Raw genomic sequence first — 54,918 nt, forward strand, 5'->3', positions numbered from 1 at the left:
AGGAAGGTCGAACGAGAAACGCCGCTCCACGCGTTGTTCGGCGCGACGATGCCGCGGTCGAACGTGGAGCGGTGGCGCACGAACTCGCTTTCCACCAGCAGCGTCGTGTCGGGATTGAGTTGCCAACTGAAGGAGGGCGCGACGAACACCCGCTCACGGTCAACGTGATCGCGAAAGCTCTGGCCGTCCTCGATGGCCAGGTTTACCCGCGACAACACGTTGCCGTTCTCATCCAATGGGGTGTTGACGTCCAGCGCGGTGCGGTAGCGATCCCAACTGCCAGCGCTGGTGTGCAGGGTGGTGAAGGCTTCGGGCCGGGGCTTTTTGGTGACGATATTCACCGTACCGCCCGGATCGCCTCGACCGTAAAGGCTGGCAGCAGGGCCTTTGAGCACTTCGATGCGTTCGATACTCACCACGTCCGGCGTGCTCGGGTAGCCGCGATTGGCGCTGAATCCGTCCTTGTAGAATTCCGAGGTGGTGAAGCCGCGCACGCTGTATTCGTAGAGCGTCAGGCCGCCGAAGTTGTTCTGTTTCGACACGCCGCCCGCGAAGTCCAGTGCACGCTCGACGCTGATGCTGCCCAAGTCGTTGAGCACACTGACGGGAATCACGCTGATCGATTGCGGGATGTCGCGAATGGCGGTGTCGGTTTTGGTTGCGCTGGAAGAGCGGGTGGCGCGGTAGCCATCGACCGGGCCGGTGGCGGATTCGTAATCTGAAGTGACGCTGATCGCGTCCAGTTCGAGGGTTTGCGGCTCTTCGGCTAAGACCGGATTCCCCAGCAGTCCGAGGGCAAGACTTGCCACGGAGGCCTTTGTTCGAGACGACATGTTATGTTGTTCCAATTACCAGAATTGAAACAATATAACATGTCTAATGAGAATGTCTGCCAATGGCCCGAAATGCTCGGGCCAGGTTTAGTTTTCTTCTTTTTCCTTCACCGGAGCCGGCGGCGGACGCAAGCCGATTTCCGCGGTGAGCTTGAGCTCCTTGCCGTTGCGCATCACTTGAACAGTGACCTTGTCAGTCGGTTTGATTCGCGCGACCTGATTCATCGAGCGACGGCCATCACCGGCCGGTTCGCCGTCGATGCTGAGGATTACATCGCCCAATTGCAGGCCAGCCTTCTGCGCCGGGCCGTCGCGGAAAATCCCGGCGACGACGATGCCCGGGCGTCCAGAAAGACCGAAGGACTCCGCCAGCTCCTGGGTCAATGGCTGCACTTCAATACCCAGCCAGCCGCGAATCACCTGGCCGTGCTCGATGATCGACTTCATCACTTCCATTGCCAGTTTGATCGGGATCGCGAAGCCGATGCCCTGGGAGCCACCGGACTTGGAAAAAATCGCCGTGTTGATGCCGGTCAGGTTGCCGTTGGCGTCGATCAGCGCTCCGCCGGAGTTGCCAGGGTTGATCGCGGCGTCGGTCTGGATGAAGTCTTCGTAGTTGTTCAGGCCCAACTGGTTACGCCCGGTCGCACTGATGATGCCCATGGTCACGGTCTGGCCGACACCGAACGGGTTGCCGATGGCCAGGGCCACATCGCCAATACGGATGTTGTCGGAACGGCCGACAGTGATCGCCGGCAAGTTCTTCAAATCGATCTTCAGCACCGCGAGGTCGGTCTCCGGGTCGCTGCCGATCACCCGGGCCAGGGTTTCGCGCCCGTCCTTGAGCGCGACCACTATCTGGTCGGCCCCGCTGGTCACGTGGTTGTTGGTCAGGATGTAGCCTTCCGGGCTCATGATCACGCCCGAACCGAGGCTCGACTCCATGCGTTTCTGCTTGGGCGAGTTGTCGCCGAAGAAACGGCGGAACTGCGGATCTTCGAACAACGGGTGGCTGGGTTTGTTGATGACTTTGGTGGTGTACAGGTTCACCACGGATGGCGCGGCCGTGGTCACTGCGTCAGCATAGGACACCGGACCTTGCTGCATGCTGGTGGTCTGCGGGGCTTGCTGCAGATTGACGTCGAGGCTTGGCAGCCCGACCCACTGCGGGTAACGCTGGATTATCAACAGAGCGACAAGCACGCCGGCCAGTAGCGGCCAGCCGGAAAAACGCAGCGCCTTGAGCATTAAGCACGTCCTGAGAGGGTTGCAGGCGGTATCGGACCGCCCATAATGTCGCGCATTATACGAGGCCGCGCGTGCCTCTGAACGGGATATTTAGGAGTCTTTCATGGCCGTCGCCTTGAGCACCCTGGTCGAAGAAGCCGACCGTTACCTCAGCAGTTCGAAAATTGCCGATTACTGCCCCAACGGCCTGCAGGTCGAAGGCCGGCCGCAAGTGATGCGCATTGTCAGTGGTGTCACCGCCAGCCAGGCGTTGCTCGATGCCGCCGTGGAAGCCAACGCCGACCTGGTGCTGGTGCATCATGGCTATTTCTGGAAGGGCGAAAACCCGTGCATCACCGGCATGAAGCAGCGTCGCCTGAAGACCTTGCTCAAGCACGATATCAGCCTGCTGTCCTATCACCTGCCGCTGGATCTGCACCCGGATGTCGGTAACAACGTGCAGTTGGCCCGACAGCTCGACATCACCGTCGAAGGCCCGCTGGACCCGGACAACCTGAAGATTGTCGGTCTGGTCGGTTCGTTGAGTGAGCCGATGATGCCTCGGGATTTTGCCCACCGGGTCCAGGAAGTCATGGGTCGCGAGCCATTGCTGGTCGAGGGCAGCGAGATGATTCGTCGGGTCGGTTGGTGCACGGGGGGCGGTCAGGGCTATATCGATCAGGCCATTCTGGCGGGTGTCGATCTGTACCTGAGCGGCGAGGCCTCGGAACAGACGTTCCACAGCGCGCGGGAAAACGACATCAGCTTCATCGCCGCCGGCCACCACGCCACCGAGCGTTATGGCGTTCAGGCGCTGGGTGACTATCTGGCGCGCAGATTTGCGCTAGAGCACATCTTCATCGATTGCCCGAACCCCATCTGACAAAACGCAATCCCTGTAGGAGCGAGCCTGCTCGCGATGTTCGTCAACGATAACGCTGGGGGCCTGACACCCCGCGGCGTTCTCGGGTTCATCGCGAGCAGGCTCGCTCCTACAGGGGGGGCGGTGCGTTCTGCCCAAACGAGGGGGCATATTCATATGCTCTTTCGTTCTAGTTGGCGTCCTGATTAGAAGTGGGCGCTGTGCTAGGATTCCCCGCTCGAACACGGCCCGCTGGCCGTTCATAAGAAAGCTTTCGTGAGTAGCCATGGTCGACAAACTGACGCATCTGAAACAGCTGGAGGCGGAAAGCATCCACATCATCCGCGAGGTGGCCGCCGAGTTCGATAACCCGGTGATGCTGTACTCCATCGGTAAAGACTCCGCCGTGATGCTGCACCTGGCACGCAAGGCGTTTTTCCCTGGCAAGCTGCCGTTTCCGGTGATGCATGTCGACACCCGGTGGAAATTCCAGGAGATGTACAAGTTCCGCGACAAGATGGTCGCCGAGCTGGGCCTGGACCTGATCACCCATGTGAACCCGGACGGCGTGGCGCAAGGCATCAACCCGTTTACCCACGGCAGTGCCAAGCACACCGACATCATGAAGACCGAAGGCCTGAAGCAGGCATTGGACAAGTATGGTTTCGACGCCGCTTTCGGTGGTGCCCGCCGCGATGAAGAGAAATCCCGCGCCAAGGAGCGCGTGTACTCGTTCCGCGACAGCAAGCACCGCTGGGATCCGAAAAACCAGCGCCCGGAGCTCTGGAACGTCTACAACGGCAAGGTCAACAAGGGCGAATCCATTCGTGTGTTCCCGTTGTCGAACTGGACCGAACTGGACATCTGGCAGTACATCTACCTTGAAGGCATCCCGATCGTCCCGCTGTACTTCGCCGCCGAGCGTGAAGTCATCGAGAAGAACGGCACGCTGATCATGATCGACGACGAGCGCATCCTCGAACACCTGAGCGATGAAGACAAAGCGCGCATCGTCAAAAAGAAAGTGCGTTTCCGTACCCTTGGCTGCTACCCGTTGACGGGCGCGGTGGAGTCCGAGGCCGAAAGCCTCACGGACATCATTCAGGAAATGCTCCTGACGCGAACTTCCGAGCGCCAGGGCCGTGTCATCGACCACGATGGCGCCGGCTCGATGGAAGACAAGAAACGTCAAGGTTATTTCTAAGGGGCTGTCATGTCGCATCAATCTGATTTGATCAGCGAGGACATCCTCGCCTACCTGGGCCAGCACGAACGTAAAGAGCTGCTGCGCTTCCTGACCTGCGGTAACGTCGACGACGGCAAGAGCACCCTGATCGGGCGTCTGCTGCACGACTCCAAGATGATCTACGAAGATCACCTGGAAGCCATTACCCGCGACTCGAAAAAAGTCGGCACCACCGGCGAGGACATCGACCTGGCGTTGCTGGTCGACGGCCTGCAGGCCGAGCGTGAACAAGGCATCACCATCGATGTCGCGTACCGCTATTTCTCCACCGCCAAGCGCAAGTTCATCATCGCCGACACCCCTGGCCATGAGCAGTACACCCGCAACATGGCCACCGGTGCATCCACCTGCGACCTGGCGATCATCCTGGTCGACGCCCGTTACGGCGTGCAGACCCAGACCCGTCGCCACAGCTTCATTGCCTCGCTGTTGGGCATCAAGCACATCGTCGTCGCCATCAACAAGATGGACCTCAAGGACTTCGATCAGGGCGTGTTCGAGTCGATCAAGGCCGACTACCTGAAGTTCGCCGAAGGCTTGAAGATGAAGCCTACGAGCATGCACTTCGTGCCGATGTCTGCCCTCAAGGGCGACAACGTGGTGAACAAGTCCGAGCGCTCGCCGTGGTACACCGGCCAGTCGCTGATGGAAATTCTCGAGACCGTGGAAGTGGCGGGCGACCGCAACTTCACCGACCTGCGTTTCCCGGTGCAATACGTCAACCGTCCGAACCTGAACTTCCGTGGTTTCGCCGGCACCCTGGCCAGCGGCATCGTCAAGAAAGGCGACGAAGTCGTGGTCCTGCCGTCGGGCAAGAGCAGCCGCGTGAAATCGATCGTCACTTTCGAAGGCGAGCTGGAGCATGCCGGTCCCGGTCAAGCGGTGACGCTGACCATGGAAGACGAAATCGACATCTCCCGCGGCGACCTGTTGGTCCACGCCGACAACGTGCCGCCCGTCACCGACAGCTTCGAAGCAATGCTGGTGTGGATGGCTGAAGAGCCGATGCTGCCGGGCAAGAAATACGACATCAAGCGCGCCACCAGTTACGTGCCGGGCTCCATCGCCAGCATCGTCAACAAGGTCGACGTGAACACCCTTGAAGAAGGCCCGGCCAGCGCATTGCAGCTGAACGAAATCGGTAAGGTCAAAATTGCGCTCGATGCGCCGATTGCCCTCGACGGTTACGAAAGCAACCGCACCACCGGCGCGTTCATCATCATCGACCGCCTGACCAACGGCACCGTGGGCGCCGGCATGATCGTCGCCCAGCCTCTGGTACACGGCAGCGCCACGCACCACGGCAAACTGGCCCACGTCGCCACCGAAGAACGCGCCCAGCGCTTCGGCCAGCAACCGGCCACCGTGTTGTTCAGCGGCTTGTCGGGCGCAGGCAAGAGCACCCTGGCTTATGCCGTGGAGCGCAAGCTGTTCGACATGGGCCGTGCGGTGTATGTGCTCGATGGCCAGAACCTGCGTCACGACCTGAACAAGGGGCTGCCACAGGATCGCGCCGGGCGTACCGAGAACTGGCGTCGTGCCGCGCACGTGGCGCGTCAGTTCAACGAAGCCGGTTTGCTGACCCTGGCGGCGTTCGTTGCGCCGAGCTCCGAAGGTCGTGAACAGGCCAAGGAACTGATCGGCAAAGAGCGTCTGCTGACGGTCTACGTCCAGGCTTCGCCAGCGGTCTGCGCCGAACGCGATCCACAAGGCCTGTACGCGGCGGCCGGCGATAACATCCCGGGCGAGTCCTTCCCGTACGACGTACCGCTGGATGCCGATCTGGTGATCGACACCCAATCGCTGTCGCTGGAAGAAAGCGTCAAGCAAGTGCTGGATCTGCTGCGCAAGCGTGGCGCGATCTAAGCTCAAAGCAGCGGCAAGCTTCTAGCTTCAAGCTGCAAGAAAAAGCCCGCAGACAGGTAACTGTCTGCGGGCTTTTTTTGTGCTCGGAAAACGCGTGAATGGCCAGCGTTATTGGTGCATGGGAAATGGACTACAGGGATATCGGAAATCGGTAAGTTACATTTGTTTGCATAGGGAGATATTGTTTTTAGCAGGTATGAGGTTGATATCTGTTTCGGTTTCTTTTGGGCGAAAAGAAAATACAAAGTGCAGGTTTTTTTGAATTTTGAGCACTCTGAAATATTAAGGTTTAAAGAGTTGGATTTATCGGCGATAAAAATCTGAGTTTCGAGCGGTGCCAATCCCTGTCAGGTGTGAGTGTTAAATGTTGTTTTTGATAGGCGTTCTGGAGGTGGGTGTGCGTGCAAAGAATTTATATGCCAATCCTGGATATGTTACTGGGGTCGGAGAGAATATTTCCTTACTGTTTTTGTTTTTTGTTCTGGTTTTGGTCTCGGTTCTTGTACATGGAAAAATACAGGAAATCCCTCCCTTGCCGGAAAGGCTGGTTAGGGAGAGTGCTTATTTGTATAAAGATGTTTCGCACTCAAGGAATGATTCATTTTTATATTTGAGGGTCGGGCTGAATGACGATGCCTATAACTACATTATTGAAGCTTCTGCTAGTGACATTCAGAACTTGGATTTGAGAAAGGGGCAAAAATTATGGGTTGCTGTAGATTCAGATCGGGCTAAACGGTTTGTTTGGAGGGTCTATGATGTTGATACCCATTTGTTGGTTAGTCGTGAGGATATATTGAGTTGGATAAAGCGTAGTAACAATGAGTGCTATTTTTTATTGGTTTGGTTGTCAGTTTTGTCATCATGCTTTCTGTTTGTTATTTTTCGAAATGGAATTTGGAACAGGGTTGTAGCGAAAAGGAAAGTGCATGAAAAACGAACGGATTGATAATGGAATATACGTGATTTATGACTTTCTGACGGAAAGCGAAGAAGTCGCCATAAACCTTTTGCTCAAGGGGGTTGTCTGGAGATAAAACTGGCCAAATTATGAAGAGCTGCTCTTTGTCAGGCCCTGCTGGCACATGTTCATCTCGGTGTTTTGTCTAGTTTCGAAAAATACAAAGCTCTGGAGCTTTGCGTTTAAGCGATCTGAGGTATTTCACTTAAAAATGTCGGGCTATTCGGTGCGCAAGATTTGAGATTCGAACGATTCCGAGCTCAGTCAGGTGTTGAATCCTTAATGTGATTTTCGATTGACGTTCTGGGAGTGCGTGTGCCTGCAAAGAATTTATATATCCCTCCTGAATATATTGCCGGAGTCGGTGAGGTTGTTTTTTTTACTATTTTTGTTTGTTGGTCTGGTTGTCGCTTCTATTTTTATGTATGGGGAAATACAGGAGATTCCTCCCTTGCCGGAACGGCTGGTTATGGAAAAAGCTTATCTGTATAGAGATGTTTCGCAGTCAAGAGCTACGTCATCTTTATATTTGAGGGTCGGGCTGGGTGAAGATGCCTATAACTACATTATTGAAGCTTCTGAGAGTGACATTCAGCACCTGAATTTGAGGAAGGGGAAAAAATTGTGGGTTGCTGTGGATTCAGATCGGACTAAACGGTTTGTTTGGTGGGTCTATGATGCTGATACCAATTTGTTGATCAGTCGTAAAGATATATTGCTTTGGATAAGGTCAAATAACATTGGGTGTTATTTTGTACTGATTGGGTGGTCAGTTATATTGTTTTACTTGCTGTTGATAATTGTTCGGAATGGAATTTGGAACAGGGTTGTAGCGAAAAGGAGAGCGTATGAAAATTGAACGCATTGATAATGGAATATATGTGATTGATGACTTTTTGACGGAGAGCGAAGAAGTCGCCATAAACCTTTTGCTCAAGGGGGCTGTCTGGAGATACAACTGGCCAAATTATGAAGAGCTGCCCTTTGTCAGGCCCTGCTGGCACGTGTTCATTGCGGGTAAAGGTCGCCCTGAGCGGCAGTCCTGCCTGGAAGAATTGAACGGCAATGAATCATGGCGTTTTCTGGTAAGTTTCTGGGAGCGATTTTCAGATTTACATGATTTCAACATGACATTGTTAGGTGTTTACGCAAACGGACAGACGTTCGGGCAAGACACCATTATTCATCGTGATAACAAAACCCATCCGGGATTGACTGTTATCGTTTTCTGCAACGAGCACTGGCCCACGTCCTGGGGAGGAGAGCTCGTTTTCTATGATGATGCGAAAGAAAATGTCATTAAGGCTGTACTTCCAAAATCTCGTCGTGTGGTGGTTTTCGATGGGCGAATTCCACATGCGGCGAGATCACCTTCCGTCAAGTGTGATCAGGTAAGAATGACACTTGCGTTTAAAACTGTGATCAAGGAGTAATATATGGCAGGGAAAGCCGAGATAATTGTAGGTGTAGTAAGCGATGGTGTAACTGTCGGCTCGGGTGCGACTGCGGTGGCAGACCAGTTTTTAGTGAATGGGACTGGAATGGTGTTGGTGAGCCAAACGGCACAAACCGGTGCTGTAATAGCGAGCGTGACGTCAGTCACCAAGCTGGCAGGACCTTATGTGCCGATTGTGAACATTCCAGCCAATATGGTTGCCGGTACTATTACTTTCCTGAAAATTGGAGTGGATGTCAGGGATGGCAAAGGATTTAGTTACGGTGATGTGATCAGTCTTATCGGGAATTTTGCAGGTGTGATTGCTGTCTTTGCTTTTTTAGTCGAAGCACCATTCATAATCATAGGTACCGCTAGTGTTGTAGGGGGGGCGCCGCTGGTTTGGACTCAATTAGTGATTCAGGCATTTTCAAGGAGGTTTTAAAGAGCGCTGCAGATTTCTTTAGAGATAATGATTTGGATAACTACCTTGATTACGTCTGTGCACCCGATATGAGGATAGTGCACAAGGAAACTCTGAGGGTGGCGTACGGTAATCAGATGCTTTCTTGTAATTGGTTTTCTGCAACCGGCGAATTTTTGCCTTCTGCGATAGCTGTACTCAACGAAAATATCGGGGGAGGGGGATCTTATGCTCCTGCGCCTTTTGTTCCTCCACCACCACCACCACCGCCGCCTGAAAATATCGCAACCGTAACGATCGGGCCACTTGAAATAGGTGGTAACCCTGATGATACCGGTGACGAATATGGGTGCTGTACAAGCGGTAGTGATGGTTATATTTAACAGGCCGCACTGCAAGGCTAGTGGTGTTTAAGCAAACAATCCTTGGTTTTGGATAAAAGCGCGATTGAGTGCGAGTCGATTCAAGTTCGCGTCATACTGGGGCGTGCAGCTCATTACTGATAGAGGCCAGCCTATCCGTTTATCAAGTTCTTGCCATGCAGGCAGTGAGCATTAGCCCGTAATGAAAAAACCGCCGACGAGTGATCATCGGCGGTTTTTTTCAGATTGATTCGATCAAATGTGGGAGCGTTTGTCTGGATATTCGCGGTGCATCTGCCCTAGCAACGCATCCTTGTCCTGCCACAGCTGATTGATCCAGCCCTGAAACTGCAGGCGGTACTCGCCGTCCTGGTCGTAGTTCTTGCCGATGAACTGGGGCGGAATTTTCAGCTCTTCAAAGTGCACCACCACATCCGCAATGTTCCCGCACAGCAAATCCCAAAAACCGGGACGCCCGGCGGGGTAGTGGATGGTCACGTTGACGATGGACTCCAACTGCTCGCCCATGGCATCCAGCACAAAGGCAATGCCGCCGGCCTTGGGTTTGAGCAGGTATTTGAATGGTGATTGCTGCTGGGCGTGCTTGCCCTCGGTGAAGCGCGTGCCTTCGACGAAGTTGAAAATCCCCACCGGATTATTGCGGAACTTTGCGCAGGTCTTGCGGGTGGTTTCCAGGTCTTTGCCTTTCTTTTCCGGATGCTTCTCCAGGTAGGCCTTGGAGTAGCGCTTCATGAACGGGAAGCCCAGCGCCCACCACGCCAGGCCGATCACCGGGACCCAGATCAGTTCTTGCTTGAGAAAGAACTTCAGTGGCTGGATGCGGCGGTTGAGCACGTATTGCAGCACCAGGATGTCGACCCAGCTCTGGTGATTGCTGGTGATCAGGTACGAATGCTGGTAGTCCAGGCCTTGCAGGCCGCTGATGTGCCATCGGGTGCGACGGACCAGGTTCATCCAGCCTTTATTGATACTGATCCACGCTTCGTGGGTATGGCTCATCAACCATCCGGCGATGCGCTGGGTCAAGGCGAACGGCAGTGCCTTGATCAGCGCCACGCAGAACAGGAATGAGCACAGCAGGATTGTATTGAGTGCCAATAGCAACGAAGCAATGACACCGCGCACGGCGGCAGGTAGAAAAACCAGCATTTAAACGTCCATAGGTCGGTTGGCTGCCTGGATCGCGGTCAACGCGATGGTGTAGACGATGTCGTCGACTTGCGCACCGCGCGGCAAGTCATTCACCGGTTTGCGCAGGCCTTGCAGCATCGGGCCGAGGCTGACGCAGTCGGCGCTGCGCTGCACGGCTTTGTGAGTGGTGTTGCCGGTATTCAGGTCGGGGAACACGAACACCGTGGCGCGACCGGCCACCTGACTGTTCGGTGCCAGTTGCCGGGCCACGGTTTCGTTGGCGGCGGCATCGTATTGCAACGGGCCGTCGATCAACAGCGAGTTCTGTTGCTCATGGGCGAGCAAGGTCGCCTCGCGCACCTTCTCGACTTCTTCGCCGCTGGCCGATTCACCGCTGGAGTAACTGATCATCGCCACGCGTGGCGTGATGCCGAACGCTGCCGCCGAATCGGCGCTTTGCAGGGCGATCTCGGCCAGTTCGCTGGCGCTCGGGTGCGGGTTCATCACGCAGTCGCCATAGACCAGCACCTCTTCCGGAAACAGCATGAAGAACACCGACGAGACCAACGTGCAGCCCGGCGCCGTTTTAATCAGCTGCAGGGCCGGGCGAATGGTGTTGGCGGTGGAGTGGATGACGCCCGACACGAGGCCGTCGACCTCATCCAGCGCCAGCATCATGGTGCCGATCACCACGGTGTCTTCCAGTTGCTGCTCGGCCATGGGCGCGTTGAGGCTTTTGCTTTTGCGCAGGGCAACCATCGGTTCGACGTAGCGCTCGCGAATCAGGTCCGGGTCGAGGATTTCCAGCCCCGGTGGCAGCTCGATGCCCTGGGCGCGCGCAACGGCTTCAACGTCTGCCGGTTTGGCCAGCAACACGCAACGGGCAATGCCGCGGGCCTGACAGATCGCTGCGGCCTGCACGGTCAGCGGCTCGCTGCCTTCGGGCAGGACGATGCGCTTGTTGGCGTTCTGCGCACGCTGAATCAGTTGATAGCGGAATACGGCCGGCGACAGGCGCATTTCCCGTGGCGTGCCACAACGCTGGTGCAGCCAGTTGGCATCCAGATGGCTGGCGACGAAATCGGTGATGATTTCCGCGCGCTCGCGGTCGTCGATCGGGATTTCCTTGTTCAGGCCGTTCAACTGGTTGGCGGTGTCATAGGAGCCGGTGCTCACTGACAACACCGGCAGGCCCGCCTGCAACGCGCCACGGCAAAGGTCCATGATCCGTGGATCGGGCAGGGTGTCGCTGGTCAGCAACAGGCCGGCCAGGGGTACGCCGTTCATGGCGGCGAGGCTCACGGCGAGAATGATGTCGTCGCGGTCGCCGGGGGTCACCACGAGCACGCCCGGTTTGAGCAGCTCTACGGTGTTACGCATGGTGCGCGCGCAGATGATGATTTTGGACATGCGCCGGGTTTCGTAGTCGCCGGCGTTGAGCACTTGTGCGCCCATCAGGTCGGCGACGTCGCGGGTGCGCGGGGCGTTGAGTTCCGGCTGAAACGGAATGCAGCCCAGCAGGCGGAAATCACCACTGCGCAGCAGCGGCGAATGTTCCTTCAGGCGTGCGGCGAAGGCCTCCATGCTTTCGTCGGTCTTGACCTTGTTGAGGATCACGCCGAGGACTTTCGGGTCTTTCGGGCCGCCAAATAATTGCGCCTGCAACTCGACGCGACCGGACAGTTCGGTCAGCACTTCGTTTTCCGGCGCCGACACCAGGATCACCTCGGCGTCGAGGCTTTTGGCCAGGTGCAGATTGACCCGTGCGGCATAGCTGGCGCTGCGGGTCGGGACCATGCCTTCGACGATCAGCACGTCCTTGCCGATGGCCGCCTGCTGATAAAGCGTGATGATTTCTTCGAGCAACTCGTCCAGCTGACCGTCGCCGAGCATGCGCTCGACATGGGCCAGGCCCAGTGGCTGTGGAGGTTTCAGGCCGTGGGTGCGGGCGATCAGTTCGGTGGAGCGCTCAGGCCCCGTGTCACCCGGATGCGGCTGAGCGATCGGTTTGAAAAAGCCGACCTTGAGGCCGGCACGCTCAAGTGTACGGACCAGCCCGAGGCTGATGGAGGTCAGACCCACACCAAAATCGGTGGGTGCGATAAAAAAAGTTTGCATGCGGATTCTCTGGAGGTGCATGGCAGTGGTGATCATCTATATCTGACGATCTACCGAAATTCAGTCGCCAAGGTTATCGCTAACCGAGCCTTGTGCGCACCAACCGCAATCGAAGGGCTGGCCTATTTTTTCATGGCGCTGTGCAGGGTCCGTGACCCAGGCGCGGGACTGCCAGGGCGGCTGGTGTCGCAGGTGCTGTGTGTGGCCGCAGGAAAGCTCGGCCACCCAGTGTCCGTCCTCGTCTTGATGAAAGCCGGTGATCGTCGCAATCCGTCTGTCCGGGTTGTGTTCGCTTTCGGACGATTGCTTCGCTAAACTGGGTCTTTCATTATTCTTATGCAAAAGGTCTCGCCCCATGCTGATTGCCGCCAATAAGGCTGTCTCCATCGACTATACCCTGACCAACGACGCTGGTGAGGTCATCGACAGCTCAGCCGGCGGCGCGCCGCTGGTCTACCTGCAAGGCGCAGGTAACATCATTCCGGGCCTGGAAAAGGCACTGGAAGGCAAAGCAGTCGGCGACGAGCTGACCGTAGCCGTTGAACCTGAAGATGCCTATGGCGAGTACGCTGCCGAACTGGTCAGCACACTGAGCCGCAGCATGTTCGAAGGCGTTGATGAGCTGGAAGTGGGCATGCAGTTCCACGCTTCCGCTCCGGACGGCCAGATGCAGATCGTGACCATCCGCGATCTGGACGGCGACGACGTGACTGTCGACGGCAACCACCCGTTGGCCGGTCAGCGCCTGAATTTCCAGGTCAAGATCATCAATATCCGTGATGCCAGCCAGGAAGAAATCGCTCATGGTCACGTCCATGGCGAAGGTGGCCATCACCACTGATTTTCTGCGCTAAGCTTTCGATTACTGGAGAGGCGCCCCGAGGGCGCCTTTTTAGTCTGCGGCTGTCCCAGGCGACACCGATAAGTGGCTGTTTCGAGAAGAACACGGGAATCTGGAGTTCGTCATGAGTGCTTTTCACGACCTTAATTTGACAGCCCTTGATGGTCAGGCGCTACCTTTGGCGCCGTTCAAGGGGCACGTGGTGCTGGTGGTCAACGTTGCTTCCAAATGTGGCCTGACCCCACAGTACGCGGCGCTGGAGAATCTCTACCAGCAATACAAGGCCAAAGGCTTCAGCGTGTTGGGCTTGCCGTGCAACCAGTTTGCCGGACAGGAGCCAGGCACCGAGCAGGAAATCCAGGAGTTTTGCAGCCTCAACTATGGCGTGACTTTTCCGTTGTCCAGCAAACTGGAAGTCAACGGGCATGAACGTCATCAGCTGTACAAACTGTTGGCGGGCGAGGGCGCGGAATTCCCGGGTGACATCACCTGGAACTTCGAAAAGTTCCTCCTGGGAAAAGACGGGCGTGTACTGGCGCGGTTCTCGCCACGTACGTCGCCGGACGATCCGAGCGTCATTCAGGCGATTGAAAAAGCCCTGAGCTGATCTCCCCACCTGTAGGAGCGAGCCGGCTCGCGATAGTCGTGAACGAAAACGCGGGAAACCTGACCCCCCGCAGCGTTCTCAGGTCCATCGTCGGAACGCCGCCCGGAGCAAGCTCGCTCCTACAGGGTTATTCGTAACCTTTTTCTCCTTAATCACCGAAATCAATAGTGCTATCCAGCGCGTGCGGATATCCATATTATCGCCGTCATAAAGTAATCCTTCGTGGAGCGTCCCCATGCCCGTCCAAGCCCTGTTCAAACCGTTCCACCTTGGCAACCTCGAACTGCCGACCCGCGTCGTCATGGCGCCGATGACCCGTTCGTTTTCCCCGGGCGGTGTACCCAATTCCAAAGTGATCGAGTACTACCGTCGTCGTGCTGCCGCTGGCGTTGGCCTCATCATCACTGAAGGCACCACCGTCGGGCACAAGGCATCCAATGGCTACCCGAACGTCCCGCACTTCTACGGCGAAGCCGCCCTGGCAGGCTGGAAGAAAGTCGTCGACGCCGTCCACGCCGAAGGCGGCAAGATCGTTCCGCAACTGTGGCATGTGGGCAGCGTGCGTCGTATCGGCACCGAGCCGGACGCCAGCGTGCCGGGTTATGGCCCGTCGGAAAAAGTGAAGGACGGTCAGGTCGTGGTTCATGGCATGACCAAACAAGATATTCAGGACGTGATCGCCGCGTTCGCCCAGGCCGCCAAGGATGCCCAGAGCATCGGCATGGACGGTGTGGAAATCCACGGCGCCCATGGCTACCTCATCGACCAGTTCTTCTGGGAAGGCAGCAATCAGCGCACCGACGAATATGGCGGCAACCTGGCCAACCGTTCGCGCTTCGCCATCGAATTGATCCAGGCGGTGCGTGCGGCGGTTGGTGAAGGTTTCCCGATCATCTTCCGTTTCTCGCAGTGGAAGCAGCAGGACTACACCGCGCGCCTGGTACAAACCCCGCAAGCCCTGGGCGAATTCCTCCAACCGCTGTCCGACGCCGGCGTGGATATCTTCCACTGCTCGACACGCCGTTTCTGGGAACCGGAATTCGACGGCTCCGAACTGAACCTGGCTGGCTGGACTCGCAAACTCACCGGCAAGCCAACCATCACCGTCGGTAGCGTCGGTCTGGATGGCGAGTTCCTGCAGTTCATGGTCAACACCGACAAGGTCGCGCAACCGGCCAGTCTTGAAAAACTGCTGGAGCGTTTGAACAACGACGAGTTCGACCTGGTCGCGGTGGGTCGTGCGCTGTTGGTCGATCCGGACTGGGCGCAGAAGGTGCGCGAAGGTCGTGAGCAGGACATCCTGCCGTTCAGTCGCGAAGCATTGATGACGTTGAGTTAAAGGCGTCTGTACCGGTCCCATCGCGGGCTTGCTCGCGATGGGGGCCTCAAAGTCAGTAAGTGTTCAAGGGACTATCGACGCGTTCGACACCACCTGTTCCCCCACGCAAGCCCCCCGCAACTGCCCCTCGAACTGCTCGATAATCGACGCCCAGCCCTGGCGACTGGCATGCTGGCGTGCGTTGAGCCGAACGCAGCGCAAGGTTTCCCGCTCTTCCAGTAGCCACGCCGCCGCATCGCAGAACGCTTCTTCATCCCCCGGCATCGCCAGTACGCCGTTGTAGCCATGGCGAATGTGCTGGGCTGCCGCTGCCTGATCGTAGGCCACGACCCCCAGCCCCGAGGCCAGCGCCTCAAGCACTACATTGCCAAAGGTTTCGGTCAGGCTCGGAAACAGAAATAAATCCCCCGACGCATAGTGACAGGCCAGGGCTTCACCGCGCTGAGTGCCGCAGAAAATCGCCTCGGGCAATTCGTTTTGCAGTTCCTGGCGCTGCGGACCATCGCCGACCACGATCAGCTTCAGGGTGCGCTGTGGATAACTGGCCTTGAGGGTGTCGAAGGTGCGCTTGAGCAATCCCAGGTTTTTTTCCTGGGCCAGGCGACCGACATGAATGACCGCGATGTCTTCTTCGGCCAATCCCCATTGCTCGCGCAGGGCGTACAAGCGTTTGGAGGGGTGAAACAATTGACTGTCGACCCCTCGGGAAAGCAGCGCCAGGCGCTCGAAGTGACGCCGTTCCAGCTCCATTCGCTGACTGACGCTGGGCACCAGGGTCATGGTCGAACGATTGTGGAACCAGCGCAGGTAGTGGGTCAGCAGCCGCGTCAACAAGCCGAGCCCATATTGGTGGGAGTACTGCTGGAAATTGGTGTGAAAGCCGCTGACCACCGATATCCCCAGGCGCCGTGCCGCTCGCAGTGCCGATAACCCCAATGGGCCTTCGGTGGCGATGTACAGCACATCCGGGCGATGGCGCTTCCAGCGGCGCAACAGCTTGTGCATTGACGACTGACCCCATTGCAAACCGGGATAGCCCGGCAGCGGCCAGCCCCGGCACAGCATCAACTCATCGTCGCTGCTCAGTTGCTGATCGCAGCCTTGGCGCGGCCTAATCAACTCCACCTGATGCCCGCGCGCGCGCAAACCGTCGCACAAGCGACCAAGGGTATTGGCCACGCCGTTGATTTCGGGAGGGAAGGTTTCGGTGATCAGGGTGATATGCAGAGCTGTCGTCATGACCTCAGTGTCGGCTGGGGTCATGTCGTCAGTGTGACGTCGGGATGATGGATTTGTGACTGCGCCGGGCACACATTCAGCAAAGAATCTTTACCGGACTAAAGCGCGGGATTACTGCCAGGGCACAGGGGGAGGATTTGCGACAGCCAGGGCGATCAGCGGCAGTTCCTTGAATCTGTTTGCGGCGTTCGGTGAATCCCAGGTGCGCTGCCCCAATGGCAGTAGCCATGACCTGAATTGCGTCCACATTTCTTCGGGTGAACTGAAGGTCGGTACTTCGATCCATAGCTGAACGCCCGCTCCGGCCATTGCTGGATGGCGCGAAGGAATTTCGGTGAAAGACGCTCCGGCGTTATCCATGAAATGGTTTGCCCGCCAAACATCGTAGATCCCGTGAGGCGAGTGTTTGGCGTGGAAGAGGTTGTCCCATGCTTTGTTGATGATGAAATAAAAGTCGCCATGGGCGTTGAGGACGGTGTAGCCGGCATCGACCAATTCTTGCGCATTCAGTTCGCCTCGCCGGCTGCCCCAGATGCTCCAGCACTCGATTTGCACCTGCTTTTTCAACGCAATGACTTGCCTCCTTTTCACCGCGCTGTCATTCCAGATGCGTGCGATTTTGCCCTTTTCTTGAACAAGCTCAGCCAGGCTGTTGATGAAGTATCTGACGGCATCTTCGGAGTCAGCCTCCAAATTGCCCGTTTCGTCACGTACGTACTGAGCTAATTGAGGTGTATTGTCCGGTGTGATTGGCTGCAGAAAGTACTCGTCAGCTCCTAAGTGGATGTAGCGACTTTGTGGAAACATTTCCATCAGGTCGGTGAACAGTGACTTGAGGAAGTTGCGGGCTGGCGCAATGCTGAAGTCGATGGCTTTTGATACCACTGACCCGTTATTGAGTTTTAGTTGCCACTGCGGCTTGTCGCGCAGAATCCAGTCCATGTGACCAGGCATGTCCAGTTCGGGAATGACCTCGATGTGATAGTCGGCGGCGGTATCCAGCACACGTTTCAGATCCGCTGCGCTCCACGCGTCATCGCTGGAAATATCCGGGTGGGACGGGAAAATGACTCTGACACCCTCATTGTCAGTGAGATGCAAATGCAGGGTATTGAGTTGATTCCAGGCCATCTCCTGTAACAGGCAGATGATCCACTCAGGACCGAACTGCCGACGGCCCATATCAATCATCACCGAACGTTCGGCATAGGCAGGTGCATCGATAATCACTGCCGGATCAAGAACCGTGGAGACGCGAGCCGCTTTGTGCAGGGTAGTCAGCGCCCGGGCCATGGCGCCCGGATTCTGTGCCGTAACGCGAATGGGCTGGGTGACATCGATTCGGTAGGTTTCATCTGCACCATGGACGGGGATCGCCACGTCACCCGTGTCTGGAGTAGACAGTCTTAATTCGATATCACTTGCTCTCGCCTGAGCGCCGGCCTGCGACTCCAGCAGAATTTGCGGTGGTGTTTGCAGCTGGGCTGCACCGGTCAAACCATAAGCCAGGCGGGTCGCCAAAGTACGAAGACACTCATCATTGATGAGAATTCGTGTGCTCGAGTTGATGGAATTCACGAGGCCGACTTGAGGCGCGGCATGCAGCACCGTCGGACTCATGTCGATCCATGGGAAGCGTTGGTTGGTTTCAGAGAAAGTGTTGTGTTGAATATCCGTATTCATTCTTCCGATCCTAATAAAGGGGGGCACACGACCCGAACGAGATGCAGTTTCTCGATAGGAGTGCCCCCGAAGATTAGGCGCATTAAAGGCAGCGCAATACTGTCAGAAGTAACAAGTAAGAATTAAGTTGGGTTTGGCTTCCAGTCAGGAGGCGCTTTTTTCCAGTGCGTCAAACCCGCGCTCACGCACCCAAAACAACGTCGCCCCGGCCACCGCGGCCGGCATCATCAGGATGTTGACCACCGGAATCAGCAGCGCCAGATAAACAATGCCGCCGAAACTCATGCTCTGCCAGCGTTTCTGCCGCAGCCAGGCGAGCATTTCGTTCCAGCCCAGCTTATGGTTGTCCGCCGGGTAGTCGATGTACTGGATCGCCATCATCCAGACCCCGAACAGCAGCCACAACGGCGCGGCGATGATGTTCACCACCGGGATGAACGAAAGAATGAACAGGCCGATCGCCCGGGGCAGGAAGTAACCGAGCTTGCGCATTTCCCGGCCCAGGGTGCGGGGGATCATGGCGATCAGTTCGCCCCAGCTGAAGGTCGGGAAGTCGTCGGTGCCGCGTACCACCACTTCGACTTTTTCCGCCAGGAAGCCATTGAACGGCGCGGCGATGACGTTGGCGAGCATGGTGAAGGTGAAGAACACCATCAACACCACCAGCACGACGAACAGTGGCCACAGGACATAACTGAGGAAGCTCAGCCAGTCGGGCAGGGAAGGCATCAGTGCGTCGACCCATAGGCTGAACTGGTGACCAGCCAGATAGATCAGTCCGACGAACAGCACCAGATTGATGACAAGTGGAAGCAATACAAAAAGACGCAGGCTGGGGCTGAGAACCAGTTTCAGGCCTTCGCGCAGGTATTGCGGGCCGGACAGAACAGGGGCGGGCATAACGTGCTCCGAGCAGAGGGAAAACGCGCCGACCTTACCGGCTTTGCCTGACGGGTGAAAGCGCGGTAGCGGCATCGACATTAACTGTAACAAAGGCGTCCTGATAATCACGCTTCCGGGATAGAGACCACCTATGAGCTGGATTGTTAAACCGTATTTCCTTAATCTTCGCCCCCTCGATACGCTGCACCCATTCTTTTTACAGGACTGTCGAGTTCAAGCCTTCCCCAAGTGCTTTCAATGGTCCTTTTTTATTCCCGCCGGCAAACCGGCGATCCGCGCCAGGTGTTCCGGGCCGGTCAACAGGAGCAGGTCATGTCTGAAGTCCGTCATTCGCGAGTGATTATTCTCGGTTCCGGCCCTGCCGGTTACAGTGCCGCGGTCTATGCCGCCCGTGCCAACCTCAAGCCACTGCTGATCACCGGCATGCAGGCTGGCGGTCAACTGACCACCACCACCGAAGTCGACAACTGGCCGGGCGATGTCCACGGCCTGACCGGCCCGGCGCTGATGGAACGCATGAAAGAGCACGCCGAGCGCTTTGAAACCGAGATCGTTTTCGATCACATCAATGCCGTGGACTTCGCTGCCAAGCCTTACACCCTGACCGGCGACAGCGCGACCTACACCTGCGATGCGCTGATCATCGCCACCGGTGCCAGCGCACGCTACCTGGGCCTGCCGTCGGAAGAAACGTTCATGGGCAAAGGCGTTTCGGCCTGCGCGACCTGCGACGGTTTCTTCTACCGCAACAAGCCAGTGGCTGTAGTGGGCGGCGGTAACACGGCGGTGGAAGAGGCGCTGTACCTGGCCAACATCGCCAGCACCGTGACCTTGATTCACCGTCGCGAAACCTTCCGCGCCGAGAAAATCCTGATCGACAAGCTCAACGCCCGCGTGGCCGAAGGCAAGATCATCCTGAAACTGAACGCCACCCTGGACGAAGTCCTGGGTGACAACATGGGCGTGACTGGCGCGCGTCTGAAGAACAACGACGGCAGCTTTGACGAAGTGAAAGTCGACGGCGTGTTCATCGCCATCGGCCACACCCCGAACACTTCGCTGTTCGAAGGTCAGTTGACGTTGAAAGATGGCTACCTGGTTGTGCAGGGCGGCCGTGATGGCAATGCCACGGCGACCAACATCGAAGGTATCTTCGCGGCCGGTGACGTGGCTGACCACGTATACCGTCAGGCCATCACCTCGGCCGGCGCCGGTTGCATGGCGGCACTCGATGCCGAGCGCTACCTGGATAATCTGCAGAACGCTTGATTCTGCGATCGGAAAAAAACCGGCTTCGGCCGGTTTTTTTATTGCGTCGAAACAATCTCATTACTGTAGGAGCGAGCGCGCTCGCGAGGGTGGTCAACCATGATGCTGGCAACCTGACACCTCGCGGTGCCCTGTCGTCCATCGCGAGCAGGCTCGCTCCTACGGGGGGAACGTGTTCAGGCCAGTTTCTTCAGGCACGCTTCGAGAATATCCAACCCTTCCTCCAGCACCGCGGCCTCGGTGGTCAACGGTGCCAGCAGCCGAATGATATGGCGTGATTTGCCGCTGGGCATCAGCAGCAACCCGGCGTCCCGCGCCAGGGCCAGCAGTTGCGTCAGTTGCGCGGCTGCCGGTGTGCCATCCGGTTTGATCATTTCGATGCCACGCATGGCGCCAACGCCAGTCAGTCGACCCAGATACGGTGACAGCTTGCTCGCACACCACGCTTCATAGCGGCTGACGATCGCTTCTTCCTGTTGCGAGCCCCAGGCTTTCAGGTTGGCATCGATCATTTCATCCAGCGTCGCCAGCGCGGCGGCACAGGCGATGGGATTGCCGGAGTAGGTGCCACCCAGCCCGCCCTTGGGCAAGTTGTCGAGCAGCGATTTACGCCCGACCACCGCCCCCAGCGGCACGCCACCCGCGATGCTTTTGCCCAGCAGGATCAAATCGGGTTCGATGCCCAGTCGCGAGAACGCAAAGCGTTGGCCGGTTCGGCCGAAACCGGACTGGATTTCATCGGCGATCAGCACAATGCCTTTCTCGTCGCAGAAACGCCGCAATGCCTGGGCAAACTCAACGTCCATCGCCAGAAAACCGCCTTCGCCCTGCACGGGTTCGACAATGAAACACGCCACGTCTTCGACATCGATCTCGACGCTGAACAGCCGCTCCATCGCCTTCAGGGCCTCGGCGCAGGTGACGCCGTTGTCCTTGCTCGGGAAGGGCAGGTGGTACACCGGCCCTGGCAACACACCGACTTTCTGTTTGTACGGCGCGACTTTGCCGTTGAGGTTGAGGGTGGCCAGCGTACGACCGTGGAAGCCTCCATCGAAGGCGATCACGGCGCTGCGGCCGGTGGCGCCGCGCACGATCTTCAGGGCGTTTTCCGCCGCCTCGGCGCCGCTGTTGGTGAGCATTCCACTGACGGGGTAGTCCACCGGGATAAACGCGCTGAGACCATCCATCAAGGCGATGTAGGGTTCATGTTGCGCCGCGTTGAACGCGTAGTGGGTCAGGCGGGTGGCCTGTTCGCGAATGGCTTCGACGATGCGCGGATGGCAATGGCCGAGATTGAGTACGCCGATGCCACCGACGAAGTCGATGTAGCGTTTGCCATCGGTGTCCCAGACCTCGGCGTTTTTACCGTGGCTGAGCGTGACAGGGTGAACGATGTTGATCGACTGACTGATGCTTTCGCTGCTCATGGATGACCGGCTCGGAAGAAGGAAGACTTCCTTTTATCTAAGCCGTGAGCAGCACTGGCGGGCAAATGAAATAAAGTGGCCGGGTCAATCTGAAAAGTCGGGATGTGCTTTGCGCGCCTTGAACGCTGACTTGTAGGAGCGAGCCCGCTCGCGATGGTCGTGAACGATAACGCTGGGAGCCTGATACCCCGCAGTGCTCATGAGTTTTTCGCGAGCAGTCGAGCGTCGACCGGCTGCTCCTACAAGTTAAATCAGCGGCGGGTCAGGGGCTGCTGATCAAACTTCACCCCGGCCAGGCCATGGGCCATCAACGCACGGATATTGCCGTGATCGCTGCCTTCAGGTGTGGCCAACACGGAACGGTAGTGTTCGCCGAACGCCAGCAGGGCTTCTTCATCGCTCAAACCTTCCAGCAGTGCCAGGCCCAGCGTCTTGCACGAACCTTCGTTCTGTCCGGCGGCGTTTTCCACGCCACCGTTGTTGAACGCCTGTGGCTGGTAGTCGTAACCGGCGGCGATGAAGGCCAGGGTATCGGCGAAGGCGTGTTCGCCGCTGTTGAGGCTGGTGCGCAGGGTGTTCAAATCACTCATTGGGTTTTCCTTTGGCGAACGCCGCTTGTTGTTCGGCGCTGGCTTCTTGCTGAAATTGGGCTTTCCAGTCGGCGTACGGCATGCCGTAAACCACTTCGCGGGCTTCGTCGAGGCTGACCTCGATCTGGCGTTCGTCGGCAGCCGCCTTGTACCACTTGGACAGGCAGTTACGGCAAAAACCCGAGAGGTTCATCAGGTCGATGTTCTGCACATCCTTGCGGCTGTCCAGGTGGGCCACCAGCCGGCGAAAGGCGGCGGCTTCGAGTTCCAGGCGTTGTTGATCGTTCATGGGGTCTCTCTGAGACAGCTGCAAGCGGCAAGCGTCGAGCTGCAAGTTGGATTTGCGATGCGGCGAAGTTTACAGCTTGCCGCTTGAAGCTTGTAGCTAGCCGCTGCTACACAGTAGTCCGGCTCGCCGCCAGGGTGATCGACACCGACTCGGCGAATCGCAGGGCGTGGGGCTTGTCCACTTCGACCTCGGCATACAGCACCGACTCGTTGGCCATGACCAGATCGAGAATCTCCTGGGTCAGGCGTTCAAGCAGGGCGAAGCGATTGCCCTCGACGTGGGCGATGATGGCCTTGGTAATGGTCCGGTAGTTCAGCGCGTGATCGATGTCATTGTCACGCACCGCTTCCTGGGCCGCGTAGAGGATGGTCAGGTTGATCAACACATCCTGTTTGTTGAGGATTTCATCCTCGTTGATGCCGATGAAGGTGCGCAGGCACAGGTCCTTGACCCGGATGCGTGCCATGCCTGGTTGAAGTTGTGGCATTACTACTTGCTCCGTCCAATCAATTGCAGGAACTCCTGGCGGGTGTTGCTCGACTCGCGAAAGGCGCCGAGCATCACCGAGGTGTTCATGGTCGAATTCTGTTTCTCGACGCCGCGCATCATCATGCACATGTGCCGGGCTTCGATGACCACCGCCACGCCCGCCGCGCCGGTTACTTGCTGCACCGCGTCGGCGATTTGCCGGGTGAGGTTTTCCTGGATCTGCAGGCGTCGGGCGAACATGTCTACCAACCGTGCGATCTTCGACAGGCCCAGCACCTTGCCCGTGGGAATATAAGCCACATGCGCCTTGCCAATGAAGGGCAGCAGGTGATGTTCGCAAAGCGAGTACAGCTCGATGTTGTCGACGATGACCATTTCATCGTTGTCGGAAGCGAACAACGCACCGTTGACGATTTCTTCGACACTCTGGTCGTAACCATGGCAGAGGTAGCGCATGGCCTTGGCCGCGCGCACCGGGGTGTCGAGCAGGCCTTCGCGGTCGGGGTCTTCACCGAGACCGATCAGGATCTCGCGGTAGCTCTGAGACAGGGCGTTCTGAGGCAGGGATAACGTCATGGAAAATCCTCGCGGGACACTTATTTGAGGTGCCTTCCGCCGTTGACGGTCAGGGTCGTGCCGGTGACATAAGGGTTGTCGAGCAAATAGCGCAGGCTCTGGTAGATCACTTCGCTGCCGGGTTCGATGCCCAGTGCGGATTTGGCCAACGTCTTGGCGCGGTAGGCCGCGTCGTCATCAGGGTTGAACATTAGCAGGGCCGGGGCGATCCCGTTGACCTTGATGCCTGGCGCGTATTTCGCGGCGAAGGACAGCGTCAGGCTGTCGAGCCCGGCTTTGCTGGCGCAGTAGCCAATGTGCCTGCTGCTGCCCTTGCGGGTCACGTCATCGCTGATGTGCACGATGTCGGCGGGGCTCGAGCGTTGGAGCAAGTCGGCGCAACGCAGATTGATCAGGTAGGGCGCCAGCATGTGCACGCTGAACATGCGGGTGAAGGCTTCGGCTTCGGTCCCCGGGGTTTCGGCCAGCCATTCGGAGGCGTTATGCACGATCGCCCGCAGGCTCTCGGTATGGGTTTTCAGCTCGCGGATGAAGGCAAGGATTCCGCCCTCGGTGGCGAAATCGGCAAACAGCGCCGTCGCCCCCAGATCGCGCAGGGCTTGTACGCCGGGGCGTTCGCTGCGGTAGCTGAAAATCACGCGATGGCCGTCTTCGAGCAATCGCTGCGCGCAATGCAGGCCGACACGCTGGCCGGCGCCGGTGATGAGGATTGGGGCTGCGGAAGAGGTCATGAACGGCTCGCGTCGCGGTAAGAGCAAAACTATACCAGCGCATTGCAGCGTTCACCTACGCCCCCGGTAGGAGCGAGCCAGCTCGCGATGGTCGTGAACGATAACGCTGAGAGCCTGATACCCCGCAGCGCTCTCAGGTTCATCGCGAGCTGGCTCGCTCCTACACCGGGAGATCAGCGGCTTTGAGGGCTTGGCTCGGCGGACAACCGGCGCACAGGCTTGCTATTGAGCCAACCCGCCAACAACCGGGTCGACAATGGAATGAAGAAGTAGACCATCAAGGGGGTCAGGCACAGCGTGCTGACAAATATGCGAGGCAGCAGGCTCATTTCACTCAGCAACGGTCCAAGAACAAAGTTGAACAGCAGCGACACCGGAAAGAACGCCAGCCAGATCGCCACCGCCTGTTTCCAGCGTGGTGGGCGTTGGCCTGCGGCGCCAAACCAGCCTTCGATGCCACTGACCCGATGTTCCATCGGATGGGCGAACAAGTCGCTACCGCGCGCCAGCCACGCCGTACGCGAGGCGGAGTGTTCCCAGGCGTGCAGAGTCTGCTCATCGGCGAAGCGGAAAATAATCTGGAATTCATTATCGTCGGGCGGCGGAGCGAGCACGCCGGAGCCGAGATAACCGGGGAAGTCGGTGGCCAGTTGTTCGCCTTCGCGTAACCAGGCGATCAGATCCTGATAACGCCCATCGGCAACGCGACGTGCAACCATCAGCGTGACGGGTGAGGTAGACATTGTGTATCTCCGTAAGGCTTTTGCATCGATCCGGGTAGGAACTTCGCTGAACGCAGTGCCGGGGTGGTGGACTGCGTGTCCTGACAAGCAAGGATTATTCCGCATTCTACCCGTTTTCATATTTGGTGTTTTTCGATCACGCATGGCTTGAATGATCACGGGGCAGGGGAGTTAAAATGCGGCTCGAACCACGCATGGACGTTGAGGCCCAGATGCCCGTACTTACTGATGGTGCTTCAGGCGTACCGCAGGCTGTATCTCTTGAGCAGGAAGAGCTCTTTCCCATTCGCGAAGTATCTCGCGTGACCGGCGTCAATCCGGTCACGCTGCGTGCGTGGGAGCGACGCTATGGTCTGATCGTGCCAACGCGCACCGAAAGTGGGCATCGCCTGTACTCGATGGCCGATATCGAGCGTGTCCGCAGCATCCTCGGCTGGATCGAACGCGGTGTCGCGGTCAGCAAGATCGGCAAGATACTGGCCAAGGCAGCGCCGCTTCAGGCGTTGTCGCACCTGATCCCCAACGACCTCGTGCAAGCTGACTATGCGCAATGGCATCAGCAGCTACAGGCCGCCGTCAGTGCTTTTGACGATGTGCTGCTGGAGCAGATATACGGACAGATCTTTTCCAGCTACAGCCAGCCGGTGGTGTTTCAGGACATCCTGCTCCCGCTCTGGAAGCAGTTGCTGCAACGCCAGGATTCGTTCGGCCGGGTCAGCGAGTGGTTGTTCCTGGATAGTTTCCTGCGATCACGGGTCACGCAACGGTTGCTGTTGATCCGTGACAAGCACCCAGGGCGAGTCATCGTCAGCGCCCTGTCGGGCCAATGCCGGGAACTTGAATTATTGATTGCAGCCTTGTTCCTGAGCAGCGAACAAGCCGGCGTGCGCGTGTTAGCCATCGGGCAGCCATTTGATGAGTTGACCCTGGTGTGCGAAAGGATCAAGCCCCAGGCATTGGTGCTTTTTTCCAATCACGTACCGGCCCCCGAACTTCCACGGCGCCTGAATCGCCTGGCGATGAGCCTAGATTGTCCGTTGCTGCTGGCCGGTGATGCGTCCGACCTGGCGCAGGAAAGCCTTGCCGGATCGTCGATTGGTTGTCTGGGAAGCGAGGGTGTGGTGATGCGCCAGCGTCTGAAACAGTTCCTGGCGGGCAATCTGGATACTTGAATTCAGAGATGCAGGCTAGGGTGGGTCAATCGATGTTGCTGCAGGATGTACTGGCGCAGGCGTTCGGTTTCATCCGTGTCGCTCTGGCTCAATTGATAGGCGTAGAAGCCTTGCTCGGTTTCCTTCTCGAAGGTGCCGCGCAGCGCGATTCGCTCATAGCCTGAAGGGCTGAACCACAAAGCGAAATGCTTCGGTGCCTTGGTCTTGTTGCGAACCTCGAGCAAAACCCCTTTGAACGAGACTTCATGCACCCACATCGTGCCGGGTTGGCCTTGGGCATTTTCCAGTGCTACCGGCTCTTCGAGCACCAGTCGCCATGGCCGCACCAATGGACCGTCTTCATAAATACTGGGAACACCCAGGCGCAGATGCAGCGCATGAAACTCGTCTTCCACCAAGTGCAGGGGGAAAGTCATTTGCTGATTTTCGAAGTTGGCCTGGATGGTGACTTGCTCATGCGCTGCCAGGCGCGTGAGTAAGTCACGGATTTGCGAACCGCCGTTTACGAGCAGGCTCGACGTCGCATCACGCACATTGAGCTGCGGGTTGTGTTGCATGGTCTGGATGAAATCCAGCTCATCCTGAGTGAGGAGCGCGTCGCGATGCATGGCAGGCTCGAAAGAAATAGTTACAAAGTGTTCGGTGATTGTAGTTAATGACAATTGATTCGCGGATTTGTTTTAACCGTTCGTCGCTTTTAGCGCCGCAAGCTCAGCCTGGACTTCGGCCAATTGCGCTTCAAGCTGCGCAATCCGCTGCTGTGCCTTGACTTGCAGCGTCACGTCTTTCTGTACACCGATAAAATAAACCAGCCCGTCACTCGGATTTTGCACCGTCGAAATGGACAGCTCATTCCAGAACGGTGTGCCGTCCTTGCGGTAGTTGCGCAGGATTTCCCGACAGGATCCTTCGCTCTTCAATGCATCACGAATCTTCGACAAAGCTGGCTGATCCCGGTCTCCGGATTGCAGGAAGCGACAATCCTGGTAAAGGATTTCTTCGCTGGAGTAACCGGTGAGGCGCTCGAATGCCGGGTTGACGTAAATCAGAATATTGTCCTGCTCGCCTTCTTTTTCGGCAATCACGACGCCGTCGTTGGAGGCGTTGATCGCCAATTGCAGCAGTTTCGAGTTGATCATGGTGGACCCCTTCCATGTTGGTTGTCGGGGGGATTCTAAAAGAACAATAAAGACTGTGCTGTTAAGATCCCGGTCTTTGACTCAGCTTCAGGATCAGATTGATGAAAGTCGCCATCATTTCCGGCTCGGTGTACGGCACGGCCGAAGAGGTTGCCCGTCACGCCGCCAGCCTTTTGCAAGCCGCCGGTTTCGAAACCTGGCACAACCCGCGTGCAAGTCTGGCCGATGTTCAGGCCTTTGGCCCGCAAGCCTTCCTGGCGGTGACCTCGACCACCGGCATGGGTGAATTGCCGGATAACCTGCAACCGTTGTACTTCGCGATCCGCGACCAATTGCCCGCGGCCTGGCGTGGTTTGCCGGGCGCGGTGATTGGTTTGGGCGATGCGAGCTACGGCGATACGTTCTGCGGCGGCGGCGAATTAATGCGTGAGTTGTTCGGTGAGCTGGGTATTCGCGAAGTGCTGCCGATGCTGCGCCTGGACGCCAGTGAAAGCGTCACTCCGGAAACGGATGCCGAGCCCTGGCTGGCAGAGCTGGCTGGCGCTCTGCGGGGCTGACCGAGCACCGCTCAACGTCTGTAAACGTCAATTCACAGGGCGCTGCCGGGGCTGCAGGCAGTGCCCGGCTCCCCCTCTCTGGCGGCGGTACTTTGACGTGTATCGCGCTTCACTGAACGACTGACTCGCTCGGCCATCAAGCTGGCTGCCAATGCAACTACGCGAACCCTGGAGGGTGTCTAGACTCGATAGTCACTGGAAACACTCCATAATAAAAACCAGAGGTTCCTTGTCGTGAGCGTAGCCCCCGTTCAATCCCTCGACAGCGTCAAAGACCAGGTCAGTGCCGCCGAGTGGCAGACCCGGGTCGACCTGGCGGCCTGTTATCGCCTGGTTGCCCTGCACGGCTGGGACGATCTGATTTTCACCCACATCTCGGCCAAGGTGCCTGGTACCGAAGACTTCCTGATCAACCCGTTCGGGATGATGTTTCACGAGATGACTGCCTCGAGCCTGGTCAAGGTCGATCAGGCCGGCAACAAGCTGATGGACAGCCCCTACGAGATCAATCCGGCCGGTTACACCATCCACAGTGCGGTTCACGAGGTTCGCCATGATGTCGTCTGCGTGCTGCACACCCACACCGCCTCGGGTGTTGCGGTCTCGGCGCAGAAACAAGGCATTTTGCCGATCAGCCAACAGTCGTTGTTCGTGCTTTCCAGCCTGGCGTATCACGCCTACGAAGGCGTTGCGCTGAATCACGAAGAGAAGGCGCGACTGCAAGCCGATCTCGGGGAAAACAATTTCCTGATGCTGCACAACCACGGTTTGCTGACCTGCGGCGGCACCATCGCCGACACGTTCCTGATGATGTTTACCTTCCAGCGCGCCTGTGACATCCAGGTCATGGCGCAGGGCGGTGGCGCGGAACTGATCGCCATCGAACCGCAGATTCTGGCGGGTGCCAAGGCAATGATCGCCGGTGTCACCAAAAGTGCTGAAGGCATGGGCGGTGCGTTGGCCTGGCCAGCGCTACTGCGCAAACTCGATAAACAAGACACGGGTTATAAACTCTAATGGCACTCGCTGAGATTCCTCTGTGTATCTGGCGCAAGCGCAGCCAGACATTCGACTTCCGTGGCCAGACCATTCGTTACTGGACGGCGGGGCAGGGTGAGCCGCTGCTGCTCATCCATGGCTTCCCGAGTGCCAGTTGGGATTGGCATTACCTGTGGCAGCCGCTGGCTCAGCGCTATCGGGTGATTGCCTGCGACATGTTGGGCTTCGGTGACTCGGCCAAACCGGTGAATCACGAATACAGCTTGCTGGAGCAGGCTGATCTGCAACAGGCACTGCTGGCTCAACTGGGTGTCGAGCAGCCTGTGCACCTGCTGGCGCATGATTACGGCGACAGCGTGGCCCAGGAACTGCTGGCCCGGCATTACGATTCGCAGATTCAAATTGCCAGTTGCGTGTTCCTCAATGGCGGGCTGTTTCCTGAAACCCATCGTCCCGTATTGATGCAAAAACTACTGCTTAGCCCATTGGGCTGGATGATTGGCCGCGCGTTCAGTCGCGATGGGTTGGTGAAGAGTTTTCATCAGATCTTTGGCCCTCAGACGCTTCCCACCGAGAGCGAAATGGATGATTTCTGGAGCCTGATCGAAAGCAATAACGGGCCACGGGTCATGCACAAGTTGATCGGCTACATACCTGAACGGCGAGTACAACGCGATCGTTGGGTCGCCGCCATGCAGCGCGGTGAGGTGCCTTTGCGCGTGATCGATGGCGAGGTCGATCCGATCTCCGGCGCGCACATGGTCGCGCGTTATCGGGAGCTGATCCCCAACCCGGATGCGGTGCTGTTGAGCGGCATCGGTCACTACCCACAGATCGAGGCACCGTGCCAGGTACTCAAGCACTACCTGGCGTTTCGCGATCAGCAGATGCTGCCGCCGCTCAAGGTGGCGTGTTCCTGAGTTCCGCTGAACGCTGAACACTGTCTGGCGAGGGTGCCTTTGTGGCGAGGGGGTAACCCCCCCCTCGCGACAGGTGCTGTGCTCGCCATCTGCATCATCAATCATCCCCCAGCCTTATCGCGCACCATTCAGCCTCCCCCCTGTTCATTGTGACCCGCAGCGCCGTGCCTGAAACTCCAAGGCAATGTCCCTGGCCTGTTGGAGTCCCCACCATGAATGAGTTTGTGCGCTTCGAAGATAAAGTCGTGATCATCACCGGTGCGGGTGGCGGCCTGGGTCGGGCGCATGCGCTGTTGTTCGCCCAGCAGGGCGCCAAGGTGCTGGTCAACGACCTTGGTGGTTCGACTCAGGGTGAGGGCGCCAATGCGTCGGCCGCAGACCGTGTGGTCGCGCAAATCCGCGACGCCGGTGGCACTGCCGTGGCCAACCACGACTCGGTCACCGATGGCGACAAGCTCGTTCAACATGCACTCGACGTCTTCGGTCGTGTCGATGTGGTGGTCAACAACGCCGGCATCCTGCGCGACAAGACCTTCCACAAAATGGAAGACGCCGATTGGGACCTGGTTTACCGCGTCCACGTCGAAGGTGCCTACAAAGTCACCCGCGCCGCCTGGCCGCACATGCGCGAGCAAAACTACGGCCGGGTGATCTTCACTGCGTCCACCTCGGGCATCTACGGCAACTTCGGTCAATCCAACTACGGCATGGCCAAGCTCGGGCTCTACGGCCTGACCCGCACCCTGGCCATCGAAGGCCGCAAGAACAACATCCTGGTCAACGCCATCGCCCCCACCGGCGGTACGCGCATGACCGAAGGCCTGATCCCGCCGCAAGTGTTCGAGCAACTCAAGCCGGAACTGGTCAGCCCGTTGGTGGTGTACCTGGCCAGCGAAAACTGCCAGGAAACTTCTGGCCTGTTCGAAGTCGGCGGCGGCTGGATGGGCAAGGTGCGCTGGGAGCGCAGCCTGGGCGCCGGGTTCGACCCTCGGGTGGGTTTCTCGCCGGAAGATGTGGCGGCGCACTGGCAGCAGATTTGTGATTTCGAAGGCGCAGCGCATCCGAAGGACAACATTGAAGCGCTGAAGGAAATGATGGGGAATTTGCAGAAGTATTCGTTGTAATGCGGCGTTCTGATTGCCAGGGATGTTGCTGTCTCAAGCGCGGATTGTTGCGTGGTAATTGTTCCCGTGAGAGCGGCCCAAATAGCGGCAAAATTCGACCCATAAAAAAAAGGCCGCTGCAAACGCAGCGGCCAAAGAAGACGTTGGATCCAGGAGCTACAAATCAACGTCGGTGTGCACGGGGCGATGAGTCGAGAACCTCAATCTCATCTGAAATCTGTCGCCAGTCGGCACGGTGAATCACGTGCCGCTGCTTCGTGCTTCCGGGCGGGTTCCCGTGAAAGCCAGGCTAGAATAAGTGTTGGCCAGTAAAGGAAAAATAGCGATTCGAGACATGCTGTATTGCGACATTCGTAACAGTCCTGATGACCTCTTTGAGGTCCATTTCGCCACAACATGCGCACAGCTGATGGCCTCCCATCCAGCCCATCCATACCCCCGTGTAAACCCCCGTTCCCGGCGGCCACTCATCCTTTAGAGGTACACCACGAATACCTCCTTGGTGCGCTTATCGTCCCCGGTGGGCGGCAGTAGGGTGAGGCCTTCTGTCACTCACCGGGGAAGACGCATGACAAAAACAACAATGCGCGCCATCTTCACGCCGCAGGCGCTGGCCGCTGCGGTGGCCTTGGGTTGCTGTGCCCAGGCACAGGCCATTTCATTCAACGTCGGCGAGATCGAGGGGACGTTCGACTCGTCGCTGTCGGTGGGCGCGAGCTGGGGCATGCGTGATGCCGACAACTCGCTGGTGGGCTTGGTCAACGGCGGTTCGGGCCAGTCCTCGACCGGCGATGACGGGCGGCTGAATTTCAAGAAAGGCGAGACGTTCTCGAAGATCTTCAAAGGCATCCATGACCTTGAGCTCAAGTACGGCGACACCGGTGTGTTTGTCCGTGGCAAGTATTGGTACGACTTCGAACTGAAGGACGAAGACCGCGAGTTCAAGCCCATCAGCGATCATGGCCGCAAGGAGGGCGCCAAGTCTTCCGGCGGGCAGATCCTCGATGCCTTCGTCTATCACAACTACTCCATCGCCGATCTGCCGGGCACGGTGCGTGCGGGCAAGCAGGTGGTCAGTTGGGGCGAAAGTACATTCATCGGTAACTCGATCAACAGCATCAACCCGGTGGATGTTTCCGCGTTCCGGCGCCCGGGGGCCGAGATCAAGGAAGGCTTGATTCCGGTGAACATGTTGTTTGCTTCCCAGGGCCTGACGGACAAGTTGACCGTGGAAGGCTTCTACCAACTGGAATGGGACCAGACCGTTCTCGACAACTGCGGGACCTTCTTCGGCGTCGACGTGGCGGCGGACGGTTGCAACAAGAACTACACCGTCGCCAGCCCGGCCATCGCCCCGTTGCAGCCGATTGCCGCAGCGTTTGGCCAAGGGTTTGAAGTCAGCAAGGAGGGCGTGATCGTGCCCCGTGGCGGTGACCGTGATGCCCGCGATTCCGGACAATGGGGGACGGCGTTGCGCTGGCTCGGCGACGACACCGAGTACGGTCTGTACTTCATGAACTACCACGGCCGCACGCCGACGGTGGGCACCGTCACCGCGGGTGCCAGCACGCTGGCGAGCATTCCGGGGATCGTGGCCACGGCTAACCGGATCGCGCCCGGCAGTGGCTCGGGTCTCGCGCAAAGTGTGATGCTCGGGCGCGGTCAGTATTACCTCGATTACCCGGAAGACATTCGCCTGTACGGCGCGAGTTTCTCTACCACCTTGTCCACCGGTACCGCATGGACCGGCGAGATCAGTTATCGGCCCAACGCACCGGTGCAGGTCAACACCAACGACCTGACCCTGGCCATGCTCAACCCGATTGCCGGTGGCGCGGCATCGCCCATTGCGTCCCGTCCAGGCGCCGACAACAAGGGCTATCGGCGCAAGGAAATAACCCAGGTCCAGAGCACCCTGACGCACTTCGTCGATCAGGTGATGGGCGCTGATCGCCTGACCCTGGTAGGCGAGGCGGCAGTGGTTCACGTCGGTGGCCTGGAGGCCCGCAGCAAGCTGCGCTATGGACGCGACTCGGTATACGGGCAGTATGGTTTCGGCGGCGACACCGATGGCTTCGTGACCTCGACCTCCTGGGGTTATCGAGCCCGGGCCATCCTCGATTACAACAACCTCATCGCCGGCATCAACATCAAACCCAACCTGTCGTGGTCCCACGACGTCAGCGGGTATGGCCCCAACGGGCTGTTCAACGAAGGTGCCAAGGCCATCAGCCTCGGCGTCGACGCGGACTACCGCAATACCTACACCGCAAGCCTCAATTACACCGACTTCTTCGGGGGGGACTACAACACCCTCGAGGACCGCGACTTCGTGGCGTTGAGCTTTGGCGTGAACTTCTGATCTGGCTGAGAAGGATGATTTCCATGCGCAAGATGATTCTGCAATGCGGTGCCCTGGCCCTCGGTCTGCTGGCCGCCAACGTGATGGCGGCGGTAACGCCGGAAGAGGCCAACAAGCTTGGCACCAGCCTGACACCGCTCGGCGCGGAGAAGGCCGGCAATGCCGACAGCTCGATTCCGGCGTGGACCGGCGGAATTCCGAAAAACGCCGGGGCGGTGGACAGCAAGGGATTCCTGGCCGATCCATTCGCCAATGAAAAGCCACTGTTCGTGATCACGGCGGCGACGGTCGACAAGTACAAGGACAAGCTTTCCGATGGGCAAATAGCGATGTTCAAACGCTATCCCGAGACCTACAGAATCCCGGTGTATCCGACTCACCGCACGGCGGCCCTGCCACCGGAAATCTATGAGTCGGCCAAGCGCAGCGCGCTGAATGTAACCCCGATCAACGACGGTAACGGTCTGGCCAATTTCACTGGCAATCGCTACTACGCGTTCCCGATTCCCAAGAACGGTGTCGAGGTGATCTGGAACCACATCACCCGCTATCACGGCGGTAATCTGCGCCGCACCATTACCCAGGCAACGCCGCAATCGAATGGTGATTTCACTGTCATCCGCTTTAAGGACGAGGTGGCCGTACCGTCCCTGCTGGGGGATTACAAACCGGGCAGCGAGGAGAACGTGCTCAACTATTTCAAACAGGAGGTGACCGCACCGGCGCGGCTGGCGGGCAATGTGTTGCTGGTTCACGAGACCCTCGATCAGGTCCAGGAACCGCGCAAGGCCTGGATCTACAATGCCGGCCAGCGTCGCGTGCGGCGTGCACCGCAAGTGGCGTATGACGGCGTCGGCACCTCATCGGACGGGTTACGCACCACCGACAACTTCGACATGTTTTCCGGAGCGCCGGATCGCTATGACTGGAAGCTGATCGGCAAGAAAGAAATGTACATCCCGTACAACAGCTACAAGCTCGATTCGCCTGACCTCAAGTACACCGATGTGATCAAGGCCGGGCACATCAATCAGGACCTGACCCGTTATGAGTTACACCGGGTGTGGGAGGTCGTCGCCACGGTCAAGCCTAACGAGCGGCATGTCTACGCCAAGCGTCACATGTACATTGACGAAGACACCTGGCAAGTCGCCCTGGCTGATCACTACGACGGTCGCGGCCAGCTCTGGCGCGTGGCGGAAGGGCATGCCCAGTTCTACTACGATCATCAGGTTCCGGCCTACACTGTCGAGGCGCTGTATGACCTCATCGCCGGCCGTTACATCGCACTGGGGATGAAGAATGAAGAGAAGCGCAGCTTCGAATTCAACATCGCGGCAAAAGCTGGGGACTACACGCCTGCAGCCTTGCGGAGTACAGGTGTGAAGTAGTCTTCCTACAGGCTCTTGCACAAAAAGGTGACCTCGCGGTCACCTTTTTTATGGGTGTAAATCAGTCTGCTGAATACTTCTTCAACAAGCGTTCGGGAGAGGTCTAGGGTGGCGCCACAATTATAAAAAGGCGCTTCTACTATGACTGCCATGACCCTGAGTCTGGACCGTCCTGGACCCCTGCCTCGTTTGTCTTCTCACCACCTCTCTCGCGAGCGGTTGATCGAACCGCTGCTGGCCTCGTCGGCGCGGGTCAAACTGCTTTGCGCACCGGCGGGCAGCGGCAAGAGTGCACTGCTTACCGAGTGCCTGCTGCGTGCACCGGAGCACTGTCGGGTGTATTGGTTGCCGTTGTCGGGGACGTGTTTGAGTGTCGTCGATTTTCAGCAGCGCCTGACTCAGGCACTGGGATTCGCAGCGGCGGATGAGCTCGTTTTGCTGGAGTCGCTGGCCCGGTTGCAGACGCCGACCTGGGTGTTTCTCGATGATTATTGTCGCGTGCCCAATCCTGAACTCGACCGCTTGCTGGACCGTTTGCTGGCAGTCAGAAATCCGCTGTTGAACTGGTGGTTGGGCTCGCGTCGGCGTCCGTCATGCAACTGGCCACGGTTGTTGCTCGATGATGAGTTGTACGAGTGCGAGGCGCGCGCGCTGGCGTTCAACGAGTCGGACATCGAACAGTTGCTCGTCCATGTCGCGCCAGAGCAGGCAGCGATTGCGGCCAGGAAGATCATCCAGCGTAGCGGTGGCTGGTGCGCCGGCACGCGCATTGCCTTGCTCGATGGTTGTCAGTGGATGGCCGGGCAGGACAAGCAGGGGCGATCGGCGACGCTGCTCGACTACTTGCAACATGAACTGTTCAACACCCTGCCGCCGGAACTGCTGGAAGCCTGGCAAGTACTGGCGCACCTGCCGCGATTCAATGCCGGTCTGTGCGAGCATCTGTTTGGCGCCGGTGAGGGAGCGCAGTGGCTGCACGCCTTGCAAGACATGGGGTGTTTTATCGAACCCTGGGAGGATTCGCCCGACTGGCTGCGAGTGTTCGTGCCACTCGCCCGGGCCATGCGTGACGAGCAGGGGTCGGCGGGGCGTTCCTGGCATCGGCGTGCCTGTCAGTGGTTCACCGCCGAGCAGGACTGGCAGGGCGCGTTCGAGCAGGCGTTGCTGGCCGAAGAGTTCGAGGTCGCGGTCAGTCTGCTGCAGCACTTCAGCTTTGAGCACTTGTTCCGCCGAGAGAATGTGCGTTTGCTGCTCGATCTGCATGAGCGCCAGGGCGAAGAGTTGACCTTCGGAACGCCGCAATTGGTGGGTTTGATCACCGCAGCGTTGTTGTTTGCCGGACGTTTCGATCAGGCGGCCGCGTGTATTGAGCAACTGGTCCGGTTCACCCCCCAGCCCACGGCTGCCCTGCAACGGCAACTGCTGGCGCGCTGGCAGGCGCAGCAAGGCTGGTTGCTGCATTTGCAGGGGCGGATGGAAGCGGCGCGCACGCACTTTATCGAAGCGCTGGCCGAGCTGGGCGCTGATGCCTGGGCCGCGCGATTGTTATGCCTGTCCGGGCTGACTCAGCAAGCACTGCTCTGCGCCGACCTCGATGCAGCGCAGGCCTTCAACCGTGAGGCGCTGTGTCTGGCGCGGTCGCAAGGTTCGCTGCTCTTTGAAGGCTTGCTCGAACTCGATCACGCCCAGTGGCTGGAGCAACGCGGCGCTCCCCAACGTGCCGAAAGCCTGCTGGCGGATATCCATGAATTGTTGGACCGGCAGGCTGATCGTCCGACACCGCTGCTGGGACGAATTGCCTTGCGACGCGGACGACTGGCGCTCTGCCAGGGGCAGGACGGCCTGGCTTCCGAGCTCTTCCAGTCCGGTCTGCAAGACTGCCTGCACAGTCAGGACAAACGCGCGCTGTATGGTTTTCTCGGGCTGGCACAGGTGGCAGCCAATCAGCGCGATTACGCACAGGCCTTTGACCGGCTGCGCGATGCCGAACGCCTGATGCAGCAGCGGCAGATTCCCGACACGGTTTATCGCAGTGTGTTGCTGCAAATCAGCAGTCACTTCTGGTTGCAGCAAGGTCGCGCGCCATTGGCTTGTGAAGCGTTGACCCGCGTATTGCGGCACTACCGTGGGCCTCAGGCCCGTCACGCGCCTCCGGCCACAGTGGAACTGATCGCGCGGATCGAATACCTGTTGGTGCTGGCCGAGACGTATCTGCATCAGGCGAAGCAGCCGCTGGAGCGGCTCAAGGCGTTGCTCGATCAAGCGCAACGTCACGGGAGGCTGGCGCTTGAAGCGGAGCTGCAATTGGCGATCTGCGAAGTGGCCGATCTGATGGGCGAGACGGCACTGGCCAAGTCGGCCTTGCAGGCCGGGCTGGAGCTGGTGAAACGCTGCCATTTGCAACAAGCCTTGTGCGAACTGCGCCTGCGCCAGCCGACATTGCTCAGTCGATTGGGCGAAGACGAACCTATGACGCCTTCGACCCTGGACGACAATCCATTGAGCGCGCGCGAACTGGAAGTGCTCAGCCTGATTGCTCAGGGTAATTCGAATCAGCAGATCGCCGAGCAGTTGTTTATCTCGCTGCATACAGTAAAAACCCACGCGCGACGAATTCATAGCAAGTTGGGCGTCGAACGTCGTACCCAAGCGGTGGCCATCGCGAAGAAGTTGGGGCTTATATCGTCAGGGTGAAGTGGTTGTGGGTTAAGTTGTTCAAGTATAACTTGCAAGATGGCGAAACATTCTACTGCGTGCGTGATGTGCGGATTTGATTAGTATGCTTCCGGCAACAACAAACCTGATATTAATTAGTTGGCAAGCAAGGAAGATAAATCATGGAAGACCTGAATATTGAGCGAGTGCGTGCCATGTTGCATGCAAGGCTCAGTGGGCGTGGTATCGATGTCGATAAAGTGTATGTGAACGGCATTCATAAGTTTGAAGATCCGCAGGTCACTTATTCCCAAACACTGGTGTGGGCGTTCTTTCTACAGCTGCAGGACCGCGAGATTCCCCACTTTGAAGGGGAGACGCTGGGGCTGTTTACCGAGCCTTACACATTCGACCCGGCCTATCGTTTCAAGGGCCTGGACTTTGATGAGGTCAACAGAATGGGCGTGGACATCGCCCGGGTTTTTCTGGGTGACTCCGTAAACGGATGAAAGAGGTTATGCCAGCGTCAGTTGGTATGAACATCATTTATTGATTTTGTTTTCCTCAGTACCGTCAGGTTTCGACGCGTGCTGATGTGAAACAGCTGGCCATGCAGGATGCATGTGCCTGATAACGACACCGGAAGTATTTATGAGTGACAGTTTCTTTTCTCCCCACAAGATGATGGCGTTGAAGAAAATTCGCGCAGGTTTCGCGGTAGAGGTGTTGTTGGATGAGCGGCTGCAAAAGCTCGGGGTTAACTCGTTCAATACCTATTTGAATACATTGGATGATCTGATCAGCAAAAATGTCATCTCTTCCAAAACACTATTCGAAGAAACACTGGGTTGGGTCGAAAGTGAACAGGTGCCTAATTATGTACAGGCCCTAAATGAAATTTTCAGTCGGCGGTTTTCCTTTGAAGCCAAAGACAGGGTCAAGGCTCTGGATATGCCGGGCTTTGAGCGCATCGTCATCGACATAGTCAATGCGCTGACCAGTGCTCCCTCGATCAATCTTTCAAAACGGTCGATCAAGCCATTGGACGTTGAGACGGTGCACGCGGCATTGAAATATCAAATACCCGAAGTGGATATTGATAGCGTGTACGTGACCAGTTTTATCGTTGAACTCGGGGTGCAAAAAGTCATTCAATCTAGAAGCCTGGTTGAAGATCTATACGCTCATTTGCAGGACGATGAAATTCCGTTCTATTCCGGCGAGGGGATGGGCGTTTATTCGGTCGCCTACAGTGCCGAAGAGCGTCATCTTCATCCACAGCTCACGGCGACGGATATCCGCGATTTAGTGATCGAAATCGTTCCGGATTTCCTGGTCTGATTGGGCGGGACTCTCGTATCCCATGCGCCAACTGACGGCCCGCGACGCTGCGAGTAATCGCTGCGCCGCCGGGCCGTTTTCGTCGGCATGAAACAGCGACGTCGGGCCCACCACCGTCAGCACGGCCACTACTTTCCCCATCGCGTTGAACACCGGCGCCGACAACGCATCCACACCAGGCATCAACAAGCCATGCACATGATGCAGGCCACGTGTGCGGATCTGCTCGCACATGGCCGCATAGGTTTGGTCATCCGCCAGCGCGTGGGCTGATTGCCCCTGCAATTCCTGCTCGCGCAAGTCCACGGTTTCGCGCTTGGGCAGGTAGGCGCCAAACACCAGGCCCGTCGATGAACTGAGCAACGGCAGCACCGAGCCCAATTGCGTCACAACCGTCACCGCACGTACCGCCGGTTCGATGTGCACCACGGTTGCACCCTGGTTGCCCCACACCGCCAGGAAGCAGGTCTCGTTCAAGTCGTCGCGCAACTCGGCCAAGGGCAGGGTGGCAACTTTCAGCACGTCCATACTGTTGAGTGCGGCCAACCCGACGCGCAAGGCTTCGCGGCCCAGGCCGTAATGGTTGGTGGCACTGTTCTGTTCGGCAAAACCGCTGGCGATCAGTGCCTGCAAATAGCGGTGAACCTTGCTCGCCGGCATGTGCACGTGTTCGGCCAGGCGCGAGAGTGAAGTCGAGGGCGATAACTCGGCCAGGGCCTTGAGGATGTCGGTACCCACCTCGGCCGAGCGGACTTTCTGTTTACCGTTGCTGTCTGGCTTTTCCATGGAGGCGGTGTGATCCCGGGACGAATGGGCGTCTTTATAGCTTGACGGTCAATACCAATCAAATTACGTTATGCGTAATTGAATTACGATAAAAATAACCCCGGCGTGCCCAGACCTCTGCAACGGAGTGACAGGCCACTGCCCACTCCCTGTTCAGGAGGCTCCATGAACCTCGATTCAACGGCGCCAGCGCTGGTTTACCAGTCAGGCTTCGGCAACGAATTCAGCAGTGAGGCACTGCCCGGTGCGCTGCCGGTCGGCCAGAACGCTCCGCAAAAAGCTCCGTACGGCCTCTATACCGAGCTATTCTCCGGCACCGCGTTCACCATGGTCCGCAGCGAGGCCCGGCGTACATGGATGTACCGCATCCAGCCATCGGCCAATCACCCGGCATTCGTCAAACTCGAGCGGCAGCTGGCCGGTGGTCCACTGGGTGAAGTGACCCCCAATCGACTGCGCTGGAACCCACTGGATATTCCCGCTGAACCGACCGACTTCATTGACGGGCTGGTGAGCATGGCGGCCAACTCCAGCGCCGAAAACCCGGCCGGGATCAGCATCTACAGCTACCGCGCCAACCGCTCCATGGAGCGTGTGTTCTTCAACGCCGACGGCGAATGGCTGCTGGTGCCGGAGCAGGGCCGTCTGCGCATCGCCACTGAACTGGGCGTGCTGGAACTGGAGCCGCTGGAAATCGCCGTGCTGCCGCGCGGCTTGAAATTCCGCATCGAATTGCTTGACCCGCAAGCCCGCGGCTACATCGCCGAGAACCATGGTGCGCCGCTTCGCCTGCCGGATCTGGGGCCGATCGGCAGCAATGGCCTGGCCAACCCGCGGGACTTCCTGACCCCGGTAGCCCATTACGAAAACCTCAAGCAGCCCACCACGCTGGTGCAGAAATTCCTCGGTCAGCTATGGGGCTGCGAGCTCGATCATTCGCCGCTGAACGTGGTCGCCTGGCACGGCAATAACGTGCCGTACAAATATGACCTGCGGCGGTTCAACACCATCGGCACCGTCAGCTTCGATCATCCGGACCCGTCGATTTTCACCGTGTTGACCTCGCCGACCAGCGTCCACGGCCTGGCCAATCTCGACTTCGTGATCTTTCCACCACGCTGGATGGTGGCCGAAAACACCTTCCGTCCACCGTGGTTCCACCGCAATCTGATGAACGAATTCATGGGCCTGATCAAAGGCGAGTACGACGCCAAGGCTGAAGGCTTCGTGCCTGGCGGTGCGTCCTTGCACAGCTGCATGAGCGCCCACGGCCCGGATGGCGAAACCTGTACCAAAGCCATCAATGCTGACCTCAAGCCGGTGAAAATCGACAACACCATGGCCTTTATGTTCGAGACCAGCCAGGTGCTGCGCCCGAGCCGGTTCGCCCTCGATTGCCCGCAACTGCAAACCAACTACGATGCCTGCTGGGCCACACTGCCCGCCACTTTCGACCCGACACGGAGATAACCCATGACGCAGACTTCCTTCCCCCGCAGTTGGGTTGCTTCCGCCAACGGTCATACGGATTTCCCGCTGCAAAACCTGCCGCTGGGCGTGTTCAGCGTGAACGGTTCGGCGCCGCGCAGTGGCGTGGCCATCGGTGAGCATATTGTCGATCTGGAGGCCGCACTCGCTGCCGGCCTGTTCGATGGCGCAGCAAAAGCCGCCGTCGAAGCCACGCTTGGCGGTCAGTTGAATGCGTTCTTCGAACTCGGTCGTGAAGCCCGCGTGGCCTTGCGTCAGCGTTTGATCGAGTTGCTCGAAGAAGGCAGCAGCCTGCGTGGCAAGATCGAAGCCCAGGGCGCAAAACTCCTGCCGCTGGCGGCGGATTGCGTGATGCACCTGCCGGCGAAAATCAACGACTACACTGACTTCTACGTCGGTATCGAACACGCGCAGAACGTCGGCAAACTGTTCCGCCCGGACAACCCGTTGCTGCCGAACTACAAGTACGTACCGATCGGATACCACGGCCGCGCCTCGACCATTCGCCCCTCCGGCACTGACGTTCGTCGCCCGAAAGGCCAGACCTTGCCGGCCGGTCAGAGCGAACCGACTTTCGGTCCGTGCGCACGCCTGGACTACGAACTGGAACTGGGCATCTGGATCGGCCAGGGCAACGAGATGGGCGACGCCATCGCCATTGGTGACGCCGCCGATCACATTGCTGGTTTCTGCTTGCTCAACGACTGGTCGGCACGGGATATCCAGGCCTGGGAATACCAGCCGCTGGGGCCGTTCCTGTCGAAGAGCTTCATCACCAGCATCTCGCCGTGGGTCGTCACCGCCGAAGCGCTGGAGCCGTTCCGACGTGCCCAGCCCGCGCGCCCGGAAGGCGATCCACAGCCGCTGCCGTACCTGTTCGACAAGCGTGATCAGGCGGCTGGCGGCTTCGACATCGAACTGGAGGTGCTGCTGCTGACCGAAGCCATGCGCGAGCAGAACCTGCCAGCCCATCGCCTGACCCTCAGCAACACCAAACACATGTACTGGACCGTGGCGCAAATGGTCGCGCACCACAGCGTCAACGGCTGCCAGTTGCAGGCCGGCGACCTGTTCGGATCGGGCACCCTGTCCGGGCCGGAAAACGGTCAGTTCGGCAGCCTGCTGGAAATCACCGAGGGCGGTAAAAAGCCGATCGAACTGGCATCGGGCGAAGTGCGCAAATTCCTTGAAGACGGCGATGAAATCATCCTGCGTGGCCGTTGCAGCCGTGAAGGTTTTGCGTCCATCGGTTTCGGCGAATGCCGTGGCAAAGTGTTGCCGGCACGCTAAGGGGAACGGGTCATGCAGCTCTACACCTATTACCGTTCGACCTCGTCCTATCGGGTGCGCATTGCATTGGCGCTCAAAGGCCTGGATTACCAGGCGCTGCCGGTCAACCTGATCGCGCCGCCGGGTGGCGAGCACCGCCAGCCGGCGTATCTGGCGATCAACCCGCAGGGCCGCGTGCCGGCCTTACGCACCGAGGAAGGTGAACTGCTGATCCAGTCACCGGCGATCATCGAGTACCTGGAAGAGCGTTATCCACAGGCGCCGCTGCTGTCGAAAGACCTCGCGGCCCGCGCCCGTGAGCGTGGTGTGGCGGCGGTGATCGGTTGCGATGTGCATCCGCTGCACAATGTCAGCGTGCTCAACAGGCTGCGCCAGTTGGGCCACGATGAACCGCAGGTGATGGAGTGGATCGGGCACTGGATCAGCCAGGGGCTGGCGACCGTGGAGCAGTTGATCGGTGACGAGGGTTACTGCTTCGGTCCTGAGGCAGGTCTGGCCGACGTCTACCTGATCCCGCAACTGTATGCGGCCGAGCGCTTCAATATTCCGCTTGAAGCTTATCCGCGCATCCGTCGTGTGGCGGCGCTGGCGGCGACACATCCAGCATTCATCAAGGCGCATCCGGCGAATCAGCCAGATACACCTTGAATCCCGACACAAATCCCCTGTGGGAGCGGGCAATCCCGTTTCCACAGCGTAATGCGATCAATGGACGACGGAATTGGGCGGCAAATGCCCCAGCCGTTCAGTGAGGCGAATCCGCTGGATCGGGTCGTCGCTGAGCAACAGCGCATGCTCAAGGTCGAAGCGCTCGGCGTTCGGGCAGTCCAGCCGTTGGTAGAGACTGGCCCGGGCCAGATAGTCGGCGGCATTGCCATTGCCCAGTTCCAGCACGCGTTCGGCGTCGATCAAGGCGCCGATGTAATCGTCGTGGGAAAGGTGCAGTTGACGCAGATTGCGCGAGAGGCGTTGCAGCATCTGCACGGGATCGGCGGTGACCAGGTGCTCGGCGCTGAGTTTCATGTTCGGGCCGTACTGGCGTTGCAGCAACTCCCGGCAATCGTTGGGGTATAGCCGACGGCCGCCGCACGGGTCGAGCAAGTGATCGGCCCCCGGTACGCGCAGCAGGAAATGCCCCGGAAAGTTAACTCCGACCAAGGGGATCTCCAGACCCCTGGCCAGCTCCAGGGCAATCAGCCCCAGGGAAAGTGGTTGCCCGCGACGCAACTCCAGCACCTTGTTAAGCAAGGCCACCTGTGGGCGCAATGGGCTGAAGTCGTCCTGGGCGAAACCCAGGTCATTCATTCGGCGTAACAAGGGTTGCGCCAGTTCGTTGACCGGCAGCATCGGCAAGCCGGAACTCGCGCGCTGTTGAAGCTCATGGAATTCCTTGAGCAACGCCTCGGGATTGACCTCGTTGTCATGTTCGGCCGCAATCCATAGCGCTGCCTCGAACAGCGCGGGCGGTGAACGTTGCAGACAGGCGAAAAACGATTGGCGCGGTGTCATCAGAATCTCCGGACAATGCCTCGTTTTAGCCCCGTCGCCAGCATTCGTCCAGTGTCATGCAGAGGCTGATTCAGGTTATTTCCGAATGCTTGCATCAAGCCTGCGCTTATTCCGGTGCGCTTCTGCAATTTTTGGGCGCAAGCCTATACTGGCGACTACAAGAAGTGATTCGGGAGCCTTACGATGTTCGCTCTCATGCAAAGCACTCGCCTTGAATCGCTGCACCTGAGCGTCGACCCGGTCACCGGGTTGAAGGCGGTCATTGCCATTCATAACAGCCGACTGGGGCCCGCCCTGGGTGGTTGTCGTTACCTTGCCTACCCCAACGACGAATCTGCGATCGAGGATGCGGTGCGCCTGGCCCAGGGCATGAGCTACAAGGCCGCGTTGGCCGGCCTGGCCCAGGGCGGTGGCGTGGCGGTGATCATTCGGCCGGTCCATGTGGCCAACCGTGCGGCGCTGTTCGAGGCCTTCGGGCGCTGCATCGAGCAGCTCGACGGCCGCTACATCACTGCCATCGACAGCGGCACGTCGGTAGCGGACATGGATTGCATCGCCCAGCAGACCCAACATGTCACCAGTACCACCTCGGCGGGCGACCCTGCGCCCCATGCGGCGATGGGCGTTTTTACCGGCATTCGCAGCACCGCGATGGCGCGACTGGGCAGCGACAATCTCGAAGGTTTACGCGTGGCGATTCAAGGCCTGGGCAATGTCGGGTTTGCGCTGGCAGAACAACTGCACGCCGCGGGTGCCGAGCTGCTGGTCAGCGACATCGACCACGGCAAGGTGCAACTGGCCATGGAGCAACTCGGTGCACACCCGATTGCCAACGATGCATTGCTCAGCACCCCTTGCGACATACTTGCTCCCTGCGGCCTGGGTGGCGTGCTCAGCAGTCACAGCGTGACGCAGCTGCGCTGCTCGGCAGTGGCCGGTTCGGCGAATAATCAGCTGACTCATCTGGATGTCGCCGATCAGTTGGAGCGGCGGGGCATTCTGTATGCACCGGATTATGTGATCAATGCCGGCGGCTTGATCTACGTCTCGCTCAAACACCGTGGCGAGGAGTTGTCGACCATCACGGCCCACCTGTCAAAAATCAGCTCTCGGCTGACGGAAGTCTTCGCCCACGCCCAGGCGGAAAAGCGTTCGCCGGCCCGGGTGGCGGATGAATTGGCGGAGAAAGTCTTGTATCGCTGAGTGGATTTCCCGGTATGAAAAAGGCCCTGACTCCATCGGACTCAGGGCCTGTTCAATTCGGGTGTTGCTTACTTTGCTGCTTTGGCGGCCTTGGCGGGTTTCGCCGGGACGATAGGCTCGGCCACTGGCTCCTCGACGGGCGTCGCCACTTCAACCGGTTCCGCGACTTCGACAGGTGCGCTGAGCAATTCGGACAACGCATCCGGCTGGCTCTTGAACGCCTTGGCGAACACATCGCGGTTCTTCGCCATGTAGATCCCGGCTTCTTCCACTTGCTGCTCGGTCAGCGACGGAACGGCTTTTTGCAACACTTCTGCCAACAACTCGGCCAGTTCGAGCATTTTGTCATGACGGTCAGCTTCGGCTTTATCCATGAACAAGCGCTCCAGATCTCGGCTGCTGCGGTATACCACTTCGACGGCCATTCACCACCTCACATGCCTTCACATTTGGTTGTCTGATTCGACTACTGTATCTATATACAGCGAAAAGGATAAGCGAAACCCCGGGGTTTGGGTAGTGGCTTTTTAATCTAGACCGAAAACAGGGTTTGTCAGGCTCGTTGATGGCAGGTGGGTGCGACCAAACGTCACGGAGCGCGTTCCAGAGCGCCCCGCCATCATGGCGTGGCCTTGTTTCTGCATGCAGAACAATCGTCATGTCCAACCCGCATTATCCGGTCGAGCCGACCTAAGGAAGCATCATCGTGAAAATCAACTGGGCAGAAAACCTGCGGCAGAACGTGCATGAACTGGCCGAGTCCCTGGGCAACCTGTTCGTCGAAACCTTTCACTATCTGGCGCTGTTCGCCATTGGTGCGGTGACCGCGTGGGCAGCGGTGATGGAGTTTCTGGGAATGATCGAGCAGGGGCACATCAAGATCGATGACATCTTGCTGCTGTTCATCTATCTGGAGTTGGGGGCGATGGTCGGGATTTATTTCAAGACCAACCACATGCCGGTGCGTTTCCTGATCTACGTGGCGATCACGGCGCTGACTCGGTTGCTGATTTCCAATGTCTCGCACCACAACCCGCCGGACATCGGGATCATCTACCTGTGTGGCGGGATTCTGCTGCTGGCGTTTTCGATTCTGGTGGTGCGTTACGCTTCGTCGCAGTTCCCATCGGTGAAAATTGAAAACCCGCACCGCAAGACAGGCGCGGGTTCCAGTGAGCATCCGGAAGTGGAGAAGGGCGAGCTTTAAAACCCCATGGCGGGTCGAGGCCGGCCTTTGGCAGGTGGCGGCGGCAGGTTGCGCGTGTCGCCATCGGTCATGGCTTCGAGAATGGCCACGGCGCTGTGGCCCTGTTCGATGGCAATGCCGAACTGAATGCTTTGTACCAGGCGTTTGAGGCGCTCGGGGTCGTTGCGCTGGTCAGCACTGATCATGCGTTTGGCCACTATATGGCCGCTATTGGACAGGGTCAGCATGATGCAGCCATCGAGACCCTGAATGCTCAGGTTGATCTGATAATCCGCTGCAAATGCATCGGTAATGAGCTGGAAAGGGTTGTCCATGATGCGTCACCGCCTGTTTGAACGTGCAGTTGTTGACCGGTCGATATCGGGATTAGTTCGCAACACCGGACCATCGGCCTTCATGGCCAAATCGCCATCAATGCTTGCAACAGGGATGTAGCAAGGGGCATGCCGGAAAGATTGTCGGACAATCATGGCTGTGGAAAGCCGAGGGGCTCTACAGCGAATGCGCGCCAGGTAACCCCTTCAGGCGCTGGCTTGCCGGCGACAGCACAGTAACGATTGGCACGGTGTCGCCGGATCAATTGCCTTCACCCGCAAGCCCGGGCCTACAGGGATATCTGCTGCTCATGTGTGCCCGCCTGCCCATTTGAGGGCAATAAACCTGGGCGTGCCTCCAAAGCGATCAGCACTCTACCGGCCTCGAAGGCACGGATGTGTGGCGATTGCCGACGTGGGCGCTGAAGGAGAAAGGGGGGATTTTTCGCGGCCAGCATCCGCTGCGGACCAGCAAATGTGAGGATTTGTGACGGAGGAGCAGGGCGACTCAACTCCCGACCTTAACAGCGCTGTTGCCGGTTGTCCGGCTTTTTTTGCTATTAAAAATTTATCTTTTTTTAGGGGTTGAATTGTTCAGCGTACAGACCGATTGTGTAAATCAAGAGGTCACGGTGATGACGCCCAAGGGCTTAGCTGACCGGCCTCTCGCGAGCTAGCTGAAATAAGGGATGAACTATGCAAATCCAAGTCAATAGCGATAACCATATTCAAAGCAGCATCCGACTGGAGGAGTGGGTACGTACTACCATTGAGAGCACGCTCGAACGTTATGAGGAGGACCTGACCCGAGTGGAGGTTCACCTGCGGGACGAGAACGGCGACAAGCCTGGTCCCCACGATCTACGCTGCCAACTGGAAGCGCGTCCAAAAGGCCACCAACCGATTTCCGTTACCCATAAAGCCGCCAGCCTGGAACTGGCGATTGACGGAGCCGCCGAGAAACTCGAGCACGCACTGGAACACCTGTTCGGCAAATTGCGCGGCAAACCACGAGCCACTGTGGTGCCGTTCGAGCGCGAGGCTCACGCCGACGAGCTGCTGGAAGAAGAGTTTCTTGAAAACGAGCAGGCTGCACAAAACGGCTGAAACCTGATTCACTTTTAAAACCACCCACTCGAACGGGCCTGCATTGCAGGCCCGTTTTGTTTTCAGCGTCGTTGGCGTTGGAACGCTGTTTCATCTTTTATTTTTTGCGCATGAGAATATTTATCATTAGTATTGGCGGCCTTGTTGGCCCGTGATGTTCACGCGGCTTCATCGGTTTCCAGGTCGCGACATGAAAGGCACCCTCGGCACGTTCCCTCGTTTTACCGTTGATGCTCAGTGCGGTGCTGCTGGCCAGGCTGATGACCGCAATGGCGCAGTACTGATTCGATGATCACTCGTCCTCCCGAACCCCGCGAAATCCAGCGCGATGACCTGCACGGCGACCGTGCACATTTTCTTCAGGTGTTCCTCTCGCAACGTTCGCAAATGGAAGCGCTGGTCAGTCGTCGCGTCGGCTGCCGGGCGACGGCGGCGGACCTGGTTCAGGACTTGTTCCTGCGTTTCTGGCGACGGCCGCTGGTGCAGGTCGAAGAGCTCGGCACCTACCTGTTGCGTTGCGCGGGAAACATCGCCATCGACCATTTGCGTAGTGAGGGCTCGCGGGTGCGGGCCAGCGAAGGTCTGATGGTCGAACCGGTGGATGACGTGGGCAGCGAACCGCAAGCGGCACTGGAGGCGGGCAACGATCTGCGACATGTCGAGGCGGCGTTGCGCGCATTGCCCGAACGCACGCGGCAGATCTTTCTGCTCAATCGTATCCACGGCCGCAAATATGCCGAGATCGCCAAGGCCATGGGACTGTCCCAAAGTGCCGTGGAAAAACACATGATGCGCGCGCTCGAGGCCTGCAAGGCCAGCCTGCGGGAACCCGAACCTCGCACGCCAGGGAAAGCGAAGTGAATACCATTGAACCCGTCATCCCGACGCCAGCACAGGAACAGGCGGCACTGGCCTGGCTGAGTCTGTTGCACGACCAGCCCAGCAGCGGTGATCAGGCGACGTTCAGCCAGTGGTTGCAGGCCGACCCGGCCCATGCCGAGGCCTATGCCCGTGCTCAGGTTGTCTGGGAACTGAGCGAAGTGCCGGCGCGGACGATGGCGGATGAGGATGCATCGGCCCTGCAAGGTTATCTCGACGCCATGAACCGCTCGCGCCGCCGCAGCGTTGTGCGTTGGTCCGGGGCGTTGGCCATGGCGGCGTGTCTGCTGTTGATGATCAGCCTCGGTACGGGTTGGCAGCCCTCGCGCTGGGTCGATGACCTGGGGGCCGATTATGTGTCGGCACCGGGGGAAATCCGCACCGTCACCCTGGCCGATCAGTCGCAAGTCACCCTCGATGCCGACAGCGCCATCGCCGTGGATTTCAGTCGCGGCGAGCGGCATGTGCAGGTGCGACGAGGGGCCGGTTTTTTCAACGTGACCCACACCGGCGAGCCGTTTGTGGTGGAGGCCGAAAGGGGCCGCGCCCAAGTGTTGGGTACGCAGTTCGAGGTGCGCCTGCAACCCCATGGGGCGAAGGTCACGGTGTTGTCCGGGCGGGTCGGCGTGACGGCGGACAGGAGCGCCGGGCAGCAGGTCCTGACGGCCGGTCAGCAAGTGGCATATGGCAAAGGCCTGGCGGAAAAACTCCACGCGGTGGACAGCGAAGCGCAGTTGGCGTGGCGTCAGGGGTGGCTCAATTACTACAAAGCGACACTGGCCGATGTGGTCCAGGACCTGGAGCGCTATTACCCGGGACGGATCGTGTTGCTCAACGATGAACTGGCGAAACGTCGGGTCAGTGGCAGCTTCCCGAGCAACGACCCGCAGTCGGTGCTGAGTTCGTTGCAGGCAGTACTGGGATTTGAGCAACACCAGCTTCTGGGGCATTTGATTATTTTGCGTTGACCCTTATGGCGCCATCGCTGGTCTGCCAATCACCCTCGATTAAATTTTTTTCAACTTTGTGCTGAGGTAAATCCGAACGCCATTCGTGTAGTGACTGAAACTGCGATTCATTCGCATCCATTGCGGTTCTACACAGGTCACGAGTCATGAAGTCCAGGGCAAAATCGGGTTCGGTCAAACAATGGTGGGGTGTTGCTGCGTTGAGCTTTTCGGCGTTGGCGTTGTTGCCGCTGAGTGTGGCAATGGCTGCAGACACCCGTGCCCCGCAACGCGCGCCCTTCAGTTTTTCGATGGCCGCCAAACCGCTGCCCCAGGCCCTGAGCGACTTCAGCCGCGTCACTGGCATCAGTGTGATCTACACCGATGAAGCGCCCTACGGCCTCAACGCGCCGGCCATCAACGGCCAGATGAGTGCCGAACAGGCGCTGCAGCGTTTACTCAGCGGTTCAGGCCTCACCTTCCGTCGCACCGACGATCACACCCTCGCACTGGAACCGCAGCCCACCGAAGGCGCCTTGAACCTGGGGGCAACCACCATCACTTCGGTGATGGATCAATCCACCAGCTACCAGCCGCCGCCCACCAGTTCGATCATGCGCAGTTCGGCGCCGATTCAGGAGATCCCGCAGACCATCAACGTGGTGGCGGCCCAGGTCATTCGCGATCAGGCACCGCGTAATCTGGATGACGCGCTGGCCAACGTCAGCGGCATTACCCAGGGCAATACGCTGGGCAGCACTCAGGATTCAGTCATGACCCGCGGCTTCGGCGACAACCGCAACGGCTCGATCATGCGCGACGGCATGCCCCTGGTGCAGGGCCGAGGCATGAACGCCACGGTGGACCGGGTTGAAGTGCTCAAGGGGCCGGCTTCGTTGCTCTACGGGATTCAGGACCCGGGCGGTGTGGTGAACATGGTCAGCAAAAAGCCAGAACTTGAGCAGTACAACGCCCTGACCCTGCGCGGCTCGACTTACGGTGAAGGAAAAAACGGCAGTGGCGGCAGCTTCGACAGCACCGGCGCCCTGGGCACCTCCGGGCTGGCCTATCGCATGGTGCTGGACCACGAAGACGAAGATTACTGGCGCAACTACGGTGTACATCGCGAGACTCTGGTGGCGCCGTCGCTGGCCTGGTTCGGCGAGCGCACCAAGCTGCTCTTCGCCTATGAGCATCGCGAATTCCTCACCCCGTTTGACCGTGGCACCGTGATCGATCCGCGCACTAACCACCCCTTGGACATCTCTCGCAATGAGCGCCTCGACGAGCCGTTCAACGACATGGAAGGGCGTTCGGATCTCTATCACTTCGAGGCCGATCACGAACTCAACGACAATTGGAACGCCCACTTCGGCTACAGCTGGAACCGCGAAACCTACGACGCCAGCCAAGTCCGTGTCACCGCCATCGACACCTCCAAGGGCACCCTGACCCGCAGTATGGACGGCACGCAGAATGCGATCAGCACCGACCGGTTCGCCACGGCCAGCCTTGAAGGCAAGGTCTATGTCGCGGGCATGCAGCATGACTTGGTGTTCGGGATCGATGACGAGTACCGCAAGATCTACCGCGCCGACCTGATCCGCCAGAAAAGCCTGAGCACGTTCAGCTACCTCAACCCGGTCTACGGCCGTGAAGTCCAGGGCACCACAGTCAGCCCGGCGGACAGTGCCCAGACCGATTTGCTGCGCAGCGATTCGGTGTTTGTGCAGGACTCGATTCACCTCACCGACCAGTGGATTTTTGTAGCGGGCGGGCGTTTTCAGGCGTACGACCAGTACGCCGGCAAAGGTGTGCCATTCAAGGCCAACACCGACAACAACGGCCAGAAATGGGTGCCGCGCGCCGGCCTCGTCTATCGCTACACCGATGAGCTGTCGTTCTACGGCAGCTACACCGAATCCTTCAAACCCAACTCGACCATCGCCCCCCTGAGCGGCAGCAGTACCGTGCTCGATGGCAGCATTGCACCGGAAGAAGCCAAGTCCTGGGAGATCGGTGCCAAGCTCGATATGCCGGGGCGGGTCACGGGCAACATCGCCCTGTTCGATATCAATAAACGCAACGTGTTGGTGGCCAATTCCGAAGGCCCGGTCACGATTTACAGCGCCGCCGGCGAAGTGCGCTCCCGCGGTCTTGAATTGGACCTGAGCGGTCAACTGAGCGACCGCTGGAGCATGATCGGCAGTTACGCCTACACCGATGCTGAAGTGACCGAAGACCCGGACTACAAGGGCAAGAAACTGCAAAACGTGGCCCGCAACAGCGGTTCGCTGTCGGCGGTGTACGACTTCGGCCGCGTTATCGGTGGCGATCAGCTACGGGTCGGTGCGGGAGCGCGTTATGTCGGCGAGCGGGCGGGTAACGCGGCGAACGATTTCGATCTGCCGGGCTACACCGTTGCCGACGCATTCGCCACCTACGACACGCAGCTTGATGGGCAAAAGGTCAAGTTCCAGCTCAACGTGAAGAACCTGTTTGACCGTACTTACTACACCTCGGCGGCGAGCCGGTTCTTTGTGTCGATGGGTGATTCGCGGCAGGTGACGTTGTCGAGTACGTTGGAGTTCTAACGCAAGACCGCGTCATCGTTGATCGCGAGCAGGCTCGCTCCCACAATTGGAATTCATTCCCTTGTGGGAGCGAGCCTGCTCGCGATGGCGGTCTGACAGCCGCTTGATATCCCGAACCTAGCGCAAAAACGCCTGCCGATATTCGCCCGGCGTCCCCCCCGAGACCTGGCGAAAGCGATTGGTGAAGTGACTGGCACTGGCAAATCCGCAGGCCAGCGCGATGTCCCCCAGCGGCTGCGATGTCGAGCGCAACAACTCCCGCGCCCGGCCCAGTCGCCTTGCCAGCACGTACTGATGCGGCGGCAGGCCGAAGCTTTCGCGGAACATCCGCGCAAAGTGGTATTCCGACAGCGCGCACAGCGCTGCCAGTTGTCCCAGGCTGATGGCTTCGCCCAACTGGCTGTCGATGTATTCCACCAACTGTCGCCGCTGATGTGCCGCCAACCCGCCCTTGAGTCGTAGTCCGTCGCGCAGGCCGACCTGACTGAGCAAGGCATGGCTGAGCATTTCGTGGGCCAGGCTGCTGGTGAGCAGGCGTTCGCCGGGTTCATCCCAATTGAGGCCGATCATCTGTCGAAAGCGCCGCGCTTGCAGCGGGTCGTCGAGGAATGTGCCTTCGCGCAACTGCACTTCACGGGGCTCGCGGTCCAGCAGCGTGACGCAGCCGAGGGCGAATTGTTCCGGGCTGAAATAGAGGTGGGCCAGACGAATGTCGCCGTTGATCACCCAGCCTGACTGATGATCGGCCGGCAGGATGCACAGCTTGTCCGGGCCGCCCTTGGTGCCGGGCTGATCGCGGCGAAAGGTGCCGGTGCCGCCGGCGATGTAGCAGGACAAAGTGTGGTGGCTCGGCGCTTCGTAATCCTGGGCGTCGTGATGGTTGCTCCACAAGGCTGCCGCCATGCCGTCACCGAGCTCGGCGCTGTGCTCGAGGCGAGCATTGGGCGAGCGGTTGAGGGCTTGAAAGACTTGCAGGGTTTCCAGTGCGGGCATGATCAGTTCTCTCCAACGCCTTGCATCCTACTCCGTAGGCGTGCGCCTGCCAGCCAGTGGCGCGACAAAAGCGCAAGTTTATGCAAGTGCGCCATGGTGCGACGCAGGACACTGGGCACCTACCGAGGAGCCTTTGTCATGAATCTTTCGTTGTATTTGTTGACCGTGCTGATCTGGGGCACCACCTGGATTGCCTTGAAATGGCAGTTGGGCGTGGTGGCGATTCCCGTGTCGATCGTTTATCGCTTCGGCCTCGCCGCATTGGTGCTGTTTGTGATGTTGCTGCTCAGTCGGCGGTTACAGGTGATGAACCGTCGTGGGCATTTGATTTGCCTGGCGCAAGGGCTGTGCCTGTTCTGCGTCAACTTCATGTGTTTCCTGACGGCCAGCCAGTGGATTCCGAGCGGTCTGGTCGCCGTGGTGTTTTCCACCGCGACACTGTGGAACGCCCTCAATGCACGGGTGTTCTTCGGCCAGAAAATCGCCCGCAACGTGCTGATGGGCGGCGCGCTGGGCTTGTGCGGCCTGGGCCTGCTGTTCTGGCCGGAACTGGTCGGCCATACCGCCAGCCCGCAAACCCTGCTCGGCCTGGGTCTGGCGCTGTGCGGCACCCTGTGTTTCTCGGCGGGCAACATGCTGTCGAGCCTGCAGCAGAAGGCCGGGCTCAAGCCGCTGACCACCAACGCCTGGGGCATGGCCTATGGCGCGGCGATGCTGTCGGTGTGGTGCCTGGTCAAGGGCATTCCATTCGATGTGGAGTGGAGCGCCCGCTACATCGGTTCGCTGTTGTACCTGGTCATTCCGGGTTCGGTGATTGGTTTCACGGCTTACCTGACACTGGTCGGGCGTATGGGGCCGGAGCGCGCTGCGTATTGCACCGTGTTGTTCCCGGTGGTGGCGCTGAACGTGTCTGCGTTCGCCGAGGGGTATCAATGGACCTTGCCGGCCCTGGTGGGGCTGGTGCTGGTGATGCTGGGCAACGTACTGGTGTTCCGCAAGCCCAAGGCGCCGATGGTTCAAGGCAATGGCAAGCTGGCTTGAAGCCTTGTCAGGGGCGAGTGTGTTTTCAACGCTCGATCCTGATCGCCACGTACAGCAGCGATGGCAACATGAAGTCGACAATGTGCTGGGCCCAGTCTTTGTAGTTCCAGTGTTGCGATTGGTCCATATTGAACCACTCGGCACCAATGACTTGGAAACAGAGGTAATAAAGAAAGAGTGCAATCAATAAGCCGATAATGGCGAACTTCTTCGCTTCGTGGAATTTCTTGCTGCTGGAGTTGATGTTCTTGTAAAGATAGTACGTGCCCATGATGCAGAAGGTCGTGTACATGACTTCAAGGGTAATGATCAGCCAGTAAATTCGATGCTGGAGCATGGGCGAGATGATCGCTCGCTCGCTGTACCTGGAACTCGCCTGGGTGGTGTCCATGCTCAGGATGTGCGACAGATACTCATAGTTGGTGGCGTAATCGGTAATGTTGCTGTACATCACCAGCAAGCCGAAGAAACTGACGAATAACATCAGTGTGGCTTTACTGAATTTTATGACGTGGTTGGTTGTGATTTGGTTCAAGGTTAAATGTCTCCAGAACTAAGTTTCGGTGTGTTTTTAGTTTGGAGTTTATACGGCGGGTTATTTGTCTGGTCGTGAACTGAATTGCAGGATATGTAACGCCAAGTTGAGTGTGCGGGGTTTAAAGTGTGCGGGCAGGCATCGGTAGCGCCT

Annotated in this window: 55 protein-coding genes and 1 pseudogene (1 of these 56 only partly in view); 32 read left to right on the forward strand and 24 right to left on the reverse strand. The window is 58.5% G+C overall.

What is annotated here, in order from left to right:
- Nucleotides 1–833 carry the 5' portion of a TonB-dependent siderophore receptor gene (locus AC1Q6D_RS20955; protein WP_103403981.1) on the reverse strand. It extends 1,273 nt beyond the left edge of the window, so the window shows 833 of its 2,106 coding nt (coding positions 1–833); its start codon is at nt 831–833; the stop codon falls past the left edge of the window.
- An 87-nt stretch (nt 834–920) separates the two neighbouring features.
- Nucleotides 921–2,081, reverse strand: a complete 1,161-nt coding sequence (algW, locus tag AC1Q6D_RS20960; RefSeq protein ID WP_103403980.1) for a Do family serine endopeptidase AlgW — start codon at nt 2,079–2,081, stop codon at nt 921–923.
- Nucleotides 2,082–2,184: 103 nt separating this feature from the next.
- Between algW and AC1Q6D_RS20965 the strand changes: the two genes are divergently transcribed.
- The 8 genes from AC1Q6D_RS20965 (at nt 2,185) to AC1Q6D_RS21000 (ending at nt 9,237) form a co-directional block, all read left to right on the forward strand.
- The gene (locus AC1Q6D_RS20965; protein WP_103403979.1) at nt 2,185–2,943 is read left to right on the forward strand and encodes a Nif3-like dinuclear metal center hexameric protein; all 759 of its coding nucleotides are present in this window, start codon (nt 2,185–2,187) and stop codon (nt 2,941–2,943) included.
- Nucleotides 2,944–3,208: 265 nt separating this feature from the next.
- Entirely contained in the window at nt 3,209–4,126 is a 918-nt protein-coding gene (gene cysD, locus AC1Q6D_RS20970; RefSeq protein WP_034147080.1) for a sulfate adenylyltransferase subunit CysD, read from the forward strand.
- Nucleotides 4,127–4,135: 9 nt separating this feature from the next.
- Nucleotides 4,136–6,034, forward strand: a complete 1,899-nt coding sequence (gene cysN, locus AC1Q6D_RS20975; RefSeq protein WP_090467177.1) for a sulfate adenylyltransferase subunit CysN — start codon at nt 4,136–4,138, stop codon at nt 6,032–6,034.
- A gap of 364 nt (nt 6,035–6,398) precedes the next feature.
- Nucleotides 6,399–6,983 carry a hypothetical protein gene (locus tag AC1Q6D_RS20980; RefSeq protein ID WP_146041482.1) on the forward strand — a complete coding sequence of 195 codons (585 nt, stop codon included), beginning with the start codon at nt 6,399–6,401 and terminating at the stop codon, nt 6,981–6,983.
- Nucleotides 6,984–7,310: 327 nt separating this feature from the next.
- The gene (locus tag AC1Q6D_RS20985) at nt 7,311–7,487 is read left to right on the forward strand and encodes a hypothetical protein (RefSeq protein ID WP_158249385.1); all 177 of its coding nucleotides are present in this window, start codon (nt 7,311–7,313) and stop codon (nt 7,485–7,487) included.
- Between the two features lie 356 nt (nt 7,488–7,843).
- The gene (locus tag AC1Q6D_RS20990) at nt 7,844–8,428 is read left to right on the forward strand and encodes a 2OG-Fe(II) oxygenase (RefSeq protein ID WP_103403977.1); all 585 of its coding nucleotides are present in this window, start codon (nt 7,844–7,846) and stop codon (nt 8,426–8,428) included.
- A 3-nt stretch (nt 8,429–8,431) separates the two neighbouring features.
- Nucleotides 8,432–8,875, forward strand: coding sequence for a hypothetical protein (locus AC1Q6D_RS20995; RefSeq protein ID WP_103403976.1), 444 nt, complete (start codon nt 8,432–8,434; stop codon nt 8,873–8,875).
- Between the two features lie 32 nt (nt 8,876–8,907).
- On the forward strand, nt 8,908–9,237 hold the full coding sequence (locus tag AC1Q6D_RS21000) for a hypothetical protein (RefSeq protein WP_492618483.1): 330 nt from the start codon (nt 8,908–8,910) through the stop codon (nt 9,235–9,237).
- A gap of 234 nt (nt 9,238–9,471) precedes the next feature.
- Here AC1Q6D_RS21000 and yihG read toward each other — a convergent pair whose 3' ends face one another.
- The 3 genes from yihG to AC1Q6D_RS21015 are packed head-to-tail and all read right to left on the reverse strand — an operon-like array spanning nt 9,472 to nt 12,873.
- Nucleotides 9,472–10,386 carry a 1-acylglycerol-3-phosphate O-acyltransferase, YihG family gene (gene yihG / locus AC1Q6D_RS21005; RefSeq protein WP_103405218.1) on the reverse strand — a complete coding sequence of 305 codons (915 nt, stop codon included), beginning with the start codon at nt 10,384–10,386 and terminating at the stop codon, nt 9,472–9,474.
- Complete coding sequence (gene pta / locus AC1Q6D_RS21010) at nt 10,387–12,486, reverse strand: phosphate acetyltransferase (protein ID WP_047537783.1); 2,100 nt, start codon at nt 12,484–12,486, stop codon at nt 10,387–10,389.
- A 60-nt stretch (nt 12,487–12,546) separates the two neighbouring features.
- Complete coding sequence (locus tag AC1Q6D_RS21015) at nt 12,547–12,873, reverse strand: DUF3565 domain-containing protein (RefSeq protein ID WP_081997997.1); 327 nt, start codon at nt 12,871–12,873, stop codon at nt 12,547–12,549.
- On the opposite strand from AC1Q6D_RS21015, the gene AC1Q6D_RS21020 reads away from it, so the two are divergent.
- The 3 genes from AC1Q6D_RS21020 (at nt 12,842) to AC1Q6D_RS21030 (ending at nt 15,273) form a co-directional block, all read left to right on the forward strand.
- Nucleotides 12,842–13,327: an FKBP-type peptidyl-prolyl cis-trans isomerase gene (locus AC1Q6D_RS21020; protein WP_008054392.1), complete on the forward strand. Its 486-nt coding sequence runs from the start codon at nt 12,842–12,844 to the stop codon at nt 13,325–13,327. The two genes, AC1Q6D_RS21015 and AC1Q6D_RS21020, sit on opposite strands and share 32 nt — an antisense overlap.
- A gap of 124 nt (nt 13,328–13,451) precedes the next feature.
- Nucleotides 13,452–13,934, forward strand: a complete 483-nt coding sequence (locus AC1Q6D_RS21025; RefSeq protein ID WP_103405219.1) for a glutathione peroxidase — start codon at nt 13,452–13,454, stop codon at nt 13,932–13,934.
- 235 nt (nt 13,935–14,169) lie between these two features.
- Nucleotides 14,170–15,273 carry an NADH:flavin oxidoreductase gene (locus AC1Q6D_RS21030; RefSeq protein ID WP_103405220.1) on the forward strand — a complete coding sequence of 368 codons (1,104 nt, stop codon included), beginning with the start codon at nt 14,170–14,172 and terminating at the stop codon, nt 15,271–15,273.
- A 63-nt stretch (nt 15,274–15,336) separates the two neighbouring features.
- On the opposite strand, the gene AC1Q6D_RS21035 is transcribed toward AC1Q6D_RS21030, so the two are convergent.
- From AC1Q6D_RS21035 to cysZ, 3 genes are all read right to left on the reverse strand, one after another.
- The gene (locus AC1Q6D_RS21035) at nt 15,337–16,536 is read right to left on the reverse strand and encodes a glycosyltransferase family 4 protein (RefSeq protein WP_103405221.1); all 1,200 of its coding nucleotides are present in this window, start codon (nt 16,534–16,536) and stop codon (nt 15,337–15,339) included.
- A gap of 87 nt (nt 16,537–16,623) precedes the next feature.
- On the reverse strand, nt 16,624–18,195 hold the full coding sequence (locus tag AC1Q6D_RS21040; RefSeq protein WP_103405222.1) for a family 20 glycosylhydrolase: 1,572 nt from the start codon (nt 18,193–18,195) through the stop codon (nt 16,624–16,626).
- Nucleotides 18,196–18,339: 144 nt separating this feature from the next.
- Entirely contained in the window at nt 18,340–19,095 is a 756-nt protein-coding gene (gene cysZ, locus AC1Q6D_RS21045; RefSeq protein WP_103405223.1) for a sulfate transporter CysZ, read from the reverse strand.
- Nucleotides 19,096–19,410: 315 nt separating this feature from the next.
- Between cysZ and trxB the strand changes: the two genes are divergently transcribed.
- Complete coding sequence (trxB, locus tag AC1Q6D_RS21050; protein ID WP_047539318.1) at nt 19,411–20,367, forward strand: thioredoxin-disulfide reductase; 957 nt, start codon at nt 19,411–19,413, stop codon at nt 20,365–20,367.
- A 176-nt stretch (nt 20,368–20,543) separates the two neighbouring features.
- On the opposite strand, the gene AC1Q6D_RS21055 is transcribed toward trxB, so the two are convergent.
- From AC1Q6D_RS21055 to AC1Q6D_RS21085, 7 genes are all read right to left on the reverse strand, one after another.
- Nucleotides 20,544–21,794, reverse strand: a complete 1,251-nt coding sequence (locus tag AC1Q6D_RS21055; RefSeq protein ID WP_103405225.1) for a 2-aminoadipate transaminase — start codon at nt 21,792–21,794, stop codon at nt 20,544–20,546.
- Nucleotides 21,795–22,045: 251 nt separating this feature from the next.
- Complete coding sequence (locus tag AC1Q6D_RS21060; RefSeq protein ID WP_103405226.1) at nt 22,046–22,384, reverse strand: HopJ type III effector protein; 339 nt, start codon at nt 22,382–22,384, stop codon at nt 22,046–22,048.
- Entirely contained in the window at nt 22,377–22,673 is a 297-nt protein-coding gene (locus AC1Q6D_RS21065; RefSeq protein WP_047537806.1) for a DUF1244 domain-containing protein, read from the reverse strand. Before AC1Q6D_RS21065 ends, AC1Q6D_RS21060 begins: the two co-directional genes overlap by 8 nt.
- Nucleotides 22,674–22,779: 106 nt before the next feature.
- A complete protein-coding gene (folX, locus tag AC1Q6D_RS21070; protein WP_103405227.1) occupies nt 22,780–23,160 on the reverse strand; it encodes a dihydroneopterin triphosphate 2'-epimerase in 381 nt (126 codons plus the stop codon).
- A 2-nt stretch (nt 23,161–23,162) separates the two neighbouring features.
- Nucleotides 23,163–23,738 carry a GTP cyclohydrolase I FolE gene (gene folE, locus AC1Q6D_RS21075; RefSeq protein WP_047537811.1) on the reverse strand — a complete coding sequence of 192 codons (576 nt, stop codon included), beginning with the start codon at nt 23,736–23,738 and terminating at the stop codon, nt 23,163–23,165.
- Between the two features lie 20 nt (nt 23,739–23,758).
- Nucleotides 23,759–24,469, reverse strand: a complete 711-nt coding sequence (folM, locus tag AC1Q6D_RS21080; protein WP_103405228.1) for a dihydromonapterin reductase — start codon at nt 24,467–24,469, stop codon at nt 23,759–23,761.
- Nucleotides 24,470–24,642: 173 nt separating this feature from the next.
- Nucleotides 24,643–25,212 carry an antibiotic biosynthesis monooxygenase gene (locus AC1Q6D_RS21085; RefSeq protein WP_047537817.1) on the reverse strand — a complete coding sequence of 190 codons (570 nt, stop codon included), beginning with the start codon at nt 25,210–25,212 and terminating at the stop codon, nt 24,643–24,645.
- 212 nt (nt 25,213–25,424) lie between these two features.
- On the opposite strand from AC1Q6D_RS21085, the gene AC1Q6D_RS21090 reads away from it, so the two are divergent.
- On the forward strand, nt 25,425–26,384 hold the full coding sequence (locus tag AC1Q6D_RS21090) for a MerR family transcriptional regulator (protein ID WP_103405286.1): 960 nt from the start codon (nt 25,425–25,427) through the stop codon (nt 26,382–26,384).
- Nucleotides 26,385–26,386: 2 nt separating this feature from the next.
- Here the strand turns inward: AC1Q6D_RS21090 and AC1Q6D_RS21095 are convergent, their stop codons facing one another.
- Together AC1Q6D_RS21095 and AC1Q6D_RS21100 are read right to left on the reverse strand one after the other, a co-directional pair.
- Nucleotides 26,387–26,992: a hypothetical protein gene (locus AC1Q6D_RS21095; RefSeq protein ID WP_103405229.1), complete on the reverse strand. Its 606-nt coding sequence runs from the start codon at nt 26,990–26,992 to the stop codon at nt 26,387–26,389.
- Between the two features lie 72 nt (nt 26,993–27,064).
- Entirely contained in the window at nt 27,065–27,523 is a 459-nt protein-coding gene (locus AC1Q6D_RS21100; RefSeq protein WP_103405230.1) for a PAS domain-containing protein, read from the reverse strand.
- 101 nt (nt 27,524–27,624) lie between these two features.
- On the opposite strand from AC1Q6D_RS21100, the gene AC1Q6D_RS21105 reads away from it, so the two are divergent.
- The 9 genes from AC1Q6D_RS21105 (at nt 27,625) to AC1Q6D_RS21145 (ending at nt 38,872) form a co-directional block, all read left to right on the forward strand.
- Nucleotides 27,625–28,080, forward strand: a complete 456-nt coding sequence (locus tag AC1Q6D_RS21105) for a flavodoxin (protein ID WP_047537826.1) — start codon at nt 27,625–27,627, stop codon at nt 28,078–28,080.
- Nucleotides 28,081–28,314: 234 nt separating this feature from the next.
- On the forward strand, nt 28,315–29,097 hold the full coding sequence (locus tag AC1Q6D_RS21110) for a class II aldolase/adducin family protein (RefSeq protein ID WP_103405231.1): 783 nt from the start codon (nt 28,315–28,317) through the stop codon (nt 29,095–29,097).
- Nucleotides 29,097–29,999: an alpha/beta fold hydrolase gene (locus AC1Q6D_RS21115; RefSeq protein ID WP_047537831.1), complete on the forward strand. Its 903-nt coding sequence runs from the start codon at nt 29,097–29,099 to the stop codon at nt 29,997–29,999. Before AC1Q6D_RS21110 ends, AC1Q6D_RS21115 begins: the two co-directional genes overlap by 1 nt.
- Nucleotides 30,000–30,211: 212 nt before the next feature.
- Nucleotides 30,212–31,123, forward strand: a complete 912-nt coding sequence (locus AC1Q6D_RS21120) for an SDR family oxidoreductase (RefSeq protein WP_103405232.1) — start codon at nt 30,212–30,214, stop codon at nt 31,121–31,123.
- A 568-nt stretch (nt 31,124–31,691) separates the two neighbouring features.
- Nucleotides 31,692–33,485, forward strand: a complete 1,794-nt coding sequence (locus tag AC1Q6D_RS21125) for a DUF1302 domain-containing protein (protein WP_103405233.1) — start codon at nt 31,692–31,694, stop codon at nt 33,483–33,485.
- Between the two features lie 23 nt (nt 33,486–33,508).
- Nucleotides 33,509–34,876, forward strand: a complete 1,368-nt coding sequence (locus AC1Q6D_RS21130; RefSeq protein WP_103405234.1) for a DUF1329 domain-containing protein — start codon at nt 33,509–33,511, stop codon at nt 34,874–34,876.
- A 141-nt stretch (nt 34,877–35,017) separates the two neighbouring features.
- The gene (locus AC1Q6D_RS21135; RefSeq protein WP_103405235.1) at nt 35,018–37,570 is read left to right on the forward strand and encodes a LuxR C-terminal-related transcriptional regulator; all 2,553 of its coding nucleotides are present in this window, start codon (nt 35,018–35,020) and stop codon (nt 37,568–37,570) included.
- Between the two features lie 143 nt (nt 37,571–37,713).
- The gene (locus AC1Q6D_RS21140; protein WP_047537846.1) at nt 37,714–38,040 is read left to right on the forward strand and encodes a hypothetical protein; all 327 of its coding nucleotides are present in this window, start codon (nt 37,714–37,716) and stop codon (nt 38,038–38,040) included.
- A 142-nt stretch (nt 38,041–38,182) separates the two neighbouring features.
- The gene (locus AC1Q6D_RS21145) at nt 38,183–38,872 is read left to right on the forward strand and encodes a hypothetical protein (RefSeq protein WP_103405236.1); all 690 of its coding nucleotides are present in this window, start codon (nt 38,183–38,185) and stop codon (nt 38,870–38,872) included.
- Here AC1Q6D_RS21145 and AC1Q6D_RS21150 read toward each other — a convergent pair.
- Nucleotides 38,837–39,658: an IclR family transcriptional regulator gene (locus tag AC1Q6D_RS21150; protein WP_103405237.1), complete on the reverse strand. Its 822-nt coding sequence runs from the start codon at nt 39,656–39,658 to the stop codon at nt 38,837–38,839. The two genes, AC1Q6D_RS21145 and AC1Q6D_RS21150, sit on opposite strands and share 36 nt — an antisense overlap.
- Before the next feature lie 165 nt (nt 39,659–39,823).
- On the opposite strand from AC1Q6D_RS21150, the gene hmgA reads away from it, so the two are divergent.
- The 3 genes from hmgA to maiA are packed head-to-tail and all read left to right on the forward strand — an operon-like array spanning nt 39,824 to nt 43,084.
- Nucleotides 39,824–41,128, forward strand: coding sequence for a homogentisate 1,2-dioxygenase (gene hmgA, locus AC1Q6D_RS21155; protein ID WP_103405238.1), 1,305 nt, complete (start codon nt 39,824–39,826; stop codon nt 41,126–41,128).
- A 3-nt stretch (nt 41,129–41,131) separates the two neighbouring features.
- Nucleotides 41,132–42,436 carry a fumarylacetoacetase gene (fahA, locus tag AC1Q6D_RS21160; RefSeq protein WP_103405239.1) on the forward strand — a complete coding sequence of 435 codons (1,305 nt, stop codon included), beginning with the start codon at nt 41,132–41,134 and terminating at the stop codon, nt 42,434–42,436.
- 12 nt (nt 42,437–42,448) lie between these two features.
- The gene (gene maiA / locus AC1Q6D_RS21165; protein WP_103405240.1) at nt 42,449–43,084 is read left to right on the forward strand and encodes a maleylacetoacetate isomerase; all 636 of its coding nucleotides are present in this window, start codon (nt 42,449–42,451) and stop codon (nt 43,082–43,084) included.
- A 57-nt stretch (nt 43,085–43,141) separates the two neighbouring features.
- Here the strand turns inward: maiA and AC1Q6D_RS21170 are convergent, their stop codons facing one another.
- On the reverse strand, nt 43,142–43,945 hold the full coding sequence (locus AC1Q6D_RS21170; RefSeq protein WP_047537864.1) for a SirB1 family protein: 804 nt from the start codon (nt 43,943–43,945) through the stop codon (nt 43,142–43,144).
- A 183-nt stretch (nt 43,946–44,128) separates the two neighbouring features.
- Here AC1Q6D_RS21170 and AC1Q6D_RS21175 point away from each other — a divergent pair, with 183 nt between their 5' ends.
- Nucleotides 44,129–45,148 (forward strand): Glu/Leu/Phe/Val dehydrogenase family protein, encoded by a 1,020-nt coding sequence (locus tag AC1Q6D_RS21175; protein WP_047537867.1) that lies wholly within the window; start codon nt 44,129–44,131, stop codon nt 45,146–45,148.
- A gap of 185 nt (nt 45,149–45,333) precedes the next feature.
- Here the strand turns inward: AC1Q6D_RS21175 and AC1Q6D_RS21180 are convergent.
- Nucleotides 45,334–45,573, reverse strand: a pseudogene (locus AC1Q6D_RS21180) (YebG family protein); the annotation flags it as partial.
- A 281-nt stretch (nt 45,574–45,854) separates the two neighbouring features.
- Between AC1Q6D_RS21180 and AC1Q6D_RS21185 the strand changes: the two are divergent.
- Nucleotides 45,855–46,355, forward strand: a complete 501-nt coding sequence (locus AC1Q6D_RS21185; RefSeq protein WP_047537873.1) for a phosphate-starvation-inducible protein PsiE — start codon at nt 45,855–45,857, stop codon at nt 46,353–46,355.
- Here the strand turns inward: AC1Q6D_RS21185 and AC1Q6D_RS21190 are convergent.
- Complete coding sequence (locus AC1Q6D_RS21190) at nt 46,352–46,669, reverse strand: DUF3509 domain-containing protein (protein WP_047537876.1); 318 nt, start codon at nt 46,667–46,669, stop codon at nt 46,352–46,354. The genes AC1Q6D_RS21185 and AC1Q6D_RS21190 overlap by 4 nt on opposite strands.
- Nucleotides 46,670–47,365: 696 nt before the next feature.
- Between AC1Q6D_RS21190 and AC1Q6D_RS21195 the strand changes: the two genes are divergently transcribed.
- From AC1Q6D_RS21195 to AC1Q6D_RS21205, 3 genes are all read left to right on the forward strand, one after another.
- Nucleotides 47,366–47,776, forward strand: coding sequence for an HPF/RaiA family ribosome-associated protein (locus AC1Q6D_RS21195; RefSeq protein WP_103405242.1), 411 nt, complete (start codon nt 47,366–47,368; stop codon nt 47,774–47,776).
- A 288-nt stretch (nt 47,777–48,064) separates the two neighbouring features.
- A complete protein-coding gene (locus AC1Q6D_RS21200) occupies nt 48,065–48,637 on the forward strand; it encodes an RNA polymerase sigma factor (protein WP_103405243.1) in 573 nt (190 codons plus the stop codon).
- Nucleotides 48,634–49,623 carry a FecR family protein gene (locus AC1Q6D_RS21205; protein ID WP_103405244.1) on the forward strand — a complete coding sequence of 330 codons (990 nt, stop codon included), beginning with the start codon at nt 48,634–48,636 and terminating at the stop codon, nt 49,621–49,623. Before AC1Q6D_RS21200 ends, AC1Q6D_RS21205 begins: the two co-directional genes overlap by 4 nt.
- Here the strand turns inward: AC1Q6D_RS21205 and AC1Q6D_RS21210 are convergent.
- On the reverse strand, nt 49,610–49,924 hold the full coding sequence (locus tag AC1Q6D_RS21210) for a hypothetical protein (protein ID WP_256590315.1): 315 nt from the start codon (nt 49,922–49,924) through the stop codon (nt 49,610–49,612). The two genes, AC1Q6D_RS21205 and AC1Q6D_RS21210, sit on opposite strands and share 14 nt — an antisense overlap.
- On the opposite strand from AC1Q6D_RS21210, the gene AC1Q6D_RS21215 reads away from it, so the two are divergent.
- A complete protein-coding gene (locus AC1Q6D_RS21215; RefSeq protein ID WP_256590314.1) occupies nt 49,866–52,196 on the forward strand; it encodes a TonB-dependent siderophore receptor in 2,331 nt (776 codons plus the stop codon). The two genes, AC1Q6D_RS21210 and AC1Q6D_RS21215, sit on opposite strands and share 59 nt — an antisense overlap.
- Before the next feature lie 117 nt (nt 52,197–52,313).
- Here AC1Q6D_RS21215 and AC1Q6D_RS21220 read toward each other — a convergent pair whose 3' ends face one another.
- Nucleotides 52,314–53,189 carry an AraC family transcriptional regulator gene (locus AC1Q6D_RS21220; RefSeq protein WP_090467220.1) on the reverse strand — a complete coding sequence of 292 codons (876 nt, stop codon included), beginning with the start codon at nt 53,187–53,189 and terminating at the stop codon, nt 52,314–52,316.
- Between the two features lie 138 nt (nt 53,190–53,327).
- Between AC1Q6D_RS21220 and AC1Q6D_RS21225 the strand changes: the two genes are divergently transcribed.
- Nucleotides 53,328–54,230, forward strand: coding sequence for a DMT family transporter (locus AC1Q6D_RS21225; protein WP_103405246.1), 903 nt, complete (start codon nt 53,328–53,330; stop codon nt 54,228–54,230).
- 25 nt (nt 54,231–54,255) lie between these two features.
- Here AC1Q6D_RS21225 and AC1Q6D_RS21230 read toward each other — a convergent pair whose 3' ends face one another.
- The gene (locus AC1Q6D_RS21230) at nt 54,256–54,765 is read right to left on the reverse strand and encodes a DUF2165 domain-containing protein (RefSeq protein ID WP_103405247.1); all 510 of its coding nucleotides are present in this window, start codon (nt 54,763–54,765) and stop codon (nt 54,256–54,258) included.
- Nucleotides 54,766–54,918: the final 153 nt, after the last annotated feature.

It is taken from the genome of Pseudomonas sp. MT92, from assembly GCF_058792515.1.

What these genes read in the sequence shown, in the direction of transcription:
- AC1Q6D_RS21015 (WP_081997997.1), bottom strand. Translation starts at nt 12,873, where the DNA reads ATGGAGACAGCCTTATTGGCGGCAATCAGCATGGGGCGAGACCTTTTG.
- AC1Q6D_RS21190 (WP_047537876.1), bottom strand. Translation starts at nt 46,669, where the DNA reads ATGGACAACCCTTTCCAGCTCATTACCGATGCATTTGCAGCGGATTAT.
- AC1Q6D_RS21030 (WP_103405220.1), top strand. Translation starts at nt 14,170, where the DNA reads ATGCCCGTCCAAGCCCTGTTCAAACCGTTCCACCTTGGCAACCTCGAA.
- AC1Q6D_RS21085 (WP_047537817.1), bottom strand. Translation starts at nt 25,212, where the DNA reads ATGTCTACCTCACCCGTCACGCTGATGGTTGCACGTCGCGTTGCCGAT.
- AC1Q6D_RS21035 (WP_103405221.1), bottom strand. Translation starts at nt 16,536, where the DNA reads ATGACCCCAGCCGACACTGAGGTCATGACGACAGCTCTGCATATCACC.
- AC1Q6D_RS21065 (WP_047537806.1), bottom strand. Translation starts at nt 22,673, where the DNA reads ATGAACGATCAACAACGCCTGGAACTCGAAGCCGCCGCCTTTCGCCGG.
- algW (WP_103403980.1), bottom strand. Translation starts at nt 2,081, where the DNA reads ATGCTCAAGGCGCTGCGTTTTTCCGGCTGGCCGCTACTGGCCGGCGTG.
- AC1Q6D_RS21095 (WP_103405229.1), bottom strand. Translation starts at nt 26,992, where the DNA reads ATGCATCGCGACGCGCTCCTCACTCAGGATGAGCTGGATTTCATCCAG.
- AC1Q6D_RS21145 (WP_103405236.1), top strand. Translation starts at nt 38,183, where the DNA reads ATGAGTGACAGTTTCTTTTCTCCCCACAAGATGATGGCGTTGAAGAAA.
- pta (WP_047537783.1), bottom strand. Translation starts at nt 12,486, where the DNA reads ATGCAAACTTTTTTTATCGCACCCACCGATTTTGGTGTGGGTCTGACC.
- cysD (WP_034147080.1), top strand. Translation starts at nt 3,209, where the DNA reads ATGGTCGACAAACTGACGCATCTGAAACAGCTGGAGGCGGAAAGCATC.
- folE (WP_047537811.1), bottom strand. Translation starts at nt 23,738, where the DNA reads ATGACGTTATCCCTGCCTCAGAACGCCCTGTCTCAGAGCTACCGCGAG.
- AC1Q6D_RS21115 (WP_047537831.1), top strand. Translation starts at nt 29,097, where the DNA reads ATGGCACTCGCTGAGATTCCTCTGTGTATCTGGCGCAAGCGCAGCCAG.
- AC1Q6D_RS20980 (WP_146041482.1), top strand. Translation starts at nt 6,399, where the DNA reads ATGTTGTTTTTGATAGGCGTTCTGGAGGTGGGTGTGCGTGCAAAGAAT.
- AC1Q6D_RS21170 (WP_047537864.1), bottom strand. Translation starts at nt 43,945, where the DNA reads ATGACACCGCGCCAATCGTTTTTCGCCTGTCTGCAACGTTCACCGCCC.
- AC1Q6D_RS21105 (WP_047537826.1), top strand. Translation starts at nt 27,625, where the DNA reads ATGAAAGTCGCCATCATTTCCGGCTCGGTGTACGGCACGGCCGAAGAG.
- maiA (WP_103405240.1), top strand. Translation starts at nt 42,449, where the DNA reads ATGCAGCTCTACACCTATTACCGTTCGACCTCGTCCTATCGGGTGCGC.
- AC1Q6D_RS21055 (WP_103405225.1), bottom strand. Translation starts at nt 21,794, where the DNA reads ATGAGCAGCGAAAGCATCAGTCAGTCGATCAACATCGTTCACCCTGTC.
- AC1Q6D_RS21040 (WP_103405222.1), bottom strand. Translation starts at nt 18,195, where the DNA reads ATGAATACGGATATTCAACACAACACTTTCTCTGAAACCAACCAACGC.
- AC1Q6D_RS21100 (WP_103405230.1), bottom strand. Translation starts at nt 27,523, where the DNA reads ATGATCAACTCGAAACTGCTGCAATTGGCGATCAACGCCTCCAACGAC.
- AC1Q6D_RS21130 (WP_103405234.1), top strand. Translation starts at nt 33,509, where the DNA reads ATGCGCAAGATGATTCTGCAATGCGGTGCCCTGGCCCTCGGTCTGCTG.
- AC1Q6D_RS20995 (WP_103403976.1), top strand. Translation starts at nt 8,432, where the DNA reads ATGGCAGGGAAAGCCGAGATAATTGTAGGTGTAGTAAGCGATGGTGTA.
- trxB (WP_047539318.1), top strand. Translation starts at nt 19,411, where the DNA reads ATGTCTGAAGTCCGTCATTCGCGAGTGATTATTCTCGGTTCCGGCCCT.
- AC1Q6D_RS21140 (WP_047537846.1), top strand. Translation starts at nt 37,714, where the DNA reads ATGGAAGACCTGAATATTGAGCGAGTGCGTGCCATGTTGCATGCAAGG.
- folX (WP_103405227.1), bottom strand. Translation starts at nt 23,160, where the DNA reads ATGCCACAACTTCAACCAGGCATGGCACGCATCCGGGTCAAGGACCTG.
- AC1Q6D_RS21025 (WP_103405219.1), top strand. Translation starts at nt 13,452, where the DNA reads ATGAGTGCTTTTCACGACCTTAATTTGACAGCCCTTGATGGTCAGGCG.
- AC1Q6D_RS21200 (WP_103405243.1), top strand. Translation starts at nt 48,065, where the DNA reads ATGATCACTCGTCCTCCCGAACCCCGCGAAATCCAGCGCGATGACCTG.
- AC1Q6D_RS21225 (WP_103405246.1), top strand. Translation starts at nt 53,328, where the DNA reads ATGAATCTTTCGTTGTATTTGTTGACCGTGCTGATCTGGGGCACCACC.
- AC1Q6D_RS20965 (WP_103403979.1), top strand. Translation starts at nt 2,185, where the DNA reads ATGGCCGTCGCCTTGAGCACCCTGGTCGAAGAAGCCGACCGTTACCTC.
- AC1Q6D_RS21220 (WP_090467220.1), bottom strand. Translation starts at nt 53,189, where the DNA reads ATGCCCGCACTGGAAACCCTGCAAGTCTTTCAAGCCCTCAACCGCTCG.
- AC1Q6D_RS21090 (WP_103405286.1), top strand. Translation starts at nt 25,425, where the DNA reads ATGCCCGTACTTACTGATGGTGCTTCAGGCGTACCGCAGGCTGTATCT.
- AC1Q6D_RS21195 (WP_103405242.1), top strand. Translation starts at nt 47,366, where the DNA reads ATGCAAATCCAAGTCAATAGCGATAACCATATTCAAAGCAGCATCCGA.
- yihG (WP_103405218.1), bottom strand. Translation starts at nt 10,386, where the DNA reads ATGCTGGTTTTTCTACCTGCCGCCGTGCGCGGTGTCATTGCTTCGTTG.
- AC1Q6D_RS21020 (WP_008054392.1), top strand. Translation starts at nt 12,842, where the DNA reads ATGCTGATTGCCGCCAATAAGGCTGTCTCCATCGACTATACCCTGACC.
- AC1Q6D_RS21125 (WP_103405233.1), top strand. Translation starts at nt 31,692, where the DNA reads ATGACAAAAACAACAATGCGCGCCATCTTCACGCCGCAGGCGCTGGCC.
- AC1Q6D_RS21150 (WP_103405237.1), bottom strand. Translation starts at nt 39,658, where the DNA reads ATGGAAAAGCCAGACAGCAACGGTAAACAGAAAGTCCGCTCGGCCGAG.
- AC1Q6D_RS21060 (WP_103405226.1), bottom strand. Translation starts at nt 22,384, where the DNA reads ATGAGTGATTTGAACACCCTGCGCACCAGCCTCAACAGCGGCGAACAC.
- AC1Q6D_RS21215 (WP_256590314.1), top strand. Translation starts at nt 49,866, where the DNA reads ATGGCTGCAGACACCCGTGCCCCGCAACGCGCGCCCTTCAGTTTTTCG.
- fahA (WP_103405239.1), top strand. Translation starts at nt 41,132, where the DNA reads ATGACGCAGACTTCCTTCCCCCGCAGTTGGGTTGCTTCCGCCAACGGT.
- folM (WP_103405228.1), bottom strand. Translation starts at nt 24,469, where the DNA reads ATGACCTCTTCCGCAGCCCCAATCCTCATCACCGGCGCCGGCCAGCGT.
- AC1Q6D_RS21120 (WP_103405232.1), top strand. Translation starts at nt 30,212, where the DNA reads ATGAATGAGTTTGTGCGCTTCGAAGATAAAGTCGTGATCATCACCGGT.
- AC1Q6D_RS21175 (WP_047537867.1), top strand. Translation starts at nt 44,129, where the DNA reads ATGTTCGCTCTCATGCAAAGCACTCGCCTTGAATCGCTGCACCTGAGC.
- cysN (WP_090467177.1), top strand. Translation starts at nt 4,136, where the DNA reads ATGTCGCATCAATCTGATTTGATCAGCGAGGACATCCTCGCCTACCTG.
- AC1Q6D_RS21135 (WP_103405235.1), top strand. Translation starts at nt 35,018, where the DNA reads ATGACTGCCATGACCCTGAGTCTGGACCGTCCTGGACCCCTGCCTCGT.
- cysZ (WP_103405223.1), bottom strand. Translation starts at nt 19,095, where the DNA reads ATGCCCGCCCCTGTTCTGTCCGGCCCGCAATACCTGCGCGAAGGCCTG.
- hmgA (WP_103405238.1), top strand. Translation starts at nt 39,824, where the DNA reads ATGAACCTCGATTCAACGGCGCCAGCGCTGGTTTACCAGTCAGGCTTC.
- AC1Q6D_RS20990 (WP_103403977.1), top strand. Translation starts at nt 7,844, where the DNA reads ATGAAAATTGAACGCATTGATAATGGAATATATGTGATTGATGACTTT.